This window comes from Bacillus hominis (assembly GCF_018332515.1).
In the GTDB taxonomy this organism is placed as follows: domain Bacteria; phylum Bacillota; class Bacilli; order Bacillales; family Bacillaceae_G; genus Bacillus_A; species Bacillus_A hominis.
In genome coordinates this window covers 1-56,856 of record NZ_BOQD01000097.1, presented here as the reverse complement: position 1 = coordinate 56,856, position 56,856 = coordinate 1, and the positions used below count along the sequence as shown (strand labels likewise).

The 56,856-nt window shown below is 36.1% G+C and carries 67 protein-coding genes, 1 pseudogene, 2 riboswitches and 2 other annotated features (1 of these 72 only partly in view); of the genes and pseudogenes, 19 read left to right on the top strand and 49 right to left on the bottom strand.

Going from position 1 to position 56,856, the window contains the following annotated elements; all coding sequences use genetic code 11:
- The 12 genes from KI356_RS11520 to KI356_RS11465 all read right to left on the bottom strand — a co-directional run.
- Positions 1–871, bottom strand: partial view of a sodium-dependent transporter gene (locus KI356_RS11520; RefSeq protein ID WP_128281681.1) — the 5' portion only. Its footprint begins 485 nt before the window's first position; only the first 871 of its 1,356 coding nucleotides appear in the window; it begins with the start codon at positions 869–871; its stop codon lies off the left edge, out of view.
- A gap of 111 nt (positions 872–982) precedes the next feature.
- Positions 983–1,230 (bottom strand) — a binding site (T-box leader).
- Positions 1,231–1,291: 61 nt separating this feature from the next.
- Entirely contained in the window at positions 1,292–1,909 is a 618-nt protein-coding gene (locus tag KI356_RS11515; RefSeq protein WP_128281683.1) for an NAD(P)-binding protein, read from the bottom strand.
- Positions 1,884–2,636, bottom strand: coding sequence for a sirohydrochlorin chelatase (locus KI356_RS11510; protein WP_212935470.1), 753 nt, complete (start codon positions 2,634–2,636; stop codon positions 1,884–1,886). Before KI356_RS11510 ends, KI356_RS11515 begins: the two co-directional genes overlap by 26 nt.
- A gap of 1 nt (position 2,637) precedes the next feature.
- Entirely contained in the window at positions 2,638–3,414 is a 777-nt protein-coding gene (gene cobA / locus KI356_RS11505; RefSeq protein WP_212935469.1) for a uroporphyrinogen-III C-methyltransferase, read from the bottom strand.
- An 87-nt stretch (positions 3,415–3,501) separates the two neighbouring features.
- On the bottom strand, positions 3,502–3,702 hold the full coding sequence (locus KI356_RS11500; RefSeq protein WP_000366907.1) for a DUF3906 family protein: 201 nt from the start codon (positions 3,700–3,702) through the stop codon (positions 3,502–3,504).
- A 10-nt stretch (positions 3,703–3,712) separates the two neighbouring features.
- Positions 3,713–5,335 (bottom strand): nitrite/sulfite reductase, encoded by a 1,623-nt coding sequence (locus KI356_RS11495; protein WP_212935468.1) that lies wholly within the window; start codon positions 5,333–5,335, stop codon positions 3,713–3,715.
- Between the two features lie 11 nt (positions 5,336–5,346).
- The gene (gene cysC / locus KI356_RS11490; protein ID WP_212935467.1) at positions 5,347–5,940 is read right to left on the bottom strand and encodes an adenylyl-sulfate kinase; all 594 of its coding nucleotides are present in this window, start codon (positions 5,938–5,940) and stop codon (positions 5,347–5,349) included.
- 12 nt (positions 5,941–5,952) lie between these two features.
- Positions 5,953–7,089, bottom strand: coding sequence for a sulfate adenylyltransferase (sat, locus tag KI356_RS11485; protein WP_212935466.1), 1,137 nt, complete (start codon positions 7,087–7,089; stop codon positions 5,953–5,955).
- A gap of 39 nt (positions 7,090–7,128) precedes the next feature.
- Complete coding sequence (locus KI356_RS11480; protein WP_128281689.1) at positions 7,129–7,833, bottom strand: phosphoadenylyl-sulfate reductase; 705 nt, start codon at positions 7,831–7,833, stop codon at positions 7,129–7,131.
- 86 nt (positions 7,834–7,919) lie between these two features.
- A complete protein-coding gene (locus KI356_RS11475) occupies positions 7,920–8,063 on the bottom strand; it encodes a YezD family protein (protein ID WP_000116159.1) in 144 nt (47 codons plus the stop codon).
- A gap of 72 nt (positions 8,064–8,135) precedes the next feature.
- Positions 8,136–8,244, bottom strand: a riboswitch (SAM riboswitch).
- 117 nt (positions 8,245–8,361) lie between these two features.
- A complete protein-coding gene (gene lysA / locus KI356_RS11470) occupies positions 8,362–9,678 on the bottom strand; it encodes a diaminopimelate decarboxylase (RefSeq protein ID WP_128281690.1) in 1,317 nt (438 codons plus the stop codon).
- A 179-nt stretch (positions 9,679–9,857) separates the two neighbouring features.
- Positions 9,858–10,039: riboswitch (Lysine riboswitch) on the bottom strand.
- Positions 10,040–10,127: 88 nt separating this feature from the next.
- Positions 10,128–10,523, bottom strand: a complete 396-nt coding sequence (locus KI356_RS11465) for a DUF3888 domain-containing protein (protein ID WP_212935465.1) — start codon at positions 10,521–10,523, stop codon at positions 10,128–10,130.
- A 255-nt stretch (positions 10,524–10,778) separates the two neighbouring features.
- Between KI356_RS11465 and KI356_RS11460 the strand changes: the two genes are divergently transcribed.
- Positions 10,779–12,665, top strand: a complete 1,887-nt coding sequence (locus tag KI356_RS11460) for an LTA synthase family protein (protein WP_212935464.1) — start codon at positions 10,779–10,781, stop codon at positions 12,663–12,665.
- 165 nt (positions 12,666–12,830) lie between these two features.
- Complete coding sequence (gene pssA / locus KI356_RS11455; protein ID WP_212935463.1) at positions 12,831–13,532, top strand: CDP-diacylglycerol--serine O-phosphatidyltransferase; 702 nt, start codon at positions 12,831–12,833, stop codon at positions 13,530–13,532.
- A 29-nt stretch (positions 13,533–13,561) separates the two neighbouring features.
- Here the strand turns inward: pssA and KI356_RS11450 are convergent, their stop codons facing one another.
- From KI356_RS11450 to ilvE, 20 genes are all read right to left on the bottom strand, one after another.
- Entirely contained in the window at positions 13,562–14,533 is a 972-nt protein-coding gene (locus KI356_RS11450) for a 2-hydroxyacid dehydrogenase family protein (protein ID WP_128281693.1), read from the bottom strand.
- A 144-nt stretch (positions 14,534–14,677) separates the two neighbouring features.
- Positions 14,678–14,851, bottom strand: a complete 174-nt coding sequence (locus tag KI356_RS11445) for a YozQ family protein (RefSeq protein ID WP_212935462.1) — start codon at positions 14,849–14,851, stop codon at positions 14,678–14,680.
- 68 nt (positions 14,852–14,919) lie between these two features.
- Positions 14,920–15,939, bottom strand: coding sequence for a histidinol phosphate phosphatase domain-containing protein (locus tag KI356_RS11440; protein WP_212935461.1), 1,020 nt, complete (start codon positions 15,937–15,939; stop codon positions 14,920–14,922).
- A gap of 12 nt (positions 15,940–15,951) precedes the next feature.
- Complete coding sequence (gene hisE / locus KI356_RS11435) at positions 15,952–16,275, bottom strand: phosphoribosyl-ATP diphosphatase (protein WP_002117477.1); 324 nt, start codon at positions 16,273–16,275, stop codon at positions 15,952–15,954.
- Positions 16,276–16,285: 10 nt separating this feature from the next.
- Complete coding sequence (gene hisI / locus KI356_RS11430; RefSeq protein WP_002117475.1) at positions 16,286–16,591, bottom strand: phosphoribosyl-AMP cyclohydrolase; 306 nt, start codon at positions 16,589–16,591, stop codon at positions 16,286–16,288.
- Positions 16,588–17,346, bottom strand: a complete 759-nt coding sequence (gene hisF / locus KI356_RS11425) for an imidazole glycerol phosphate synthase subunit HisF (RefSeq protein ID WP_002117473.1) — start codon at positions 17,344–17,346, stop codon at positions 16,588–16,590. Before hisF ends, hisI begins: the two co-directional genes overlap by 4 nt.
- Positions 17,340–18,059, bottom strand: coding sequence for a 1-(5-phosphoribosyl)-5-[(5-phosphoribosylamino)methylideneamino]imidazole-4-carboxamide isomerase (gene hisA / locus KI356_RS11420; protein WP_212935460.1), 720 nt, complete (start codon positions 18,057–18,059; stop codon positions 17,340–17,342). The genes hisF and hisA overlap by 7 nt, the downstream gene beginning before the upstream one ends.
- A complete protein-coding gene (gene hisH / locus KI356_RS11415) occupies positions 18,032–18,661 on the bottom strand; it encodes an imidazole glycerol phosphate synthase subunit HisH (RefSeq protein ID WP_128281697.1) in 630 nt (209 codons plus the stop codon). Before hisH ends, hisA begins: the two co-directional genes overlap by 28 nt.
- Positions 18,662–19,246, bottom strand: a complete 585-nt coding sequence (gene hisB / locus KI356_RS11410; protein WP_002117469.1) for an imidazoleglycerol-phosphate dehydratase HisB — start codon at positions 19,244–19,246, stop codon at positions 18,662–18,664. It lies immediately after the preceding gene.
- Positions 19,246–20,535, bottom strand: coding sequence for a histidinol dehydrogenase (gene hisD / locus KI356_RS11405; protein WP_128281698.1), 1,290 nt, complete (start codon positions 20,533–20,535; stop codon positions 19,246–19,248). The genes hisB and hisD overlap by 1 nt, the downstream gene beginning before the upstream one ends.
- Positions 20,536–20,545: 10 nt before the next feature.
- Entirely contained in the window at positions 20,546–21,181 is a 636-nt protein-coding gene (hisG, locus tag KI356_RS11400; RefSeq protein ID WP_002202661.1) for an ATP phosphoribosyltransferase, read from the bottom strand.
- Complete coding sequence (locus KI356_RS11395; RefSeq protein ID WP_212935459.1) at positions 21,157–22,419, bottom strand: ATP phosphoribosyltransferase regulatory subunit; 1,263 nt, start codon at positions 22,417–22,419, stop codon at positions 21,157–21,159. The genes hisG and KI356_RS11395 overlap by 25 nt, the downstream gene beginning before the upstream one ends.
- 308 nt (positions 22,420–22,727) lie before the next feature.
- Positions 22,728–23,309 carry a 3-isopropylmalate dehydratase small subunit gene (leuD, locus tag KI356_RS11390; RefSeq protein WP_212935458.1) on the bottom strand — a complete coding sequence of 194 codons (582 nt, stop codon included), beginning with the start codon at positions 23,307–23,309 and terminating at the stop codon, positions 22,728–22,730.
- The gene (gene leuC, locus KI356_RS11385) at positions 23,287–24,681 is read right to left on the bottom strand and encodes a 3-isopropylmalate dehydratase large subunit (RefSeq protein ID WP_212935457.1); all 1,395 of its coding nucleotides are present in this window, start codon (positions 24,679–24,681) and stop codon (positions 23,287–23,289) included. The genes leuD and leuC overlap by 23 nt, the downstream gene beginning before the upstream one ends.
- Positions 24,681–25,745 carry a 3-isopropylmalate dehydrogenase gene (gene leuB / locus KI356_RS11380; protein WP_212935456.1) on the bottom strand — a complete coding sequence of 355 codons (1,065 nt, stop codon included), beginning with the start codon at positions 25,743–25,745 and terminating at the stop codon, positions 24,681–24,683. The genes leuC and leuB overlap by 1 nt, the downstream gene beginning before the upstream one ends.
- A 77-nt stretch (positions 25,746–25,822) precedes the next feature.
- The gene (gene leuA, locus KI356_RS11375; protein ID WP_212935455.1) at positions 25,823–27,343 is read right to left on the bottom strand and encodes a 2-isopropylmalate synthase; all 1,521 of its coding nucleotides are present in this window, start codon (positions 27,341–27,343) and stop codon (positions 25,823–25,825) included.
- A 1-nt stretch (position 27,344) separates the two neighbouring features.
- Entirely contained in the window at positions 27,345–28,355 is a 1,011-nt protein-coding gene (gene ilvC, locus KI356_RS11370; RefSeq protein WP_128281704.1) for a ketol-acid reductoisomerase, read from the bottom strand.
- Positions 28,356–28,382: 27 nt separating this feature from the next.
- The gene (gene ilvN, locus KI356_RS11365; RefSeq protein WP_212935454.1) at positions 28,383–28,892 is read right to left on the bottom strand and encodes an acetolactate synthase small subunit; all 510 of its coding nucleotides are present in this window, start codon (positions 28,890–28,892) and stop codon (positions 28,383–28,385) included.
- Positions 28,889–30,589 carry an acetolactate synthase large subunit gene (gene ilvB, locus KI356_RS11360; protein ID WP_128281705.1) on the bottom strand — a complete coding sequence of 567 codons (1,701 nt, stop codon included), beginning with the start codon at positions 30,587–30,589 and terminating at the stop codon, positions 28,889–28,891. Before ilvB ends, ilvN begins: the two co-directional genes overlap by 4 nt.
- Positions 30,590–30,662: 73 nt before the next feature.
- Positions 30,663–30,889 (bottom strand) — a binding site (T-box leader).
- 16 nt (positions 30,890–30,905) lie between these two features.
- Positions 30,906–31,802, bottom strand: a complete 897-nt coding sequence (gene ilvE / locus KI356_RS11355; protein ID WP_002011723.1) for a branched-chain-amino-acid transaminase — start codon at positions 31,800–31,802, stop codon at positions 30,906–30,908.
- A 415-nt stretch (positions 31,803–32,217) separates the two neighbouring features.
- On the opposite strand from ilvE, the gene KI356_RS11345 reads away from it, so the two are divergent.
- The gene (locus KI356_RS11345) at positions 32,218–32,457 is read left to right on the top strand and encodes a DUF3911 family protein (RefSeq protein WP_212935453.1); all 240 of its coding nucleotides are present in this window, start codon (positions 32,218–32,220) and stop codon (positions 32,455–32,457) included.
- 87 nt (positions 32,458–32,544) lie between these two features.
- The gene (locus tag KI356_RS11340; protein ID WP_002149532.1) at positions 32,545–32,784 is read left to right on the top strand and encodes a YkuS family protein; all 240 of its coding nucleotides are present in this window, start codon (positions 32,545–32,547) and stop codon (positions 32,782–32,784) included.
- A 373-nt stretch (positions 32,785–33,157) separates the two neighbouring features.
- On the opposite strand, the gene KI356_RS11335 is transcribed toward KI356_RS11340, so the two are convergent.
- The gene (locus KI356_RS11335) at positions 33,158–33,247 is read right to left on the bottom strand and encodes a hypothetical protein (RefSeq protein WP_000608227.1); all 90 of its coding nucleotides are present in this window, start codon (positions 33,245–33,247) and stop codon (positions 33,158–33,160) included.
- A gap of 114 nt (positions 33,248–33,361) precedes the next feature.
- A complete protein-coding gene (gene ytfJ / locus KI356_RS11330; RefSeq protein ID WP_128281707.1) occupies positions 33,362–33,823 on the bottom strand; it encodes a GerW family sporulation protein in 462 nt (153 codons plus the stop codon).
- A 129-nt stretch (positions 33,824–33,952) separates the two neighbouring features.
- Between ytfJ and KI356_RS11325 the strand changes: the two genes are divergently transcribed.
- Positions 33,953–34,318, top strand: coding sequence for a hypothetical protein (locus tag KI356_RS11325; protein WP_016104280.1), 366 nt, complete (start codon positions 33,953–33,955; stop codon positions 34,316–34,318).
- Between the two features lie 34 nt (positions 34,319–34,352).
- On the opposite strand, the gene KI356_RS11320 is transcribed toward KI356_RS11325, so the two are convergent.
- Positions 34,353–35,696 (bottom strand): TrkH family potassium uptake protein, encoded by a 1,344-nt coding sequence (locus tag KI356_RS11320; protein WP_212935452.1) that lies wholly within the window; start codon positions 35,694–35,696, stop codon positions 34,353–34,355.
- Positions 35,697–36,980: 1,284 nt separating this feature from the next.
- Between KI356_RS11320 and KI356_RS11315 the strand changes: the two are divergent.
- Positions 36,981–37,212: pseudogene (locus KI356_RS11315) on the top strand (cation:dicarboxylate symporter family transporter); the annotation flags it as partial.
- A gap of 24 nt (positions 37,213–37,236) precedes the next feature.
- Here KI356_RS11315 and KI356_RS11310 read toward each other — a convergent pair.
- The gene (locus KI356_RS11310) at positions 37,237–37,392 is read right to left on the bottom strand and encodes an imidazoleglycerol-phosphate dehydratase (RefSeq protein WP_212935451.1); all 156 of its coding nucleotides are present in this window, start codon (positions 37,390–37,392) and stop codon (positions 37,237–37,239) included.
- Between the two features lie 153 nt (positions 37,393–37,545).
- Positions 37,546–37,965, bottom strand: a complete 420-nt coding sequence (locus KI356_RS11305) for a MarR family winged helix-turn-helix transcriptional regulator (protein ID WP_000081440.1) — start codon at positions 37,963–37,965, stop codon at positions 37,546–37,548.
- 162 nt (positions 37,966–38,127) lie between these two features.
- On the opposite strand from KI356_RS11305, the gene KI356_RS11300 reads away from it, so the two are divergent.
- Both KI356_RS11300 and KI356_RS11295 read left to right on the top strand, forming a co-directional pair.
- The gene (locus KI356_RS11300) at positions 38,128–38,559 is read left to right on the top strand and encodes a regulatory YrvL family protein (RefSeq protein WP_212935450.1); all 432 of its coding nucleotides are present in this window, start codon (positions 38,128–38,130) and stop codon (positions 38,557–38,559) included.
- 33 nt (positions 38,560–38,592) lie between these two features.
- Positions 38,593–39,180, top strand: a complete 588-nt coding sequence (locus KI356_RS11295) for a thioredoxin family protein (protein ID WP_080018400.1) — start codon at positions 38,593–38,595, stop codon at positions 39,178–39,180.
- Between the two features lie 40 nt (positions 39,181–39,220).
- Here the strand turns inward: KI356_RS11295 and KI356_RS11290 are convergent, their stop codons facing one another.
- Together KI356_RS11290 and uppP are read right to left on the bottom strand one after the other, a co-directional pair.
- Positions 39,221–39,685 (bottom strand): SRPBCC family protein, encoded by a 465-nt coding sequence (locus tag KI356_RS11290; RefSeq protein WP_212935449.1) that lies wholly within the window; start codon positions 39,683–39,685, stop codon positions 39,221–39,223.
- A 193-nt stretch (positions 39,686–39,878) separates the two neighbouring features.
- Positions 39,879–40,670: a bacitracin resistance undecaprenyl-diphosphatase gene (gene uppP / locus KI356_RS11285; RefSeq protein ID WP_002086752.1), complete on the bottom strand. Its 792-nt coding sequence runs from the start codon at positions 40,668–40,670 to the stop codon at positions 39,879–39,881.
- Positions 40,671–40,852: 182 nt separating this feature from the next.
- Between uppP and KI356_RS11280 the strand changes: the two genes are divergently transcribed.
- The 3 genes from KI356_RS11280 (at position 40,853) to KI356_RS11270 (ending at position 42,629) form a co-directional block, all read left to right on the top strand.
- A complete protein-coding gene (locus tag KI356_RS11280) occupies positions 40,853–42,211 on the top strand; it encodes an MATE family efflux transporter (protein ID WP_212935448.1) in 1,359 nt (452 codons plus the stop codon).
- 76 nt (positions 42,212–42,287) lie between these two features.
- Positions 42,288–42,461 carry a hypothetical protein gene (locus tag KI356_RS11275; protein WP_002117433.1) on the top strand — a complete coding sequence of 58 codons (174 nt, stop codon included), beginning with the start codon at positions 42,288–42,290 and terminating at the stop codon, positions 42,459–42,461.
- 18 nt (positions 42,462–42,479) lie between these two features.
- A complete protein-coding gene (locus KI356_RS11270; protein ID WP_000743744.1) occupies positions 42,480–42,629 on the top strand; it encodes a hypothetical protein in 150 nt (49 codons plus the stop codon).
- Positions 42,630–42,885: 256 nt separating this feature from the next.
- On the opposite strand, the gene KI356_RS11265 is transcribed toward KI356_RS11270, so the two are convergent.
- Positions 42,886–43,383, bottom strand: a complete 498-nt coding sequence (locus KI356_RS11265; protein ID WP_212935447.1) for a DAPG hydrolase family protein — start codon at positions 43,381–43,383, stop codon at positions 42,886–42,888.
- Positions 43,384–43,847: 464 nt separating this feature from the next.
- On the opposite strand from KI356_RS11265, the gene KI356_RS11260 reads away from it, so the two are divergent.
- Complete coding sequence (locus KI356_RS11260) at positions 43,848–44,750, top strand: aminoglycoside phosphotransferase family protein (RefSeq protein ID WP_212935446.1); 903 nt, start codon at positions 43,848–43,850, stop codon at positions 44,748–44,750.
- A gap of 2 nt (positions 44,751–44,752) precedes the next feature.
- On the opposite strand, the gene KI356_RS11255 is transcribed toward KI356_RS11260, so the two are convergent.
- The 5 genes from KI356_RS11255 to KI356_RS11235 form a co-directional block, all read right to left on the bottom strand.
- Complete coding sequence (locus tag KI356_RS11255) at positions 44,753–44,914, bottom strand: hypothetical protein (protein WP_000651093.1); 162 nt, start codon at positions 44,912–44,914, stop codon at positions 44,753–44,755.
- Positions 44,915–45,088: 174 nt separating this feature from the next.
- Entirely contained in the window at positions 45,089–45,862 is a 774-nt protein-coding gene (locus tag KI356_RS11250) for a hypothetical protein (RefSeq protein WP_212935445.1), read from the bottom strand.
- Between the two features lie 24 nt (positions 45,863–45,886).
- Complete coding sequence (locus tag KI356_RS11245) at positions 45,887–46,333, bottom strand: flavodoxin (RefSeq protein ID WP_128282283.1); 447 nt, start codon at positions 46,331–46,333, stop codon at positions 45,887–45,889.
- Positions 46,326–46,490 (bottom strand): hypothetical protein, encoded by a 165-nt coding sequence (locus KI356_RS11240; protein WP_164881586.1) that lies wholly within the window; start codon positions 46,488–46,490, stop codon positions 46,326–46,328. Before KI356_RS11240 ends, KI356_RS11245 begins: the two co-directional genes overlap by 8 nt.
- A gap of 234 nt (positions 46,491–46,724) precedes the next feature.
- The gene (locus KI356_RS11235) at positions 46,725–47,894 is read right to left on the bottom strand and encodes an amidohydrolase (protein WP_212935444.1); all 1,170 of its coding nucleotides are present in this window, start codon (positions 47,892–47,894) and stop codon (positions 46,725–46,727) included.
- Positions 47,895–48,253: 359 nt separating this feature from the next.
- Between KI356_RS11235 and KI356_RS11230 the strand changes: the two genes are divergently transcribed.
- The 5 genes from KI356_RS11230 to dltD all read left to right on the top strand — a co-directional run bounded on the left by KI356_RS11230 (position 48,254) and on the right by dltD (position 52,569).
- The gene (locus tag KI356_RS11230; RefSeq protein WP_000440293.1) at positions 48,254–48,400 is read left to right on the top strand and encodes a teichoic acid D-Ala incorporation-associated protein DltX; all 147 of its coding nucleotides are present in this window, start codon (positions 48,254–48,256) and stop codon (positions 48,398–48,400) included.
- 12 nt (positions 48,401–48,412) lie between these two features.
- Positions 48,413–49,927: a D-alanine--poly(phosphoribitol) ligase subunit DltA gene (gene dltA / locus KI356_RS11225; protein ID WP_212935443.1), complete on the top strand. Its 1,515-nt coding sequence runs from the start codon at positions 48,413–48,415 to the stop codon at positions 49,925–49,927.
- Positions 49,924–51,090 (top strand): D-alanyl-lipoteichoic acid biosynthesis protein DltB, encoded by a 1,167-nt coding sequence (dltB, locus tag KI356_RS11220; protein WP_128282280.1) that lies wholly within the window; start codon positions 49,924–49,926, stop codon positions 51,088–51,090. The genes dltA and dltB overlap by 4 nt, the downstream gene beginning before the upstream one ends.
- A gap of 67 nt (positions 51,091–51,157) precedes the next feature.
- Positions 51,158–51,397 carry a D-alanine--poly(phosphoribitol) ligase subunit DltC gene (gene dltC / locus KI356_RS11215; RefSeq protein WP_002011622.1) on the top strand — a complete coding sequence of 80 codons (240 nt, stop codon included), beginning with the start codon at positions 51,158–51,160 and terminating at the stop codon, positions 51,395–51,397.
- On the top strand, positions 51,394–52,569 hold the full coding sequence (gene dltD / locus KI356_RS11210; protein ID WP_128282279.1) for a D-alanyl-lipoteichoic acid biosynthesis protein DltD: 1,176 nt from the start codon (positions 51,394–51,396) through the stop codon (positions 52,567–52,569). The genes dltC and dltD overlap by 4 nt, the downstream gene beginning before the upstream one ends.
- A gap of 17 nt (positions 52,570–52,586) precedes the next feature.
- Here dltD and KI356_RS11205 read toward each other — a convergent pair whose 3' ends face one another.
- Complete coding sequence (locus tag KI356_RS11205) at positions 52,587–53,681, bottom strand: NAD(P)H-dependent flavin oxidoreductase (protein ID WP_128282278.1); 1,095 nt, start codon at positions 53,679–53,681, stop codon at positions 52,587–52,589.
- A gap of 114 nt (positions 53,682–53,795) precedes the next feature.
- Here KI356_RS11205 and KI356_RS11200 point away from each other — a divergent pair, with 114 nt between their 5' ends.
- A complete protein-coding gene (locus KI356_RS11200) occupies positions 53,796–54,716 on the top strand; it encodes a S66 peptidase family protein (RefSeq protein ID WP_212935442.1) in 921 nt (306 codons plus the stop codon).
- 27 nt (positions 54,717–54,743) lie between these two features.
- Here KI356_RS11200 and KI356_RS11195 read toward each other — a convergent pair whose 3' ends face one another.
- The 3 genes from KI356_RS11195 to KI356_RS11185 all read right to left on the bottom strand — a co-directional run bounded on the left by KI356_RS11195 (position 54,744) and on the right by KI356_RS11185 (position 56,272).
- Complete coding sequence (locus tag KI356_RS11195; protein ID WP_212935441.1) at positions 54,744–55,142, bottom strand: SseB family protein; 399 nt, start codon at positions 55,140–55,142, stop codon at positions 54,744–54,746.
- 79 nt (positions 55,143–55,221) lie between these two features.
- Complete coding sequence (locus KI356_RS11190; protein ID WP_212935440.1) at positions 55,222–55,785, bottom strand: cysteine hydrolase family protein; 564 nt, start codon at positions 55,783–55,785, stop codon at positions 55,222–55,224.
- 13 nt (positions 55,786–55,798) lie between these two features.
- Positions 55,799–56,272 carry a carboxymuconolactone decarboxylase family protein gene (locus KI356_RS11185; protein ID WP_212935439.1) on the bottom strand — a complete coding sequence of 158 codons (474 nt, stop codon included), beginning with the start codon at positions 56,270–56,272 and terminating at the stop codon, positions 55,799–55,801.
- A gap of 63 nt (positions 56,273–56,335) precedes the next feature.
- On the opposite strand from KI356_RS11185, the gene KI356_RS11180 reads away from it, so the two are divergent.
- Entirely contained in the window at positions 56,336–56,788 is a 453-nt protein-coding gene (locus KI356_RS11180; RefSeq protein ID WP_002117396.1) for an Lrp/AsnC family transcriptional regulator, read from the top strand.
- Positions 56,789–56,856: the final 68 nt, after the last annotated feature.

Sequence of the window (56,856 nt, the reverse complement as noted above, 5' to 3'; positions counted from 1 at the left end):
GAAGAACGATAAACAGTAGCCCTGGTCCTTCTGTCGGTTTAACTCCTAATGCGAAAATCGCTGGGAAAATCGCTAATCCTGCAAGTACTGTAATAAATACAGTTAAACTTACAATAGATGTTGCTGATTTAGCTAAATGCTCTTCTTTCTTTAAATACGAACTATACGTTACCATTACCGAGGCACCTACCGTTAGTGAGAAGAAAGATTGTCCCATCGCATATAAAATCGTATCTGCTGTAAGCTTTGAAAAATCTGGTTTTAAGAAGAACTCTACCCCAGCCATAGCACCATCAAGTGTTAATGCACGAATAATGATAGCAATAAATAAAATGAATAATAGCGGCATCATGTACTTACTTGCTTTTTCTATGCCTTTTTCCACACCTTTACTAACAACAAAAATGGTACAAAGCATAAAGATGAATTGTGCCCCAATCGCACTTACTGGATTTGAAATTGTTTCAGCAAACAATTGCCCATAATCGACTACTCCGTTCCAGAAACTACCTGTGACACTATAGTATAAATAAAGTAAAATCCATCCACCTACAACACTATAAAAAGATAGTACGCTAAAACAAGTAACAACTCCCATACGACCAATCCAAGGATATAACTTGCTATTTGGTACTAATATTTTATACGCTGTAACCGCTTCTTTTTGGGTACTACGTCCGATAACAAATTCAGCTATAAGAAGAGGCATACCAATAAATACAGTTAATAGCAAGAATACAAGGAAGAATGCGCCTCCCCCGCCATTACCTGCAACATATGGAAACTTCCATATTGCTCCAAGACCTACTGCGGCTCCCGCTGCTGCGAGTACAAAGCCTATTTTCGACGTCCATTGCTGTGTTTCTTTCATTATAATTTCTCCTTTTCTGAATATTTAAACTTTTACTAATTATACACTTTCATTTCATACTCGCACACCTCCTTTAGAAAATAAAAAAGTCCCCTACACGCAAATATGCATGTAGAGGACGATATATGTAATATAAATACCGTGGTACCACCTCGATTGGATCAATAAATCCCACTTGTTCAAGTACAGGAAAAATCCGATACTCTATCCTTTTAACGGCGGAACCCGGGTTGCCTACTATTCTGTTCAGCATACCTCTCGCAAGCCCATTCTGTATATTTTATCGTACCGGGCTCACACCTTACCCCAGCTCTCTGAACGCCTCAAATATACGTACTCTTCTTGCTCATCGATTTCATCTATTGAAGTTACTTGTGATTATAAATTATATTTTTATACTTGTAAAGTACAATTTACTTACTATCCTATATGAACTTTTTTCTCTAATTCCTGTAAAAAGAGTTCTCTTTTTAGTTCATCTTGAACATATATCGATTTTAACACTTCTTGTAATGCTATATTTTTCTGCCGCTTCTCTAGTTGTAATTCTTTCACTTTCATTCTTACTTCATATAAAAAATCAAGATACGATTCATACGTCTCGTCGTATTTATTTGCGATATCATCACGAATTTTTTTCGCAAGCTTCGGACTTGCTCCTCCTGTAGAAACAGCTACATTAAGTAGTCCACGATGAATTGCTGCCGGAAAATGAACATTTCCACTTTCCGGATTCGTAATAACATTTACCAATTGATTTACCGAGGCATCTTCAGCAATTTGTTCATTTAGTACCGAATCGCTAGTCGCTGCAACTACTAAAAAAGCATCTTTGATATCACTTTTTTCATACTCTCTTTGATACCAACGAATTTGCTTTTCTTCTACAAGTTTCACTAAATTCGCATCTAATTCTGTACTTACCACAACTATATCCGCACCTTGTTTTAGTAAAGGAATAATTTTAAACCCTGCTACTTTCCCTCCACCAATGACAACAACACGTTTCTTATCAACTCGCACTGTAAGTGGATACATATTGATCTCCCTTCAATATTTCCTCTGTTTTCTGAATTAACATCTCTCGAAACGCTACATTCTTTCCTAAATATGGACTTATTTTTATCTCTTCCGACTCATATTGACGCACTTCTTTCTCAACATGTTTCATGAGTAAACCTGTAAATAATAAGTAAGGTAACACAACAATGTTCCGTTCTTTTTGTTCTACAATTTCTTTCAACTTCTCATCAAACTTCGGCTCCGCGGCTGCTAAATAACAAACTTCCACCTCTTTAATGTTCTCTTCTTTTTGAAATAAAGAGGAAATCCACTTTATGTCTTGTAAAGCTTCCGGATCACTACTCCCTCTTGCAACAAGCAAAAGTGTTACTTCTTCATCATAGTCTTTAATGCCACTTCCGTTATATACCGCTTTTACAAGCACTTCGGATACACCAAATGGATTACCATACACTATTTTGATATCCGGATATTCCTCGTTTAACTTTCGTAATTCAAGCGGAATATCTTTCTTTACATGTCCTGCCGCTAATAAAAAAACAGGAATAGCAACAATCTCCGTAGCACCACGCTTCACACATGTACGAAATCCTTCTTCAATAGAAGGACTCGCTAGCTCTAAAAAACAAATTTCTTGAATATTTGCCTCTACACGGTTCATACATGACGTAATAAATGCAACCGCTTCTTCTTTTGCTGCTTTCAAACGGCTTCCATGACATATATATATAACAGCCTTCATTTTACAATACTCCGCTTACTTGATATGCATTTTCTGTTTGTTTCTCAAACCAATGTATCTTTTCTCTAAAACGGACAACTTCTCCAATAACAATCATACTCGGATTTTGAATTTGTTCTTTTTTGGCAACATCTACAATTGTTCCTAACGTCGCTGTAACAGTACGCTGCATAGATGTCGTTCCCCACTCAATGATAGCGGCAGGTGTACTTTGATCTTTTCCATGTTTTATTAGTTGCTCACATATGTAAGGTAAATTACTAACCCCCATATAGACCGCTAATGTATCTACACCTTTCGCTAAACTTTCCCACTTCACGTCCTCTTCAGCACCTTCTTTCCGGTGCCCTGTCACAACAGCAAAACTTGCACTTGCATCGCGATGCGTTACTGGAATTCCAGCGTAAGCAGGAGCAGCTATACCAGCTGAAATACCAGGAATAATTTCAAAAGGGATACTTTGCTTCGCTAATGCTTCAGCTTCTTCTCCACCTCTTCCAAATACAAATGGATCTCCGCCCTTAAGCCTCGTTACAACTTTTCCTTTTTTCGCATATTTAATAAGAAATGTGTTAATTGTCTCTTGCTTCATCGTGTGATAATTCGGGAGTTTCCCGCAATAAATTAAATCTGCTTCAGGCTTTGCATAAGAAAGTAACTCTTTATTCACAAGGCGGTCATACAAAATAACGTCCGACTTCTCGATACATTTCAAACCTTTAACAGTAATTAAATCTGGATCACCAGGACCCGCTCCAACGATATATACTTTTCCCATCATCTCGCCTCATTTCTACTATTAAAGTGAAACTCCCATCCTTATAGTATGAATGGAAGTTTACATTACTTCGTATTTCAATGTTCCTTACTCATGAATAACAAAGGCCGCACCTTTTCGAATCTTCTTTTTTTCAAACAAGGAAATCTCTTTTACTTCTGGCAACGGTAAAAAATGTTTTTCGAGCTCAATCTCCGCAAGCTTAAATGCCTGTTCTTCACTTTGAGCAACGACGACTATCGGAACAACACTATTCGCTAATACAGCTTCAAATCGATATAAATCCATATTGTCCCTCCTAAGACGCTATTACTTCTTCTACTACACGATTTAGTACAATTTGTAATTCTTCCACTCCAACACGTCCTACGAAATCATAAAACGTTTCGGCTAGTAATTTATTCTTTTGGAAATAACTTAAAAAGGACGCGAGAACATCCGGCAAATCTTCTCCATCTATTTTCCCTTTTAATTTTTCGTTATATGCTCCTCCGTCCAATAGCGTTCCGCCCACATATATTTCAAATGCCTCAACGATTCCCTTTTCCTTTGTTTTCAGTTTTACCCCTTGCAAACCAATATCAGCAATTTGACGTTGACCACAGGAGTTCGGGCATCCTACCATATGAATTCGAACTGGAACATCGAGTGCAATTTGTGTATCTAAGTACTCTGCGATTTTGCGTAATCTTTCTTTCGTTTCTACTAAGGCAAGATTGCAATACTCAATACCAGTACATGAAACCGCATGACCAATAAATGATTTCGGATTTGCAGAAATCGCTTCAAACAACGGTTCACTGATTAACCCTGCTACGTTTTCTGGCGGAATATTCGGAACAATGAAGTTTTGAGAGTTACAAGTTCGAATTTGCCCGTTTCCATATTTCTTTGCAATTCTTGCAATCTCAAACATTTCCTCTGCATGTAAACGCCCTACTGGTACATTAAAGCCGACATACTTTAATCCTTCTTGTTTTTGATTTTGAACGCCATAAAAGTATCCTGCATTCCAGCCTTTGAGAGCACTTTCCCCTTTACTTTGCAATGGGCCTGTGTATTCTACTAGTTTCTCTTTAAATTTCTCAGCGCCCCAGTCGGCGACAAGAAATTTCAATCGTGCTAAGTGGCGTTTTTCACGATATCCAAAATCACGGAATATAGTAGCGATTGCAATCGATACTGCCTTCACTTCTTCTGGTAAAACGAATACATCTAATTCTTCCGCTAAGTATGGACGAGCTGATAAACCTCCGCCTACTTTTATATGAAAACCAACTTTTTTCTCACCATCTATTTCTTTCGTAGCAGGTGTAAATGCCACACAGTTAATCTCTGCATTCGCTGAATTATAAATGTTAGAACTAATAGACATTTTAAATTTACGTGGTAAGTTAGAAAACTCTTCATTATGTTGAAAGTAGTCATATACCTCTTTCACAATATGCGTTGTATCAAACAGTTCATTTGCATCAATTCCAGCAAGTGGATTACCTGTAATATTACGCGTAATATCACCGCATGCCCCCGCTGAAGATAAACCAACTCTCGCTAATCTTTTAAAAATATCTGGAATTTGCTGAATTTCTAACCAATGAAACTGAATCGCCTGCCTTGTCGTAATATCTATCACATCGCGTCCATAGTCCGCAGCGATAGAAGCAAGAACTTCCGCCTGTGCATTTGTAATAATCCCAGAAGGAATATTAACACGCATCATAAAATAGCCAGCTTCTTTCGGCCGTTGCAAATACAATCCGGCCCATTTAAAAGAGTCCCACTCTTCTTTCGGAATAGATTCAAATCCATTCTCCGCATAGTAAGGAATATCATTAAAGATTTCTAATCCATCTTTTTCTAATTTCTTTTTCTCAGACGGATTCAATTTTTCATTATTTGCCCACACTTTTTCATAACTCATCTTTTATCCCCCTATATGAAACTACGCTCTTGTAAATAATTCACAATTTGTTCTGCACATTCTTCAATAGAATTCTTATGTGTCTCTACGATTAATTCTGGTTTCCCTGGTTCCTCATAAGGCGAATCAATACCAGTAAATTCTTTAATATCACCTTTTCTCGCCTTTTTATAAAGCCCTTTCGGATCACGTTTCTCGCATTCTTCCATCGGACACTTCACAAAGACTTCAATAAATTCATCTGCCCCTAATAGATCTCTAACTTGTTTACGATCTACTCGATATGGTGAAATAAACGCTGTAAGGACAACAGTTCCTTGGTCTACAAATAACTTCGCCACTTCACCAATACGTCTTATATTTTCCATACGATCACTTTCAGAGAAACCTAAGTCTTTATTTAAACCGTGGCGAATATTATCCCCATCTAACACATAATTCCCAATATTCTTTTCAAATAGTTTCCGAGCAACCGCATTCGCTACGGTAGATTTACCTGAAGCCGATAAACCAGTAAACCAAACTACAAAACTATGATGCCCATTTTTCACTCTTCTCTCATCTTTTGAAACAGATGCTGTATGCCAAGTAATATTCGTATCCATCTCATTCTCTCCCTATTCTGTTACTGCTTCTTTCTTCAAACCTTTAATTAACACTTCCACTACTTCTTTACGGCTAAATGCACTTGGTGGAATCTCACCATTTCTTAACATTTCTCTTACTTTCGTACCCGACAAAATGACATGATCCTCTTTTCCGTGCGGACATGTTTTCGTTGAAGCCATCGTTTCACATTTCGTGCAGTAAAAACTATGTTCAAAGAATAGCGGTGTAATCCCTAACTCTTCTACTGTAAAATTCGTAAAGATGTCTTGTGCTTCATATGTTCCGTAATAGTCTCCTACCCCGGCATGATCACGCCCTACAATAAAGTGGGTACACCCAAAATTCCTTCTTACTAACGCATGAAATATCGCTTCTCTTGGCCCGGCGTAACGCATTGCTGCGGGAAATACTCCTAAAAAAACGCGCTTTGCCGGATAATAATTTTGCAGTAATACTTCATAACTTTCCATCCTTACATCAGCTGGAATATCATCTGATTTCGTTTCACCAACGAGCGGATTTAAAAAGAGACCATCTACAATTTCAAGGGCAGATTTTTGAATATATTCATGAGCACGATGCACTGGGTTTCTCGTTTGAAATCCCACTACTGTTTTCCAACCACGTTTTTTAAATTCTTCTCTCGTTTCAATTGGATCTAAATGATAAGAAGGAAATTGATTATGTTCAAAGCGTTTTGTGAGAATAATAGCTCCTCCAACGTAAACGTTTGGTCGTTCATATAATTTTTTCACTCCTGGATGAGCCTCATCCGTCGTTTTATATACGAGTAACGCTTCTTTTTCTTTATCAGGCACAAAAATATCTTCTATTTGAATGACACCATATATATTCCCATCGTTAACCAGTTTTACTTCTTCTCCAATTTTCAATCTATCCGCTTCTTCTTCTGTTACTGGTAATGCAATCGGTATACTCCAAACACTACCGTTTACTAAACGAAGCGTTTCTACAACTGAGTCATAATCTCTCTTCCCTAAAAATCCTGTAAGTGGACTATATCCCCCTGTCGCCAAAAGTTCTAAATCACTAAGCGCAATTTTGTCTAGCTCAATTTCTTTGACAATGTTCGATATGTCATATGTTTCATCAATACGGTTTACTAATTTATTTGTTGTACTCATCTTTTTATATCCCCTCTTAGAGTTATTTCAAGATCTATCTTATTGAAAATGGAGTCCGCATTCTGTCTTCATTTTCCCGGCCCATCTTCCATCTCTTGAGTCACCACCATCTCCTACAGGCAATGTACATTTTTCACACCCAATACTTGGATACCCAACATCATGCAGTGGATTATATGGCAAACTATGTTTGTATACATATCGCCAAACTTCTTTCCAAGTCCAATGAATGAGTGGACAAATCTTAATAGATTGAAAACGATGATCTTGATTCACAAATCTTGTATGTTTACGTGTCTCGGATTGTTCCCTTCTTAATCCTGATATCCAAGCTTTTTCATGTGCTAGTGATTTTTCTAACGGTAAAATTTTTCTAATCTTACAGCAAAGGTTCGGATTACTTTCCCACAATTTTTCTCCATGAAGCTTCGCCTGTTCTTCAAGTGTAAGTTCTGGCTGTTTTTCTATAATATTTAATGAAGGAAATCGTTCCCGCACTTTTTGAATTAATTCATACGTTTCTTGAAAATGAACATTTGTATCTAAAAATACAACTTTAGCAGATGGATTTACTTGGTTTATAAGATGCAGTAACACCATACCCTCCACTCCAAAGCTACATGCATATACGATTTCATCTTTATATTCTTTATAAGCCCAACTTAATACTGATAATGCGCCTTTTGTTTCATCTTCTTCTGAAAATGAAACGCTATTTTCTTCCCACGTTTCATACGTCAACATGTTTTTTCCCCCTGTAAAAGCAAAAAGACGGTTTTAACCTAATAAAATAGGTTAAAACCGCCTCTAGTTTTTCTAGTCAGCGCTTTTTACTTTAAACGTACTTTTTCACTTTTCTCTAATTGAATGACTTTTCCATCTTGCACAACAATTGTAATGGAACCATATTTCATATCAGCAAGCATCGCTTGAATCTTCTCAGACACTTCATCAAAATGCTCCCGTACACTCACGCGAACAGCCCCCCTTTTTATTCATAAAAAAAATCTTTCCCATTTCGAAAAGACTGTTCGGTAATATATTTTACCTTATCTTTCAAAATGGATTCCATTTTGCTGGATTTAGCACCTTGCTTTCTATAAGCAGGTTGCCGAGCTTCGTCGGGCCAGTTCCCTCCGCTTCTCTTGATAAGCTTTGTATTTGTATTTTATCACAATTCAGATTTTTTTCAATCCTAGTTTTCCGATATATTTAATTATTTTTCTTTTTTTAAAAGGAGTTGCCTTTACTAGACAACTCCTTCTTTCTCATTCACACCAGCTCTTTAATACGTATGCGATCGTTCCCAATAATATTTTCATATGTTTCACGCTCTACAACAATTTGTGATGTCCCACCTTTTGCAAAAACGACAGCTGGTCTACGAATACGATTATAATTATTCGCCATCGAGTACCCATATGCACCTGTACATGAAATCGCTAGTAAATCAGAAGAAGCAACTTTCGGGAGATTAATATCCCAAATAAGCATATCTCCACTTTCACAGCATTTCCCAGCAATCGAAACGAGTTCCTCATTTTCATCATTTCCTCGATTCGCCAACATTGCCTCATAACGAGCTCCATATAGAGCCGGTCTTAAATTATCTGTCATTCCACCATCGACTGAAACATATTTTCGAATGCCAGGAATATCTTTCACCGATCCGACTGTATAAAGTGTTGTTCCAGCATCACCTACGATACTACGACCTGGTTCAATCCATATTTCTGGAAGCGGATATTCACATAGTGTAAATTGTTCGCTTATCGTACTTGTTACAGCGTGCACATACGTTTCAAGTGTTAACGGTGTATCTGACTCCGTATAACGTATACCGAAACCTCCGCCCACATTTAATACTTTCATCACATAATGTGTTCGCTCTCTCACTTCTTCTAAAAATTGGCGGAGTACTTCAATTGCTCGAACAAATCCAGCCGTTTCAAATATTTGTGATCCAATATGCGAGTGAATTCCTAACACATTATAATTTGATTTTTGCAAGGCAAGCTCAATTGCTTGCATCGCTTGACCATTTGAAACACCAAATCCAAATTTCGAATCCTCTTGACCTGTTGTTATATATTCGTGTGTATGTGCCTCTACTCCAGGCGTTACACGGATTAATATGTTCACAAATTTCCCATGTTGCACTGCTAAATCATGTAAAATTTCTAATTCTAAGAAATTGTCTACTACAAAACAACCGATATTTGCCTGAAGAGCCATAATCATTTCTTCTTCTGTTTTATTATTTCCGTGAAAATGAATACGCGATGCAGGAAACCCTGCTTGGAGCGCAGTATATAATTCTCCTCCAGAAACAACATCTAAAGACATATTCTCTTCACGAGCTACTCGGCACATCTCCATGCACAAGAACGCCTTGCTAGCATATGCTACTTGATAAGAGAAACCACTTTCTTTAAAAGCACGATGAAACGCACGACATTTCCCTCGAATTGACTCTTCATCGTATACATAAAGTGGTGTTCCGTATTGTTTTGCTAGTTGCGTCGTATCGCACCCTCCAATTTCTAAGTGTCCTTGCCCATTGATTCGGCTTGTGCCGTGTAAATACATTTGAATTCCTCCCTTATTTCCTCTAAAACTCATAACCCCAATCTTCTATTCATTGCAGCACGCTTTTAGATAGACAAAAAACGCGCGGAACAATGTTCACACGCGTTTCTTATTAGGAAAAATGTATATTGAAAAAATAAACGAGTTGTTATCTTCTCAAATAAGAAACCGCATCAACATCTCCAAATAGCTCTCCATAAAATAAATATTATGACAGTACTACATTTATTCAATGTAGTCCCAATATAAGAATAAGATGGTCATTCTTATATTTCGGCAATAGTCCCTTTCAACCTATGATCACAGATTCCACTAAATCTCACATAGCTTACTCTTTCCTATCGCGGCCTCTACCTTTGAGAGTAGATGAGGTAAGTCTATTTAATTTTCAAACATCTAATGTTGCTATTAACAATACCAAAGGAACATTTTATTTGTCAAACAATTTTTTATATTGTTTTTTTACAGTTTAGTTTCGTATCGTTTGGTAAGCGCTTTACTATAATCTTTGTTACTTCCCATTCGCCTTCTTCGTTATTAAATGTAATTGCTACTTTTTCAAATGGGGGAAGAATTTTCCCTCCAACCTGTTCATACTTCGTTACTTCAATAATTGCTTGAAATAAATATGTACCACTATACACTTTTTTTATACTAATAATTTTAGGACATTGATAAGGTTTCAAGCTCCCATATTGTTTTTCAATTGCTTTATTTATTTTTGGAAATAAAACAGAATAAAGTGCATCTTCCATGAGCGGTGCATCATATTGTGCCCCTGATACACTCGGTGAAGCAAAAAGCATAAAACTAATGCATACTATAAAATATAATAATTTCCGCATCATAACCTCCGTATCATTACGCAATACTTTCCATGTTTAACGAATGATAATAATCATACATAGAAATTCCATTTTATTGTCTCCTACTTCGCTTTTTCTACTCAATTGTTGCAAAAAAAGCCCACAATCCTCTTTTATTTTCGTATAATGATACTCATAGTATAATAATAATAAAGGACTGTTCGTATATATATAGTGAGGCACTTTTCAAACAAACTCACAGGAACTGTCATGCTTTTAAGAGAGGAGTATATTATGCTAAAACATTTGTTTCCAAAACTGCGATTTGCACTCGTTGCAGTCGTTTTATTATGGATTAAAACATATATTGTGTACAAGCTAGCATTCGATATTAAAATTGATAACTTCTTTGAAGAATTTATGCTTTTTATTAATCCACTAGCTTCATTACTTTTATTTTTCGGTTTAGCTTTACTTGCATCTAAGTACCGAAACCGAATTATTATTGGAATTAGTTTTATACTGTCATTTATTTTATTTGGAAATGCAATGTTTTACGGGTTTTATGATGATTTCGTTACTTTCCCCGTTTTATTCCAAACAAATAATATGGCTGATTTAGGAACGAGCATTAAAGAACTCTTTACGTATAAAACATTACTTTTATTTGCGGATGCAATTATTTTAATGTTTATATCACGTAAATTCCCGGCATTTTGTGACAAAACACCACTTTCACGCTCTGAAAAGCGAACTTTCTTTAGTGGTGTAACAGCGCTATTGGCACTGCAAATTGTCGTTTCAGTTATTTATAAGCCACAAATGTTCTCACGCTCATTTGACCGTCAAACTGTCGTGAAAAATTTAGGTTTATACACATATCATCTATTTGATATTACACTCCAATCTAAATCTTCAGCTGAACGTGTATTTGCAAGTGGGGATGGATTCTCTGAAATTAAAAACTATACTGACGCAAAAGATAAACACGTAGATAAAAACTTATTTGGAGCTGCAAAAGGGAAAAATGTAATTTTAATTTCAATGGAATCTACACAAAGTTTTGTTATTAATAAAAAAATAAACGGAAAAGAAATCACTCCATTTTTAAACGAATTTATTAAAGATAGTTTTTATTTCGATAACTTCTATCATCAAACTGGACAAGGTAAAACTTCTGATGCTGAATTTATCGTGGAAAACTCACTTTATCCGTTAGATCGTGGTTCTGTGTTCTTTACTCATGCAACAAATGAATATACAGCTACACCAGAACAATTAAAGAAATACGGATATTCTTCTGCTGTCTTCCATTCAAACGATAAAACATTTTGGAATCGTGATGTAATGTATCCTGCACTTGGATATGATCGCTATTTTAATTTAAATGATTACGTAGGCACGGAACAAATGTCTGTCGGTTGGGGATTAAAAGATAAAGAGTTCTTTGAGCAATCTATTCCAAAACTAAAATCTTTACCGCAGCCGTTCTATACGAAATTTATTACTTTAACAAACCATTTTCCGTTTCTTCTAAATCCAGAAGATCAATATGTTGATGAGTTTAATTCGGAAAGTGCTGTTTTAAACCGCTACTTCCCAACAGTTCGTTACACAGATGAAGCTCTTAAATTATTTATTAATCAATTAAAGGCAGAAGGACTGTACGACAATTCCGTTATTGTCATTTATGGTGATCATTACGGTATTTCCGAAAACCATAACGCAGCTATGGCTCAGTTCCTTGGGAAAGACGCTATTACACCGTTTGATGCGATGCAATTACAGCGCGTCCCTCTCATTATTCATGTACCTGGTCAAGAAGGAAAAGTCATTTCTAAAGTATCCGGTCAAATCGATATTAAACCAACGCTGCTTCATTTACTTGGTATTAAAACGAATCAATCAGTTGAATTTGGAACTGACTTATTTATAAAAGAAAAAGATCCACTTATGGTAATGCGCGATGGTAGTTTTGTAACAGAGGATTATGTATATACAAAAAATATGTGCTACAAAAAAAGCTCAGGTGAAGAGGCAGATGTATCACTATGTCAGCCGTATATTGAAAAAGCCAAAACAGATTTAAAACTCTCTGACAAACTGATTTATGGAGATTTATTACGATTCGATCCTAACAATCGATATAAAACTGGAACGATGACAACGAAATTTGAATAACGTAGGAAGCAACTTTGTGAAAAGTTGCTTCTTTTTTACTTACACTTCAAATCTTTCACAAATTGGGAATTTCTTTCGTATGAGAAAGAAATTTATGGTATGATAAAATAAGTAAACTTTCATACACTAATTAAGAATTTATAACAGAAAGCAAGGGATCAGATTTTGTATAGAGCAGCTATTCCAAACTTATTTACGCTCGGAAATTTATATAGCGGATTTTTGTCAATCGGCTATGCATCTTTAGGATATTATAAATCAGCTGCTATTTTAGTACTTATCGGGATGATGTTAGATAGTCTTGATGGGCGTGTTGCTCGTTTATTACGCGTTGATTCACAAATGGGAAAAGAGCTTGATTCACTCGCAGATGTTGTAACATTTGGCGCAGCACCTGCTGTTTTAATGTATTACACATCTTTTTCCAACTACGGAATCATTGGACTATACATAGCGGGATTATTCCCACTGTTCGGAGCATATCGCTTAGCACGATTTAATGTAACACCATCTTCTACTTCTATGAAATATTTCACTGGAGTTCCGATTACTGCAGCAGGAGGGCTTGTCGCTTTCCTAACATTATTTTCAAATACCATTCCAAAAATCGTTCTTATTACAGTATTTGTAACGTTCGCATTTTTAATGGTAAGTCGTATTCGTATCCCAAGTTTAAAAGATGTACCAATTCCACGATATAGCATCATTATTACACTATTTTTAGTCGGAAGCATTATCACAATGTACCAAACAGGGATCGGTAACTTTTCTGTTTTCTTATTCATTGCTATTCCACTATATATTTTGTATATGCTATCTCAATTTCTTAGACAAAGACCATCTAAAAGAGCAAATAAAGAAAAATAAGAAACCTTCCGATTTCGGAAGGTTTCTTTTTATTTTGTAACTAATACTTTTTGATTTACAGGTGTTACTGGTTCTTCACCATTTAATACAGCTAAAATATTTCTAACTGCCATTTCAGCCATCGCATCACGAGTTTCAAATGTTGCATTTCCTACGTGAGGAGCGAGCACAACATTCTTTAATCCCTTTAGCTCTTCTGTAATCTTCGGTTCAAATTCAAACACATCAAGGGCTGCACCCTCAATTTCATTCGTTTTTAATGCTTGAGCAAGTTCAAATTCATTCATAATTGGTCCACGTGAAGCATTTATAATATATGCTGTTTTCTTCATCATTTTAAACTGTTCTTCATCAATCATGTGGTGTAATTTTGGATTATAAGCACAGTTAATTGTAATAAAGTCCGCTGTTTGTAATAATTCTTCCAACGTTACATATGTTGCGCCTAGTTCACTTTCTGCTTCAGGCTTACGATTTGGTCCTGTATATAAAACATCCATTCCAAATGCTTTCGCACGCTTTGCAACTGCCTTACCGATTTCTCCAAGGCCAATAATTCCAATTGTCTTACCGTGTACTTCTCGGCCTAAGAAAAATAATGGTGCCCATCCGTTAAATCCAGTTGTACGACATAACGTATCCCCTTCAGGAATTCTGCGTGCCACCGCTAAAAGAAGTGCAAATGTTAATTCTGCTGTCGCTTCAGTTGATACTTTCGGTGTATTCGTTACCGCAATCCCTTTTTCTCCTGCATACGAGTAATCAATATTATCGTAACCAGCACCGTAGTTTGCAACAATCTTTAAATGAGGTGCCGCATCAATAACTTCTTTCGTCACCTTTGTAGAAAGTAAACTTAACAATGCATCCTTATCTTTTACACGCTCTGTTAATTCATCTAAAGAAATTAACTCCTCTTTATCGTACATTTCTACATCATGATTCTTTAATAGTTCTAATCCGATTTCTGGAATTTTCCCTGCTACTAATATTTTTGCCACTACTAACACCTCTTCTATAGAAAATAAGATATCTCTTATATTTCATTGTAAGAAATCCACATATAAAAACCAAGGAATTTGATTATAGTTTTGAAAATCGACACTTTTCCATAAAAAAAGAGGAGATGCAACTCTCCCCTCTTTTTACGCTTTTTCTTGCGATTCTTTCCCAAGCTTCGCATCGATTGTTCCTTCTGCAACTGTATCGCTAATTTGTTCCTCAATAACAGAATTAGCTGTATTACTCGCTTCAGAAGTATAGGCTTGCTCCGCCACTTGTACATTTTGTACATTTTGTTTATTTTGTTGTTTCGCCATTTTCCATCCTCCTTTTCATTCTTTCTTATTTTGAACAAAAAGGGTGGTTTTCATCAAAAAATCGTGTTTTATTTTGAAATTGTTACTTCTTCTTCAAGCAATCTCATCGTTCTTACTCGTTTCGTAAATGTAGCTATGTGAGAAATATCATGATTGCGTAATGTCTTTATATTTTCTTCCACATATTTTCCTAAATCATTCGGATAATGAGCATCTGAGGATAGAGTAATCGGAACTCCATACTTAGCTAATACTTGTAAATAAAGCGGACTTGGACACATTTCGCGCACAGGATAGCGATAGTACAATCCAGCATTTATTTCTGTTGCGGTATTCGTTTCTACTAACGCACGCGCAATTTCCTTATAATAAGAAAGCTGTTCATTCTCATCTAACCGGTAATTAAATACTTTTATGTTATCGAGGTGAGCTATAATATCAAAGAGCTCAGAACGAACAGCACTTTCAACTGTAGCGAAAAACGTATGATATAAAGTATGTAACTCATGCATATCAAAATACTCTTTCGTATCTGGATTATCAAATCCCCAACCATCTATGAAATGGACCGAACCGATTACATAATCAAATTCTCCTAATGCTAGTAAGCCTTTTAACTCTTGTTCACCGCCGATAAAATAATCCGCTTCAATTCCAAGTTTGAGCGTTACCCCTCGTTTACTCCATCGCTCTTTTGCCTCTTCAATCGCCTTTGTAAAATCATAAAGAGACGTTACTCTTACTTGATCTAACCATTCTTTTTGTAAACGACCGAGCTTAGAATCACTAATATTTACATACTTTTCATAATATCCTTTCGCTTCATGAAAACGGTATAAATGATCGACAATACCAACTTCTTTTATACCTTTTCGCAAAGCCTCTTCTAAATATAAATCAATCCATTTCGCTGTAAATGGTCCTTCCTTCACACGTCTTTGCAGGCGTTCTTGTGTTTTCATTAGCCAGCCAATAGAATGCCTTTCTTCTTGAAGTGGCTCATAATATTGTAGTGCTTCATTTATTTTGGCAAGCCAGCCTATTGAATAGGGCCCTTCTTCTAAATGAAGATGATAATCCACTTTCATATATATTCCCCCTTATAACGTATCTATTTCTTTTCGCTCTCCTACTCTCGAAAGCTTTCCATTTCTTTCTTTCACTTCTTGCATGACATCTTCTAATGAAATATTTTTTTCAGCTAACAGAACAAAACAGTGATAAAACACATCAACCATTTCTTTTACTATTTCTTCTTTATCATTATTTTTAGACGCGATAATTACTTCGGTGCACTCCTCACCGATTTTCTTTAAAATTTTATCTTCACCTTTTGAAAATAAATAATTCGTATATGATTCAGAGAGTGGATTTTTCTTTCGTTCTTCAATTGTTTCAAATAATAACTTAAGGATATCTTCCATATGTATCCCCCTATATAATTTTGTAGTGAAAACACGTTTTTTCTCCCGTATGGCAAGCAGGCCCTACTTGCTTTACGACAACAACGATTGAATCTTGATCACAGTCTAAATAAAGTGATTGCACATATTGGACATTTCCCGATGTATCTCCTTTATTCCATAACGATTGTCTCGAACGGGAATAAAACCATGTTCTTTTCGTTTCCAGCGTCTTGTCATACGCTTCTTCATTCATATAAGCTAGCATTAAAACTTCTTTCGTATCTTCCTCGATAACAACAGCTGGTATCAATCCTTTTGAAAAGTTAGGTTTCATAACCGCACCTCAACATTTGCTTCTCTTAATTTTTTCTTTACATCCTGTACAGTGGCCTCGCCATAATGAAAGATTGATGCTGCTAATGCTGCATCAACTGTTGTCTTTTGAAATACTTCTATAATGTGATCCACATGACCACATCCACCTGATGCGATTACTGGAACAGAAACGCTGTTTGAAATTGCTTCTGTTAAACGAAGATCATATCCGTTTTTCGTTCCATCTGCATCCATACTCGTCAACAAAATTTCTCCTGCCCCGAGCTCGACAACGCGCTTCGCCCATTCTATTGCATCCATTCCCGTATCAAGTCTTCCGCCATTTACGTATACATTCCATTTATCTTCTGCTACTTTTCTAGCATCGATTGCTACGACAATACATTGTGAGCCAAAATGTTCTGCACCTTCCTGAATTAACTTTGGATTTCGCATTGCCGCTGAGTTTATTGAAACTTTATCCGCTCCAGCTCTTAGTAAATTGTACATATCTTGAACATTTGAAATCCCCCCGCCAACTGTGAGAGGAATGAATACTTTTGAAGCAGTTTTTTCTACAACATCTATAATCGTTTTTCGCCCTTCATGCGTCGCAGTAATATCTAAAAATACGATTTCATCTGCTCCCGCATCATTATATAATGCGGCTATTTCAACAGGATCACCGACGTCTTGTAACCCTATAAAATTTACACCTTTTACTACCCGCCCTTCTTTCACATCTAGACATGGAATAATTCGTTTCGCTAACATAGTTTTGTAACCTGTAACACTTCTTCTAAATCAATCGTTTTCTCGTAAAGTGCCTTCCCAATGATGACTCCATATATATTCATATCATTTAATCTTTTCACATCTTGAATAGATGCCACTCCTCCAGAAGCAATCACATGAATGCCCACACTTTTTTGCAGTAACTCTAATTGTTCAAAGTTCGGACCTGCAAGCGTCCCATCTTTTGAGATATCTGTAAACACAATCGTTTGAACACCTAAACTTTCCATTTGCTTTGCTAAATCAATGTAAGAAACTTCAGACACATCGAGCCACCCCCTCGTTGCTACGAAACCATTTTTCGCATCAATTCCAACTATGATTTGCTCTTTATATAGACGAATCACTTCTTCTAAAAATGATTTATCATATAGCGCTGCTGTTCCTAATATCACTTTTTCTACACCTACTGACAACAACTTCTCCACTGCCGAAAGTGACCGAATACCTCCTCCAACTTGCACCGGAATACGCACCGCCTTGCATATTTTTTCAATGACAGGTAAATTTACTGACTCTCCAGCAATTGCTCCATCTAAATCAACAACGTGTAGTATTTTCGCTCCAATTTTTTCAAATATGATTGCTTGTGCGACTGGATCTTCATTCATCACCGTTTCTTTACTAAACTCTCCTTGATACAGCCTTACGCATCGCCCTTCTTTTACATCGATAGCTGGGAAGATTTCCATGCTTCTACCACCCCTTTGAAATTTTTTAACATTTGCATTCCAATTTCACCACTTTTTTCAGGATGAAACTGTGCGCCAAATATATTTCCTTTTGCTACAAAACCAGGTACCTTCACTCCATATTCACTTGCCCCATACACAATCTCATCCGGACAATCTGCATAATAAGAGTGGACATAATATACGAAAGAACCGTCCTCTACTCTATTCCAAAGCGATATTTCTCCTTCTTTTTTTAATTCATTCCACCCCATATGCGGGATTTTATAAGGAACTTTTAACTTTCGAATGACACCTGGCAGTAAATTTAATCCGTTACAGTCTTGTAGTTCCTCACTTTTTTCAAATAAAAGCTGCATTCCTAAGCAAATGCCTAGAAGCGGTTTTCCTGATTTCCCAACTTCTTTTAGCACATATACTAAATTTTTTTCTTCTAAAACGTCCATCGCTTTCGGAAATGCGCCCACTCCTGGTAAAATAACTCCATCACTTCTCAATATTTCTTCTTTATCATCTGTTACGATGTACTCTGCTCCAATATATTTTAATGCTTGTTCCACACTGCGAATATTTCCCATTCCATAATCTATAATTGCAATCAATTACAACATCCCTTTCGTTGAATTTACACCAGTAATATTGGCATTTTTATCGACTGCCTCTCTAAGAGCTCGACCGAACGCTTTAAATAAAGCTTCAATTTTGTGATGTGTATTGCTTCCGTATAGAATGCGAGCATGTAATGTAATATTTGCAGCATGGGCAACTGCTCTAAAAAATTCTTCCGTTAATTCTGTGTCAAAATCTCCTAGCTTCGGATTTGTTAATTCACCTTGAAATACAATATATGAGCGCCCACTTATATCAATCGCGACAAATCCTAAAGATTCATCCATCGGTACATATGCTGAGCCGTAACGGTTAATCCCCTCTTTATTTTGCAATGCTTCTTTCAAGCAAGTTCCGAGTACAATTCCAACATCTTCAACCGTATGATGCGCATCAACGAATACATCACCTTCAGCTTCAACTTGCAAACCGAATCTTCCATGCCTAGCAAATAAAGTTAGCATATGATCAAAAAAACCAACTCCCGTTTGCACAGAAACACTCGTACTTTCATCGAGCTGCAAACTTAATTTAATCTTTGTTTCAGTCGTCTCACGTGCTTGACTAGATTGGCGCATTATTCTTCCTCCTTAAACCTAATTTGGATCGCTCTTGCGTGTGCATGTAAACCTTCTTTATTTGCAAGTTCTACAATATGATGCTGTACACTTCTTAACGCTTCTTCCGTATAAGAAACGAAGCTTGATTTTTTCACAAAATCATCGACGGATAACGGAGAGAAAAACCTTGCCGTTCCACTTGTCGGTAATACATGATTCGGCCCCGCCAAATAATCTCCGAGCGGTTCAGGTGCATATGGACCAAGAAAAATTGATCCAGCATGCTTTACATAAGCTAGAGCATTCATTGGCTCTTTTATGTGTAACTCTAAATGTTCTGGAGCAATTTCATTTGATAATTGAAATGCCTCTTCTAAAGAAGGAACAATAAAAATTGATCCATTTCTTTTTATTGACTCACGAGCTATTTCACTTCTTGGTAACGTCTCTAGCTGTCTTTCTATTTCTCTTTCTACTTCTTTAGCAAGCTGTACATTCGTTGTAATACAAATAGCAGTCGCTCTCACATCATGCTCTGCTTGTGATAATAAATCCGCAGCAATATATTCGGCATTTCCTGTTTCATCTGCGATAACTACAATTTCTGATGGTCCAGCAATCATATCGATATTTACTATCCCGTATACTTCTCGTTTTGCTAGAGCGACATACAAATTTCCGGGGCCAACTATTTTATCTACTTTCGGAATCGATTCTGTTCCATATGCTAAAGCAGCAATTGCTTGAGCACCACCGACCATATAAATTTCATCTACACCTGCAAGACTTGCGGCAGCTAAAATATGCGGATCAATTCCTCCTTGCCTCGGCGGTGTTACCATTACAATTTTTTTCACTCCTGCGAGTTTTGCTGGCAATACATTCATTAATACTGATGAAGGATACGAAGCTGTCCCGCCCGGCACATATACCCCTACATTTTCTAACGGCCGAATGAGCTGTCCTCTAATTACCCCTTCACTCACGCAATCGAACATAGATTGTCTTTTTTGCTTTTCGTGATACGAGACAATATTTTTCTTTGCCTCTTCTAACGCTTCTAAAAAAGCTTGTTCTACAAACTTACTTGCTTGTTTTATTTCTTCTGCACTTACACGAAAATTTTTTATCTCTACACCATCAAACTTTTTTGTGTACAAAGATAAAGCCTCATCCTTACTCTCTCTTACATTTCGAACAATTTCTCTAACATTTCTTTGAACAGTTTCTTCTATTATATTAGCGCTTTCTCGTAGCAGTTTTATTTTGGATAACGCCTCTTTGAAATCTTCATAAACTATCTCCATTTTACCCCCCCTACTTCCCTGACAAAATTTCTTGTTCCATCATATTTATAATACCGAATATTTCGTCTTTTTTAGTTTTCAGTGCAGCCTTATTTACAATCATTCGAGCTGATATAGAGCACATTTCCTCAAATACAATTAATCCGTTTTCTTGTAATGTTTTTCCTGTTTCAACAATATCCACAATTGCATCTGCCAACCCTAGAAGTGGAGCAATCTCTACAGATCCTTCTATTTTAATAATTTCTACATCCTCCCCTTTATCATGAAAATATGTAGAAGTAATGTGCGGATATTTCGTTGCAATTCGTTTTTTTCGATAACTCTTCGGATTATACGTAGGAATAGAAGCGACACAAAATTTACACACGCCTACTCCTAAATCCACCATCTCATATATATCTTTCTCACATTCCATTAATATATCTTTTCCAACAACTCCAATATCAGCTACGCCATGTTCTACATAAGTAGCAACATCTACCGCTTTCACTAAAATAAATGAAATGTTTGTGTTTTTACTTTTAAAAACAAGTTTTCTTCCTTTATCTTTGAGCTCTGAACAATCAATTCCAATTTTCTCAAACAGTGGAATAACATGCTTTTCTAATCTTCCTTTCGTTAACGCAATTTGAATGTTACGCATGAAGCCTCCCCTTCTTTCTGGATGATCCATTTCTCTCTCCATACATATTCCACTAGTGACTCACTCTTCGCCTCAACGACTGTCATTATTTTATTCTTGTTTGCAAATTGAAAAGTATCGTTTAAATTTGAGAATAAAGATAACTGAGCATTCTTCCCGTCCTTTTGAAGTAAATTTCGTAACCTTTCCGCTTCTGCTAATCTATTTAACTCATAATGAATCATAATATCTATTCTCTTTCGTTTATATGGTTCTTGCTGCTCTTGAAGTGCCTTAACAATTTGATTTACTTGCACCGCGAGCCCAACAGCTGGCATCATCTCTCCAAAATTTCCAATTAACTCATCATATCTTCCGCCACTAACAATCTCTTCTCCAATTTCATATATATACCCTTTGAAAATAACACCCGTATAATAATCCAAATGTTGAACCATACCTAAATCAATTGATATGTAAGATCCATATCCTAACTGTTCAATTGTTTCATATATTTCTTTCACTCTGGCAATGGCCATTTTCATTTCATTACTTGAGGCGAGTTTTTCTGCTTCCTCAATAACATCTAAACTCCCGAATAACCTTGGTAGTTTCTCAAGTAATCTTACTGTTTCATCACACCGATCTAATTTTTTTTCTTCAATAAAATTTGAGAGACCAGCATAATTTTTACTCTCAATATATGTTCTAAGTACCCTCTCTTCTTCACCATGAATGGAGAGTTTTTTTACAATACATTTATATAACTGCACTTGCCCAATCTCAATTGTAAAAGATTGTACCTTCAATTTTTGAAGTGCTTGAATTACGCTTATGACACACTCAATTTCTGCTCTTACATTATCAATCCCGATAATTTCAATACCACTTTGTACCATTTCATTATATTTTCCAGAAAGAGACTCATTCGCCCGAAATACATTTCCGCTATACGTCACTTTAAGAGGAGTGTCCCGTCTCTGCGTTCCAATTACTCTTGCTAAAGGAATTGTCATATCTGGGCGCAGTACAATAATTCGTCCTTTTTCATCAAAAAATTTATACATCTTTTCTTCATCTATCGGCCTGTTTTGAAATGCAAAAACATCGTAAAATTCAACTGTAGGTGTCCTTATTTCTTCATAACCTCTATCTAAAAAGGTCCGTCTTAATTTTTGTTCCACTTCTTCAATTAACGTACATTCTTCGAATAAGTAATCCCTCGTTCCATTCGGATTTGCACGCTTCCACTTTGTCATCTAAATTCACACACCCTTCCCTCTCTAATGTATGCTCATTCCATTCACCTAAACCGAAAATAAAAAGAGCCTTGTAGAAAAAATACCTACAAGGCTCTTTAGTAGAGTGTAGGTACAACGGGAATAACCCTTGTGCCTACACGTTTTCACGTTAGGTTCAAGGGTTTCATGTATGATGATGTAGTTGTGTAAGCATTTTAATGGATTGCATTGTTTTCATAATACTTACTCCCTTTCTCCTCTGATTTTCACATAGTATATAACAGTTAATTCTGAATGTAAATACATTTTTAATATTCCGTTATTTCTTAATATAAGGCTATCTCCCTTTCATACTCTCCAATTTCTCGTTCGTATTGCATCGTAATGCTAATTTCATCTAGACCATTTAATAATTTCTCTTTCCACATTTTCTCGATTGTAAAATGAAATCTGTGCGTATTCGTAGTAACTACTTCATTCTCTAAATCGACTTCCATTTGATCTCTCGCATTCGTTTTGGCAAGTTGTTCACGCATCTCTTTATCCATTACAATCGGTAACATACCATTCTTCATACAATTCATATAAAAAATATCTGCAAATCCTCCGGCGATAATAACGCGGAAACCATAATCCGCAAGCGCCCACGGAGCATGTTCTCTTGAAGAACCACATCCAAAATTATCACCTGTAATTAATATACTTGCTCCTTTTCGTTCTTGTGCATTAAGGGGAAAATTAGGATTTTCATGACGCTCATTATCGTAACGCCACTCATCAAATAAATACTTTCCAAATCCCGTCCTTTCAATTCTCTTTAAGTATTGCTTCGGAATAATTTGATCTGTATCAATGTTATCATTCATAAGTACTGCGGCAGTACCTTTATGAATACGAAATGGCTCCATCGTAACTCTCCTTTCTAATATCAACAAAATGCCCATATAATGCAGCTGCTGCAGCCATAGCTGGACTTACTAAATGTGTTCTTGCCCCTTTCCCTTGCCTTCCTTCAAAATTACGATTTGAAGTAGAAGCACAATGTTCTCCTTCAGGTACTTGATCTGGATTCATCCCAAGACACATTGAACATCCAGGCTCTCTCCATTCAAATCCAGCTTCTTCAAATATGTGATGCAATCCTTTTTGCATCGCGGCTTCTCTTACTCTTTTAGACCCAGGCACAACAAGTGCTCGCACACCGTCTTTTACCTTTCTCCCTTTCACAACAGATGCGGCAATTTCTAAATCGGATAATCGAGAATTTGTGCAAGATCCAATAAAGACATGCTTAACTGGAATTTCATACGTACTTTGTCCAGGGTTTAATCCCATATACGAAAATGCTCTTTCATCATTTGCATCATGCTTTTCTGGCAACTTTTCATCAATACGAACACCCATACTCGGATTTGTTCCCCAAGTAACGTACGGCGCTAAATCCGTAACATCTATTGAAATATGTAAATCATAAACTGCATCTGAATCTGTATAAAGTTCCGACCATTTTTTCTTAATAGATTCATAATCTTTCGGTGCATATTTACGCCCTTTTACATAAGAAAATGTTTTTTCATCTGGTGCAATAATGCCCGCTTTTGCTCCCCCTTCAATTGCCATATTGCAAAGCGTCATCCTCTCTTCCATCTCCATAGCATGAATCGTCTCTCCGTAAAATTCCATTACATATCCAGTTCCAACTGCTACACCGTACTTTGAAAGAAGATGCAAAATAATATCTTTTGCATAAACACCTTTCTGTAATTTTCCTTTTAACTCAATGCCCATCGCTTTCGGTTTTCGTTGCCACAACGTTTGTGTTGCTAATACATGTTCCACTTCACTCGTACCAATACCAAACGCTAGCGCACCGAATGCACCATGAGTAGCCGTATGACTATCACCGCAAACAATCGTTTTCCCTGGCTGTGTAAGCCCAAGTTCTGGCCCTATAACATGAACAATCCCTTGCTCTTCATCACCGATATCCGCTAATGGCACCTGAAATTGTTTACAGTTCTCACGAAGTGTATCCAATTGCTGCTTCGCAATACGATCAGTAATATTCCAAACATCTTTCGTTGGAATATTATGATCCATTGTTGCAAATGTTAATTCTGGTCTCCGGACAGTTCGATTTGCAAGCCGCAAGCCTTCAAAGGCTTGCGGTGACGTTACTTCATGAACGAGATGAAGATCGATATATAATAAATCCAATCCATTTTCGTTTGTCGCAACTACATGTCTCTCCCAAAGCTTATCTAGTAATCTTTTTCCCATTATCGTCCTCTCCCTACTAGCGCTTGCTCTTCCATCTCTTGCATAACTGCCTTCGTAAATGAAGTTGTCGTTTCATCTCCCCCGATATCTGCTGTACATTTTCCAGATTTAAGAACTGCAGAAATTGCGGATTCAATCGCATATCCTTCTCTCGTTAATCCAAATGATTGCCCAAGCATCATCGCAACCGAACGCATCATCGCAATTGGGTTCGCCTTATTTCTCCCCGCAATATCTGGTGCTGATCCGTGAATAGGCTCATATAAAGATGGCCCGTTTTCCGCATGACTCGCTGATGGAAGCATTCCTAATGACCCCGCTAATACAGAAGCCTCATCACTTAAAATATCACCAAACAAATTCTCTGTTACGATAACGTCAAATCTCCTTGGGTTCCGAATTAGCTCCATAGCAGCTGCATCTACTAAAATGTGCTCTAATTCAACACCTGGATAACGAAGGCCTACTTCTTCCGTCACAGTTCTCCACAGCTTACTAGACTCTAAAACATTCGCTTTATCAATAGATGTTACTTTTCTCTTCCGCTTACTCGCTAATTGAAAAGCATAAGAAACGATACGTTCAATTTCATGGCGATGATACGTAAGTGTATCTGTTGCTACTTCGTCCGTTCGTTCTTTCGGATAAGAAAAATAAATCCCACCTGTTAATTCACGAACAACAACGAAATCAATTTCATCAGCGTTTTTTAATGGTGATAAATGTGCAGTTGCGCTTTCTACCGTTACAGGTCGAACATTCGCAAATACACCAAGTCCTTTCCTTAAAGCTAATAATCCTTTCTCCGGCCTTTCTTTCGCATGATCCCAGCGAGGTCCACCAACCGCGCCAAGTAAAACCGCATCACTCGCTAAACAGGCAGCAAGCGTTCGCTGTGGCAATGGTTGCCCAGTTAAATCGATAGCAGCTCCGCCAAAGTACTCATCTTGTAAATGAAAATGATGTCCATATAGCCTCTCTACCATATGCAATACTTCCTTCGCACTTCCCATAATTTCTGGACCTACACCATCACCAGCTAAACAAACGATACGTTTTTCCAATTAAAACACTCCTTTTATCTGAATTTTCAGAAATATATTTTGATAAGTAAGGGACGAGTCCCTCACTTATCAAACAGTTACTTCACAAGAGTAATAAAAGATTTTAATTTTCCCGCCGCATGAACATACGCTCTCGCCGATGCTTCTAATACGTCTTGCGCAACACCAAAACCTGATACTTGATGAGTTCCTTCTTTTAATTCAACATGAACATGTGCAAGTGCATCTTGACCTTGCGTTATAGATTGTATGCGATAATCCGCTAAGTCACATTCTAATTCTAAAATTCTTTGAATTGCATTATAGATCGCTTCAATACTTCCAGAACCAGTTGCTGCATCTTCGTACATATTTCCTTCCTCATCTTTTAATACAACCGTTGCACACTGTGTACTATTTGATACGAAGTGTACTTGCAATTGCGTAATGCTATATTGTTGTGCCGAAAATGCTGCTTCACCAAGCATAAGCGCCCGTAAATCTTCTTCTGTAATTTCCTTTTTTCGATCAGCTAATTTTTTAAATGCTTCAAACACCGCATCTCGTTCTTCGTTTGTAAATTCGTAGCCTAATTCTTTCATTTTTTCCGTAAATGCGTGACGTCCAGAATGTTTTCCAAGTACAAATAAATTTTGAGATTCACCTATAAGCGCCGGTTCAATAATTTCATATGTCGTCACTTCTTTTAAAACACCATCTTGATGAATACCTGATTCATGAGCGAATGCATTTGCTCCAACAATCGCTTTATTTTTTGGTACAATCATACCTGTTAAACGACTTACTAATGTACTTGTCGCTTTAATTTCTTTTAACGTCATAGAGGATTCTGCTTCATAGAAATCTTTTCTAATATGGAGAGCAACTGCGACTTCTTCTAAGGCTGCATTTCCTGCTCTTTCTCCAATTCCGTTAATCGTTCCTTCTACTTGTAACGCTCCACCTTCAACTGCAGCTAACGAGTTCGCTACTGCCATCCCAAGATCATCGTGACAATGACAAGAGAAAATTGCTTTTTCATACGAAGGAACGGATTCTTGTAAGTATTTAAAAAGAGAATAATATTCTTCTGGATTCGTATATCCAACTGTATCAGGAATATTGATTACATTCGCTCCTGCACGAATCGCTACTTCTACTGCTTCAGCTAAAAACGCTCTCGATGTTCTTGTCGCATCTTCTGCTGAAAATTGTACTGTTGGAAATAATGATTTCCCAAGCATAACCGAGCGATGAATACTATCTAATACATCTTCTTTCGACATACAAAGCTTATATTTCATATGAATGTCACTCGTAGCTAAAAATACGTGTAAACGAGGAGATACAGCACCTTTCACTGCGTCATATGCTCTTCTAATATCGCTTTCCTTTGCTCTAGCTAAACTCATAACCGTAGCACTTTGAATGGTATTTGCGATACGTTTTACCGATTGAAAATCACCTTCAGAAGCCGCTGCGAATCCCGCCTCCATTACATTAATACCAAGTCTCTCTAGTTGCCTTGCAATCTGTAATTTCTCTTGTTCATTTAAATTAACTCCTGGTGATTGTTCGCCATCACGAAGCGTCGTATCCATGAACAAAATCTGCTTCATATTATTTAATCCCTACCTTTACTCGTGGCTGTACGAAAGGCATCATTTCACGTAATTTACGTCCAACTACTTCGATTTCATGTTCATTTTCCTTCTTATTTGTCGCCTGGAAATTTGGTCTTCCTGCTTTATGTTCTGCAATCCATCCTCTTGCAAATGTGCCATCTTGAATTTCTGCTAACACTTCCCCCATCGCTTTCTTCGTATCTTCAGTAACAACGCGTGGTCCTGATACGAAGTCCCCCCACTGCGCTGTATCTGAAACTGAATATCTCATATTTTCAAGTCCACCTTCATACATAAGGTCAACAATTAGTTTTAGTTCATGTAAACATTCAAAATATGCAAGTTCAGGTTGATAACCAGCATCAACTAGCGTTTCAAATCCTGCTTTTACAAGTGCAGTCACTCCGCCGCAAAGTACAGCTTGCTCTCCAAATAAATCTGTTTCTGTTTCTTCTTTAAACGTTGTTTCTAGTACACCCGCTCTCGTCGCTCCAATTCCATCTGCATAAGAGAGTGCCTTTTCAGTCGCAATTCCTGTTGCATCTTGATATACTGCAAATAATGCAGGAACAGCTCCCCCTTCAGCAAACGTACGACGCACTAGATGTCCTGGACCTTTCGGTGCTACTAGAAATACATCTACATTAGCTGGCGGTTTTACTTGATCAAAGTGAACATTAAATCCATGCGCGAAAACGAGAGAATTACCTGCTTGTAAATTTGGTGCAATTTCAGCTTCATATACTTCTGGCTGTAATTCATCAGGTAGTAGAATCATTACTACATCTGCTTTTTCCGCCGCTTCTCCTACTTTATATACAGAAAAACCGTCTTCTTTCGCCTTATCCCATGACTTCCCTTTCCTCAGTCCTACCACTACATCAAATCCATTATCACGTAAGTTTTGCGCATGCGCATGGCCTTGCGATCCATAACCGATGATTGCTACTTTCTTTTCCTTTAATACATTTACCGTTACGTCTTTTTCATAATAAACTTTCGCCATTTTCATTTCCCCCTATTTTTTAAATAATTATTGAATTAACATAACTTGTTTATCTTGTTTTTTCATACTACGTGTAAATGCTGTTACACCTGTTCTAGCAATTTCTTTCAAACCGTATGGACGAAGTAATTCAATTAACGCTTCTACTTTCTCCTGAGTACCTGTTACTTGCACCACTATGGAATCCTTCCCAACATCTATTACAGTGGCTCGAAATGGTTCAATTAAACTATACAATTCTGCTCTTGCTGCAGAAGTTGCTACCTTAATAAGTGCAAGCTCTCTAGCAATCATTGCTTCTTCTGTAATATCTGATACTTTCAGAACATCGATTTGTTTATGGAGTTGTTTAATTAACTGCTCAACTTGCTGTTCATTTTCAACGTGTACAACAATTGTCATTCTCGAAATATCTGATGATTCCGTATGACCTACTGAAATACTTTCAATATTAAAATGTCTACGTGTCATAACACCTGTAATTCGATTTAACACACCGCTTTGATTTCGAACTGTCGCTGTTACAATTCTCTTCACCTTTTTTCCACTCCCTCCATTTGGTGAACCCCTTTCCCTGGGGCAACCATCGGCATAACCTTTTCAGATTGAAGTACACGGCAATCAATTACAACAGGCTCTCTTAATTCAATTGCATACTGTAATTGTTGCTTTGCAAGAAGTGGGTCTTCAATACGAACACCTTTTATGCCATACGCATTGGCAAGTGCGACAAAATCTGGTTGGCATGAAAGTAAGGAGTGCGAATATCGCCTATTATAAAATTCCTCTTGCCATTGTCTTACCATCCCTAAAGCTTCATTATTTAAAATAAAAACTTTAACTGGTAAAGAATGCTCTTTTAACACACTAAGTTCTTGCAAGGTCATTTGAAATCCAGCATCACCGACAATTGCAATAACTAGTTCTTCAGGCTTTGCGATTTGTGCACCTATTGCTGCTGGAAACCCGAATCCCATTGTTCCCAATCCCCCAGAGGTTACCCATCTATCTGGATTTTTCAGTGGATAATATTGGGCTGCCCACATTTGATGTTGCCCAACATCTGTTGTTACAATCGCTTCTCCTTTCGTAATTTCGTATAGCATATCAATTGCATATTGAGGTTTAATACGTTCTGCATGTTCTTTGTAAGAAAGAGGGTATTTTTCTTTTCTACTATTCAATAACGAAAGCCAATCATTGTGATCTACTTCCCCTTCTTTAAAAGTGAGTATAGCTTCTAATGCTTGCTTCGCACTCGCAACAATAGGGATTTCAGTCGGCACATTTTTCCCAATTTCCGCTGGATCAATATCTATATGTGCGACAATCGCTTCTTTAGCAAAATAAGCTAAATTTCCAGTAAGACGATCATCAAATCTTGCACCTATATTAATAAGTAAGTCACATTCATATAATGCCATATTTGCGGTGTATGAACCGTGCATTCCTCCCATCCCTAGAAATAGTTCATCATCTGGCGGAAACCCGCCAAGACCAAGTAATGTATGAACAACTGGAATATGATATTTGCGAGCAAAGCTTGTTAATTCTTTCGATGCTTTCGCATGCAATACACCTGCTCCAGCTAAAATTAATGGCTTTTTTGAGACCTCAACCGCTTGTAATAATTTGTTTATTTGTAGTAGATTCGGTTCATAATTAGGCTGGTATCCTGGTAAATCCATTTGTACGTCGCTACATCTCTCGCCTTGCTCCACTACCATATCTTTCGGAAGGTCAATTACGACTGGGCCCGGTCTTCCTGTTCTAGCGATATGAAATGCTTCTTTAATAATTCGGGGTAAATCCGATGCTTTTCGCACTTGATAATTATGTTTTGTCACCGGCATCGTAAGCCCCATAATATCTGCTTCTTGGAAAGCATCACTTCCAATTAACGTTGTTGCTACCTGCCCTGTAAATACAACAAGCGGTAATGAATCAATCATCGCGTCAGCTAGACCAGTAATAACATTTGTAGCACCCGGTCCACTTGTTGCAATTACCACTCCTGGATTCCCTGTAATTCTTGCATATCCTTCAGCAGCATGAATTGCACCTTGCTCATGCCTCGTTAAAATATGCGGAATTTCACAATCATAAAGCGCATCATATAGAGGTAAAACCGCACCACCTGGATACCCGAAAATCACTTCTACTTCTTCCTTTTCTAGCGCTTCTAACAATAGCTGTGCACCAGTTGCCAGTTTCTCTTCCGTTTTTGAAGACATTTTTCTTATAAGCCCCCTTTTTTAAACCATTTATAAAATAAAAAAATCCTACGTCCACACTCCAGCTATGTGCTGAAGGGACGAAAGATTTCGCGGTACCACCCTTCTTCGCAAGATTACTCTTGCCTCAGTGACTCGGGATGAGTCTAGCTAATAACGGAGCTACCGTCTAAGCCTAAACAAACGCTTCAGCTTAGCACTCAAGGGTGATGTTCGTCGACGTGAACCATCGGTTTCCAGCAACCACCGACTCTCTGTGAGGCTTCACAGTCAACTACTCCTCCCTATCAACGCTTTATCATTTCATAAAGAGCTATTATCCAACTTTATTTTCTTCGTAAATTTTCTCTCCATCTTCTACAACTAATTTACGGAATTCTTCTAATAAACGATTCGTATGTGGCCCTGTTCTCCCTAAACCAATCGTTCTTCCATCTACTGTCGTAACAGCAATTACTTCAGCAGCTGTTCCTGTTAAAAACACTTCATCAGCTACATATACATCGTGCCTTGTAAATAATTCTTCTCTTACGTCATATCCAAGTTTTTCGCCGATTTCTAAAATCGCGTTTCGTGTAATACCTTCTAACGCTCCAGCAGAACTTGGTGGTGTAATTAATTTATTTCCCTTCACAATAAATACGTTATCTCCAGAGCCTTCAGCTACGTATCCTTGGTCATTTAACATAAGTGCTTCTTGTACTCCAGCTAGTTTCGCCTCAATGCGAACTAAAATATTATTTAAGTAATTTAAAGATTTTACTTGAGGTGACAAAACATCTGGGCGATTGCGACGCGTTGCAACTGTTATAATCGGAATCCCTTTTTCATAATATTCTTGTGGAAATAAAGATAATTGCTCTGCAATTACTACTACATTTGGTTTCGTACAAGAGTCGGGATCTAATCCCAAATTCCCAGGTCCTCTTGATACAACGAGGCGGATATATCCATTAGATAGTTTGTTTTGTCGAATCGTTTCAACAACGATTTTCGTTGCTTCTTCTAACGTATATGGAATTTCTAACATGATGGATTTCGCTGATTCATATAACCGGACAAGATGCTCTCTCAAACGGAAAACATTACCGCTATATACCCTAATTCCTTCGAACACTCCATCGCCATATAAATAGCCATGATCATATACTGAAACCTTTGCTTCGTCTTTTGGAACAAATTCTCCATTTAAGAAAATCCACTGCTCGTTCACTTGAAAGCGCCCCCTATGTTCTATGAGTTTTTTATTGTTTCCTAGTTTACTCTCCTTTTCAAATAAATCAAGTGAATTTTTAGAAAATTTTTAATTTTTAATCGTACGTACATCTTTGATTATATTGATTTAATAACATTGTTAACGTTTACAAAAAGTCAAAAAATTTTTTTCGCCAAATTCTACTAAAAAAAATATTTGTTTAAAAGAAGGGTTTTCGCCAATTGATACGAATCTATTGTATTCAATAAACGGACGTCCGATTTATAAATTCGGGAATATACAACGACTTTTGGTGAAAAAGGGGGAAAATAACAAAAATAACGCTGTCTAAAAATAACATTCATATTTTTCATTTAGTAATCATAATCCTATTTTTAAAAAACAATTTGTCAAATTGAAGGAGGAAATAACAATGGCGTGTGTACAAATTAAAGGAACGAGACAAGAGGTAGTAGAAATGCTACAACTATTTGATCTAATGGATACGAAAGGGTTTTGTAAATTCGATAATTACGTTGAAGTAGAACCACATAGCAGGAAACATAACAACTATACAGCTTCAATCGATATTCAATCTAATAACAGTTCAGCACAAGATACATTAAATGATCAATTCGTTAGTCAAATGCTTACTGGTGTATATAACGACTAAATAAATATTCTCTTCCTACCATCTTTTTCATAAATATATGCTTTGGACTTGAGCATACTAACAACTAGATGGTAGGAGGTGAGAATTATGGCTAGAATTGGCGTTGAAAACTCATTAACAGATGTTCAACAAGCTCTTCAGCAACATGGGCATGAAGTCGTTACACTTAACTCAGAACACGATGCACAAGGGTGCGATTGTTGTGTTGTAACTGGGCAAGATTCTAATATGATGGGTATTGCAGATACATCAATAAAAGGATCGGTAATTACAGCTCATGGTTTAACAACAGATGAAATTTGTCAGCAGGTTGAAAGTCGCATTTAAATTTTTACAAATCACAATACACAAAAGAAAGAGGACTCCTTTTCACAAGGAGTCCTCTTTTTTATATTCACCTAACGGGAAAGTAACATATACTGGATGAAAGCCCTACCTCTCTCTCATCATTACGGTTCCACTGACCGCTCCTTGATTCACTAGTATACATATAAAGCTTACATATACAATTTATAGGGTTTGTTCACAAAAGTTGTTGGTAAGACTACCCGATCTTTCGCAAACTTTTCGTATTATATTCATAAGATTTATTTACTTTACACTAGCTTTAACCGAGACACGAATTAAAATTTTAACACCAATACAATAACTTGTCAACATTTTTTACAAATTTAAAACAGACATTAACGGTTTGTCTGTTTTAGAATGGAGCTTTTTCTTTTATTACATATACAACAAATCCGCTTACTAGCATAAATAAGCCGACTACCAAGTTTTTGATATTAATCATAAATTCCTCTCCCTTATTTCACACATCATATATATTTACATTTCAATTATTTCAATCGTCCTTAAGCGCACTTTTTCTAATATATCATAATTCCTAAAAAATGCAAGTTCACCTTTAGCGACCGTTCACAAATTTATCTACAGTGCTTGGTACAGCATTTAACGCTTTTTCGATTAAATGGGTGCTACTATTGAGATGCAATACCTGTACACCGTTAGAACCAACTACTAAAAAAGCCACTGGGCTAATGGAAACCCCAGCCCCACTCCCGCCTCCAAATGGATGAACTTGCTTGTTCTCTTTATGCTGCCCTTGTCCGCCATTATGTTTTTCAGAAATAAATTCCCCTTTAAAATCACTTCCACCAGCTCCAAAACCGAAAGCAACTTGCGATACTGTTAATACTACATTTCCATCGGCTGTTGAAACCGGACTTCCGACAATCGTATTTACATCTACCATCTCTTTTAAATTTGTCATTGCTGTTTTCATTAAATTTTCAATTGGATGTTCCATTATGTACAGCACCCTTTCCTCATTATTCTTTTTTATACTTTCCAAAATAGAGGAAGTCATACTTAGTTTTCCTATTTTGAAAAAACATTTTTACTTTCCAATTGGATATTACTCCCTGTACAGGCTCGGATAAAAACAGTAAAGAGAAACATACTATTATTGAACCTTGTTATGAAAGGAGTCCTTACTTTGACTGAGAAATTTGATGAATATAAAAAAAGAGATCGAATAGATAGTGATTATAGTGACTATAAAGAAGAATACGCAGCTGAAGTTGCGCCACAGCGTATTGATTATGATGATAAAGATAACGATGATGTAAGATCATCTGCAGCTGGATCGACTGCTGGTTTTATTGCTCTTGCTTTAGCAATATTATCGCTATTCACATTCCCAACACTGTTTGGTCTTGTGTCTGTTTTACTCGGTATTTACGCATATAATCGTGGGGCTACTGTAACTGGCGGTACCGCTGCCATTGTAGGGGGTATCGCTGCACTCATTGCGATTTTATTCCGAGTGGCGCTTATTGGGTTATTGTTCTCTCTTTTTTAAAAAGAAAAAGGTATCTCGCTTTATGCGGGATACCTTATCCTGTAAATACATCTTCTGATGGATATTTAATTTTTTGTTTCGCTGGTCGTGCCAAAGAGAAAACAAGTGTTAACGGTCCGATTAATCCACAAAACATAACAAACATAATAATACATTTTCCAAACGCCGATAGCTTCGCAGTAATGCCCATCGTTAACCCTACTGTTCCAAACGCTGAAATTGTCTCAAATAATAACTGAATAAAGCTAAAATCTTCTGTAAGCATTAATACAAATACCGCTGTAAAAATAAGTATTTGACTAGCAACGACAATTGCTAACGCTCTCGTTACTGTCGACATTTTAATCGTACGCTGAAATAAAACAAAATCCTCTTTCTTTCTAAAGAAAGAAAGAACTGATGTAATTAAAATAACGAATGTCGTTAACTTAATTCCACCGCCTGTCGATACACTTCCCGCACCAATAAACATTAATACCATCGTAAATAGTATCGATGACTCTTCCATCCCTCCATAATCTACCGTGTTAAAACCGGCTGTACGAGGTGTAATTCCTTGGAAGAACGAAGCCCATAACTTTTCATTTAAAGATAAGTGTCCCAAAGTCTTCACATTATTATATTCCAATACAAAAATCACAATCATCGCAATAATATTAAGTGCTATCGTTCCAACAATCATGATTTTGGAGTGAAGCGATAATTTTCGGAAACTACGGCTATACCATATATCAATTAATACAGTAAACCCTAATCCTCCTATTACAATTAAAGAACAAATCCCAATATTAATAATAGGATCTCCTACATATCTTGTTAAATTATCTGGCCAAAGCGCAAAGCCGGCATTATTATATGACGCAATAACGTGAAAAACACTATAGTATAAACCTTTTCCAAAACCAAACTCTGGAATAAAGCGAATCGATAAAAAGATAACTCCTATTAGCTCAATACAAATAGAAAAAATAAAAACTCGTTTCACTAATTTCACAAGACCACCAATATTTGTTTGATTAAATGCTTCTCCAATTAATAACCGGTGGCGTAAACCGATTTTTTTACCTAATACCCAAACAATTAAAATGGCTATCGTCATAAGGCCGAGACCACCTGTTTGAATTAAAAACATAATAACAATTTCACCAAACATCGTAAACGTACTTGCAGTATCTACAACACCTAAACCGGTTACAGTCGCTGCCGACGTAGCTGTAAAGAAAGCATCTACCCAACTAATATGTACTTTCGTTGCAAACGGTAACTTTAATAACAATCCTCCGACCACAATTAAACAAAAAAAGCCTAATGCTAAAATTTGTGGTGGATTTAATCGTATAAGGCGATTATACAACCCTTGTTTTTTTGCTACTTCCATATCACTAACTCCCTTTATCAAGCGAAGCTTTTATCCCCTCATAAATAAAGACTCTTTAAGAGCCTACAAGTAGAAGGATAAACCTTATATTCTTATAACATAGTTGAGCATAATCCTTTTTTTCATAGATTTCAACTTTTATTTATATTCAGACTCCTATCATTTTACAAAATAATATCTTCTATTATATCTCCACTTATACTATAACTCTTACAACAACAACTATTTATCCCTTTTCAAATCCCCATATCTTTCACTCTAAGTTCACACGAGGGTCACATCTATCTTTTATATTATACGTATCGAAGCTGTTCCTCCCTAATTTATAAGACATTCCCCAGTGTCTTTGAATAGCTTCCATCCCTAATTAAATTGACATAAATTGTCCCCTTCCCTAGACCATCATGTGATGGTCTTATTTTTTTGTTCTTTCTATCTTTTATTTAAAACTCCCTCTCTCTTTCACTCTATGTTCACATCTAGGTCACATCCGTCTTTTATAGTATGTGTATCGAAGCTGTTCCTCCCTAATTTATAAGACATTCCCCAGTGTCTTTGAATAGCTTCCATCCCTAATTAAATTGACATAAATTGTCCCCTTCCTTAGACCATCCTATATGTGATGGTCTTATTTTTTTGTTCTTTCTATCTTTTATTTAAAACTCCCTCTCTCTTTCACTCTACGTTCACATCTAGGTCACATCCGTCTTTTATAGTATGTGTATCGAAGCTGTTCCTCCCTAATTTATAAGACATTCCCCAGTGTCTTTGAATAGCTTCCATCCCTAATTAAATTGACATAAATTGTCCCCTTCCCTAGACCATCATGTGATGGTCTTATTTTTTTGTTCTTTCTATCTTTTATTTAAAACTCCCTCTCTCTTTCACTCCATGTTCACCTCTAAGTCACATCCACCTTTTATAGTATACGTATCGGAGCTATTCCTCCCTAATTTATAAGACATTCCCCAGTGTCTTTGAATAGCTTCCATCCCTAATTAAATTGACATAAATTGTCCCCTTCCCTAGACCATCATGTGATGGTCTTATTTTTTGTTCTTTCTATCTTTTATTTAAAACTCCCTCTCTCTTTCACTCTACGTTCACATCTAGGTCACATCTATCTTTTATAGTATATGTATCGAAGCTGTTCCTCCCTAATTTATAAGACATTCCCCAGTGTCTTTGAATAGCTTCCATCCCTAATTAAATTGACATAAATTGTCCCCTTCCCTAGACCATCATATGATGGTCTATTTTGTTTTCCACATACATAATTTAACTCTCTTCGCTTATATTAGAACTGCTAGTGTACCAGGTGTTGGACTTGTAATGCTTACGATGGTTTTAAATCAAGCAAATCTACCAGTAGAGGGTTATTGCTTTAATTATCGGTATTGACCGCATTCTTGATATGTCTAGAACAGCTGTAAATATTTCCGGTGATGCAATTTGCGCAATGATTGTCGCAAAATCAGAAGAAAAATATAATACAAATCAATCTGCCGCATCTTAAATCAAAAAAAAGGAGTGAATCATTTCACTCCTTTTTTGATTTACTTCCTTTTTTCGAACGATATTCTTTTCCTTTGTTATCATTACCTGCTTCAAATTCAGCACTAAACTCCTGCTGGAATTGCCCTGATTTTGGTGAACCTTGATTTCCACTTCCTTGACTACCATTACGATTCGTCATATTTCCCCCTCCTTCCTTTATTAGTAGTATGGCGCTCTATCTTTTTTCATACACATTTTATTTTTTATCATCTATTACACACAGAAGAAGACCTTCCATATATGAGGAAGGTCTTCTTTTTCATTAGGTAAGCGTTTTCTCATTTGTAATTATTTAAATAAGTTTTTTAGAAATAGATATCATTACATTCATTTCGTCTTCTGAAAGTGCTGAGAATCTTTCTTGTAAATATTTCTTTTTCTCACCTTCCATTTTCGCAACTAAATCTTTCCCTTGTTCTGTAATCTCTAAATATACAACTCGGCGATCTGATGTAGAACGTGAACGAGTTACAAAGCCTTTATTAATTAATTTTTCTGTAACAGCTGTAATATGACTATTCGACACATTTAACTCATTCGCTACACGTGATACCATTTCTTTATTCGTGCGATTCAATATTCTAAGGACGATGAACTCATTCCACGGTATGTAACCACCAAATATTTTTCCAATATCATTACGCAGCGTGCGAAACATAGCAAAAACATTTGTCGATAGTTCTTCCATTAATTGCTCTCGATTTTGAGACAACTTTGACAGCCCCTTTTATTTCATTTAGTTAAATAAAAACCTTATTAATAATTTTACATGAAATCTTACTTTTTGTCACCTTATTTTCCCATAATTCGTAGTTTTTTAATAAATATTTCATGGTACAATGAAATTGATTTTCCAGAAAAAGGAGTTGGGATAGTGAGTGAAGAAGACAAATTTTCTAATCTCAGTCTAAAAGATAAGACTATTATTATTGGTGTTGTTATTCTTATTCTCATTATATTCTTTGCATTTATATTCTTTGTATATGTAGGAATCTTTCAAATTACAGGTATAGAATATTCATCACGAACAGCTCTACTACTCTTTTTTTCACTTATCCTTTTATTAAATGGTATTACATATTTTATCTTCATTTTCTTTAAAGTACTCCTATATCCAATGATGACAAACATGCCAAATTGGCTCTCAATTGCTCTTCTCTCCATTATTGAAATTACACTAGATTGGTTCGTCATTCATACTGCCGACGACTGGATAGAGAGCGTACAAATGTCCAACATAGCTGAACTATGTGTCGCACTATTCCTTTACACACTAAATAAATTATTTAGTGATAAGAAAGAGTAAGAATACAAGCTTTTCTATATAAAAATTGGTACAATAAAAACAAATCATACTAAAGAGGTGTTACTTATGAACTTACTACAATGGGCTGATAAAGGCATGTCCTTTGATACATATGTAAATGAAATGAAAGTAAACCAATACGAGCTACTGCACATTTACAATAACTTTTTAATTCCAAATGAATTACTTCCCGTTTTAGAAGAACGTCAAAATGATGGCTGGCGCGTTATCGTACTAACAGCTGACTGGTGCGGCGACGCTCTTTTATGCGTACCTGTTATGAAACGAATTTCTGAAGTTGCAAATATTGATATGACATTATTAATTCGTGATGAAAACTTAGAATTAATGGATCAATATTTAACAAATGGAACAGCCCGCGCCATTCCAATCTTTATCTTCATTGATAAAGACGGAAATGAACAAGCCGTTTGGGGACCACGCGCTCCAAAAGTACAAGAATTAGTAACTTCCATGCGCGCTACACTGCCTGAAAAAGAAGATCCAACATTCGAGGAAAAACAAAAAGAAATGTACGCTAATTTCCGTGCTACATTAGCTGATGATACTTCTCTTTGGGAGCATGTAATGGAAAGCATGATTGAAAAAGTAGTAAAATAAAAAACATGCCGAATTCGGCATGTTTTTTTATTAAACAAAATTATAATCCTTTTTTCTGAGAATATGCAGCATCTACGCACTCTGCTAAACGTTCCATTTCACCCATATATACCGCACGTGTCATCCATCCAGTCAACTTATACATAATCTTATATAAAAAATTCTTCGGTTCAAATTCTAAGATTAAGGTAAGCGATGTGCCTTCTTCATCTTCTTCTAACATATAAGTTGCGGCTGTGTAGCCTTGCTTCATGTCACATCCAATTGACACGATATAAGGTGCTTCACACTCTAAAATTTCCGCCTCAAACTCATATATTTTCTTCCCCATCTTTTGCACGGATATATATTTATCACCTTCACGAGGATTGTTTACATCTACGTGTGGAGGATACCTATTTTCTACCATAAAGGTACTCCATTCCATTATTTTCTCGTCATTATTTACATAATCAAACACAACATCAATTGGTGCTGGAATTACTATTTCTATTGCAAAACTCACTAAACTGCCCCTCTCAAATACCCTATCGATTTTCTTAAAGTTATTATAACGAAATCATTATGGCATATTTCACATGGTGAAATACAAGTAATTGAAGGTAAAAGTTTTATTTTTCTCTCGCTATAAAAAAATCCCCTATAGAATAGACTTTTTTCCAATGTCTATTCTATAGGGGATTGCTGATAATTTATTCTTACATAATGAAGAAATAGAATACCGCAGCTAAAATGAAACGGTAATAAGCGAACGGTGTTAGTTTTACACGACCTAATAATTTTAAGAATGAAACAATTGCAAGCATCGCAACAACGAATGCTGTAATAAATCCAGTTGCAAATAACGGTATATCTGCTGCACTTAATATATCCCAGCTTTTAATTAAATCTAAAGCACTTGCAGCTACCATCATTGGTACTGCTAAAATAAACGTATATTCAGCTGCCGCTGTATGCGAAACGCGCGCTAATAAACCACCGCTTATTGTAGACCCAGAACGAGAAAATCCTGGCCAAAGTGCTAAACATTGGAACATTCCGATTGTAAATGCTTGCTTATATGTGATTTCATCTAATGTTCTTGCTGTACTTGGTTTTGAAAACTTCTCAGCAACAATCATTAAAATACCACCAGCTACTAAGCTAATAACAACCGGTCCTGGACCGAATAAAACTTCTTTAATTGCGCTATGGAATAGTACGCCGAGTATGCCGGCAGGAATCATCCCGATAATAATATGTAATAAATTTAAAGATGGTCCATCAGTTACTTTTCCTATTCCAACTAATGACCATAAACGTTTCCAAAATATAACAACAACTGCTAAAATCGATCCCAACTGAATAACAACTTCGAAAACTTTCGCTCTATCGTCTTCAAATCCAATTAAGTGTCCTGTTAAAATCATATGTCCTGTTGATGATACTGGTAAAAACTCAGTTAAACCTTCAACAGCACCCATGATTAATCCAATTAACCAATCAGCCACAAGTAGTGCCTCCTTAATAACGAATATGTAATTTTTTCACACCTTATCATAATACCTTATCCCTTTTCAAAGTGCATCCTTTTTTTATTGATTTCATTTGTTGTATACGCTTATTTCTTTTCTATTTTTTGATTAAATTGTATGATAGTAAGAGTTTGTTTTTTACGTTGAAAGGGGATTTTATGAAAGAAACTACTTCATTCTCACAAAAATTAAAGCAATTCGTATTACTCTTTTTCCCGATTTTTGTAACGCAAATGTCATTATTTGCGATGAGCTTTTTTGATACGACAATGTCAGGACATGCAAGTCCTACTGATTTAGCCGGTGTTGCTATCGGAACAAGTATATGGCTTCCAGTTAGTACGGGATTAACAGGAATTTTAATGGCTACTACTCCTATTGTTGCACAGCTCGTTGGATCAAAGAAAAAAGAGGACGTTCCCCACATTGTCATACAAGCAGTATATTTAGCAATTTGTGCTAGTTTCGTTGTTATCCTTATCGGATTCTTCACTGTTTCACCTATTTTAAATGGCATGCAATTAGAAGAACCTGTAGAACGTATTGCAGCACAATTTTTAAGTATTATCGCGATTGGAATTATCCCTTTATTTACTTACACCGTTTTACGTGGATTTATTGATGCATTAGGAAAAACTCGAACAACGATGATTATTACATTACTATCATTACCAATTAACGTAGTATTAAATTACGTATTAATTTTTGGTAACTTTGGCTTTCCAAAACTTGGTGGTGTTGGTGCGGCAATCGCTTCTGCAGCAACATATTGGTGTATTTTAATTATTACAGTCATTATTATTCGTACGAAAGAGCCTTTCGCTTCTTTCAATATCTTTAAACAGTTATACCGCCCTTCCCTTACAAGCTGGAAGGAATTCCTGAAACTTGGTGTCCCTATCGGATTTGCTATCTTTTTTGAAACAAGTATTTTCGCTGCGGTAACACTTATGATGAGTAATTTTAGTACGACAACAATAGCAGCACATCAAGCAGCTATGAACTTTGCTTCCTTGTTGTATATGACCCCTTTAAGTTTAGCAATGGCAATGACGATAGCCGTTGGATTTGAAGTCGGGGCAAAACGATACAATAATGCGAAGCAATATGGATTTATCGGAATTGGTTTAGCTCTTGCTTTTGCTCTTTTATATTCAATCCTTCTTTATTTCTTTGATGATGAAATTGCTTCTATTTATACGACAGATGCAAATGTACACCATTTAGCAAAAGAATTTCTTATATTCGCGATTTTATTTCAAATTTCAGATGCGATTGCAACTCCAGTACAAGGAGCACTTCGTGGTTATAAAGACGTAAACGTTGCCTTAATTATGACATTAATTGCTTATTGGGTAATAGGTCTACCTCTTGGCTACATATTCGCAACGTATACTGATTGGGCAGCGAAAGGTTATTGGATTGGTCTTATTATCGGTTTAGCGTTTGGCGCGAGCTTCCTACTTATCCGTCTCTTTCAAGTACAACGAAAATATACAACACAAAACAGCCGCTAACGCTAGAGCGGCTGTTTTCTTTATGCATATTTTTTCTTGTAACGTATAACATAATGAAAAAGAAAGGTGGATACATATGGACGAAAAAGAAAAAGATCAATCATTCGATGAAGAATTCGCCCCTGAAATCTCACCTGGATATCAGCAAGATATACATAAGCCACCTAAATATAAAAACACCTCGTTTTTAATGGGCATTACCATTTTCGCTGCTGTATTACTCGTACTCATCATTTTCGTCTATTTTTAAGGAAAGGTGACATATTATATGAAGAAACAAGATTCAAATCGTTCAAAAAGAACTGTAAAAACACAAAAAGGATATGCAGGAGATTCTGTTAATAAACTTAAACAAGTCGAGCAAGGAAATCTATATATTGCTCAAAAAGAACTTGGTCAACAAAATGAAAATCTTTAAGACCCCTCTGCTCTTTGAAGTGAGCCCGAATAGTAGTACATAAAAAAACACCTCTGTTGAATTCGCATACTAAGTATGTAAATTCAGCGGAGGTGTTTTTCGTTTGAAAGGAAGAGTACATTACCCAAAAGAAGTAAAGTGGAAAGTGATTAATTTGATATTAAAAAGACCGCACCATTTTAGTCCTATCTAAAATGGTGCGGTCCGATTTATTTTCTAGTTAGTCACTTATTACAAGTAAAGCTGTTAAGTTGTCTTACAGATTTTCTGCAAAAAGTTTCGGTAAAAATATACTGAACTGACTCATTTCTTCTACATTGTGTTTATATAAACCACTTAGATTAATAAATGGTGGTAATCCTTTCGGGAAAATGAATGTAGAAGTCATTACTGTACCATTTTCGGATTTTTCGTATTGATGTATTACTTGTGAAATTACATCGTCATCATCATCTAAACATGAACCCATTAAAACATGACTGTAATGGGTATTTATAGGACAATCTTTAGGATCTTCCCATCTAATTCTTAGCGGGAATTCTAGTCCATCTCCCGCAGATTCGATCGAAGCTGATATGGCCCCTACGTGTCCATGTACTTTAGGGTCAACTAACCACTTAAAATCAACATGTTCTTCTGGGTGCCATAGTTTATATCGTTCAGAGTTATCAATATTATCCCACCACCAGTCAATCATTTCTGGTGTTACGTCATTCAATGCATGTTCAACTACTATTGATACTTGGTTTTTCATTTTTGTACCTCCTATTTTTTAACCAACATAGTGTTGGTTATTTATATTTATTATTATAGTTTGTGTATCGCATGCGTTCAATAAACAGAAATAGCTAATCTGTTGTATTCTGAACACCTTATGAAAATATGTCTAAAAAAATTTAGGAGGAAAAAATTCACAAATTCATATACTGATTTACGTATAGCTCATACTGATCTATACAGTGAAACTTTAATCAGTGAGGATTTTGTTCGTCCTCTACTGATTATTAGCCCACATCAATCGGGCGTTTACCGGCAGTAAGGCTCCCACCGAACTTCTTTGCTCCAGCCGAATTTTGAAGTGGGAGTTTTACTGTCCGACAAATAGCGGGATAAAACTGCCGCTTTATATGAACAAACCAAAAGTGTTACATGTAGAGGGAATATTCTGATATCATAAACTGAAATACCCTAATTTTAACTTAGAAACGAGGAACAATTATGGACTCTTACAAACAATATATAAAAGAAGCTCTGCCTAATCTTTCTATACACTCATATAAACAAAATGAAGAAGGCTGGGATAACATAGCGGCTATAGTAAATGATGAACTACTATTTCGTTTCCCGCGAAAACAAGAATGTGCAAAGCGAATTCCTTTAGAAAAGGAACTATGCAAACTTCTCTCTCATTCGCTACAAGAAATCGAGGTTCCACAGTATTGCCTATTATATAAAAATGATACTGATGCTGTTCCGCTTTGTAGTTACTATACTCTCATTCACGGTGAACCGTTAAAAACAGAAATAGTTACGAAGTTAGAGCAAAAAGAACGGACAATAATTATTGCACAATTAGCTACTTTCCTTGCGGCTCTACATAGCATTCCTTTAAAACATGTTAAACCATTAGGATTTTCTATCGAAAAAACACTTACCTACTGGAAAGAGCTGCAAACAAAATTAAATCAGTATGTTACTAATAGTCTTACTTCATTCCAAAAATCAGCCTTAAATCGTTTATTCGAAAATTTCTTTTCCTATATAGCTACATCCACTTTTCAAAATACAATTATTCATGCTGACTTTACGCATCATCACATTTTGTTTAATAAACAGAATAAAACCATTTCAGGTGTTATCGATTTTGGTGACGCTCAAATTGGAGATCCTGCTTTTGATTTTGCTGGGCTATATTATGATTTCGGACATGAATTTACTACAGCTGTATATGAACAATATAGTACACTTATTTCTCATCATGATTCATTACTCATTCCCCGCGTCACTACCTTTTATCAATACAGCCCTTTACTACATAATATTATTTATAAATTTGAAACAAAAAATGAGCTTGAATTCATAGCGAGTACAGATCAACTGAAAGTGATACTGCAGGGATGAGATTACATTCTCTCCCTATATTCCCTCTCTTCATACATCATTAACTTTTTATCCATTTCAACAATGACTTTATACAGTTGAAACGCCTGTAAAATTTGCAGTTGAATTCCAAAAGGAGCATTTTGTTCTTTTAACCATTGAAATACTTTCGTTTCATCTTTCATTGATTATTCCTCCTCTTATAAAGTGAAACTTTAATCAAGGGGGATCCCCTATTGATTATCAGCCCTCACCAATCGGGCGACCCCCAAATAACGGGATAAAATTTACTACAAATATACCGTAAATGATGAAAAGCTTTTCATGTCAATAATAAAAAGGATGCAAAATTGCATCCTTTAATGTACGATATTTTTCTTCTGCAATGTTTCCTCTTTTGCCTCTTCCACTTGGCATTCACTACGAAAGGCACAGCTCATGCACTCAGAACGAAAATTACGCTCTGTGTAGTGCTCAGGTTGTTGCAGCATTTCTTTCATTCTAAATAAATCATCCATTCCAGTTATAATATCTTCCTGTTTTGGAATGTACTCATACTTAGTTCCTTCTATTAAATTAATCACTTCGATTTTTCCTGGAAGAATGCCGAAAGCTTTATAACTAAACACAGTCATTAACTTCTGACAAAGAGCTAGCATTTCTTCATTTGCATCAATAACATACTTTTTAATTGTAAATGATTCTGTACTCCACTCACCAACTTCAAATGTCAATGAAATATGAACACCTAACTCTTCCATATATGTTTGAAACTTCTCATATAAAAATAACGGCGGCGCCTGACTCTCATCTCTTTCAACAAACTGCAGTAAGTGATCTGTTAGCTTCGCTAAAACAATATAGTACTCCGCCTTTGAAGCAAACATATTAACCCTTACTTTTTTCCAATACTTTTCTAAAAGTATTAAAAGAAAAATTTTTGTTTGTTGCCCGGCAGGTACCGTGTAATATTCATTAATAATTTGATTTACAATCATTTGTGCTATTTGTTGCCATTCAAACGAAGATGGTTCTCTTCTTTTTATATGACGGAAATAAAATTTGTGTGGACAACGCATAAAATCATACAAATGGTAATCTGTCATCGTTTTGATTGCGATTTTTTCATGCAATTGCTCTTCATCTCCCTTCTGCCATTAAGAAAGGTGTTTTACGAATTCAGCTCCAAACTGTAAACATTTTTCTACATCTTCATCTTCTGGCGTTAACTCTACTTTCAATCCTTCTAACACAACTGCTGCCCCGCGCTCCTTCAGCTTTTCTATTAAAATATCAACCGCTACCCCGTATTTCGGATAAGCCGAATCACAAGAACCGAATACTGCTGCTTTTTTACCAGTTAAGTTAATAGAATCCATTGCATCATAAAAATCTAAAAAATCATCAGGAAGATCACCATCTCCCCAAGTATAAGCACCTAAAATAATACCGTCATATTGCTCTAATATAGAAGCTTCTGGTGAATCCATAATATCAATGACTTCAATTTCATTTTCTGTTTCACGAATTGCACCCGCAATATGATCAGCCATTTCCTCCGTATTTCCACTCATACTTGCAAAAATCATTACTAACTTACTCAACTGAATCTCTCCCTTTACTATGTATCGCTTTTTCTATTTGAATTATTTTCTTCTCATCTACATATTCAGAACGAATTATATTTCGTTGCCATTCAATATGCTTATCAACATCTTTATTTTTTAATCCCCTTCGTAAAAGGTGAAATGTTTTTCTCATTAAGGTTCCTCATTTGTTTTATTGATAATAATTATCAATTTCAATTATATCATTAGATTAATTGAAATTGATTATCAAAGTCAATAACTATTTTTTAAAAAATAGTTAAAATGTACAAGCTTGTCCGTTAGCTATTCATATACTATAAATGAGCATAGTTCTTTCTCAGCCCTCTCTGACGGAAGAAATAGAAGCAACTGCGATAGAGCGCAGTTGCCTTTTTTTTATACTTTTCTATGATTTTAGTAACCTTATCGTTGTTTCTAAAAATAATTCTACTCCATAAATTAAAGCTGATTCATCTACATCAAATTTCGGATGATGATGTGGATAACAAGTATCAATATTTTTATTCCCTGTTCCTAATTTAATGAAACAACCAGGTGCTTTTCTTAAATACGCTGAAAAATCTTCTCCTCCCATAGAAGGTTCAAGATGCACAATACGCTGATTTCCGAACAATTTTATCGCACTTTTTTCTACTATTTTCGTAATGTACTCATTATTAACAACTGGATCATATCCGTAACGATACGTATATGTATAATCCCCTCCATGTGCTTCTGTAATTCCTTTCACAATTTGCTCAATTTTCTCTTTTGCTTCCTCCCTTAATGTTTGATTAAAAGATCGAACAGTTCCCATTAAAGCTGCTTTGTTTGGAATGATATTATCGGCCGTTCCCCCATGAAACTGCGTAACTGAAACTACCCTTTGCATGAAAGCACTTGTATTTCTTGATACGATATATTGTAAATTTGTAATAATTTGTGCTCCGATAGCAATAGGATCTATCGTTTCTTCTGGTCGTGCCGCATGACCGCCCTTTCCTAAAATCTCAATTGTAAATACGTCTGGTGCTGCCATCATAGGTCCATATACAATTCCTACCTTCCCACTTTCTAATCCAGACATAACGTGCAAACCTATTACATAATCGACACCATCCATAACACCGGCCTCCACCATTTCTTGTCCGCCACCGGGGTACACTTCCTCTGCGTGCTGAAAGAACAGACGGATTTCACCTGCAAAATCTTCCTTCATATTTGCTATCGTCTCTGCTGTACTTAATAAAATAGCTGCATGTGCATCGTGCCCGCATGCGTGCATTACACCTTTATTAACCGATCCATATGACTTTAGTGTCTCTTCTTGAATTGGTAATGCGTCTATATCCGCTCGAATAGCAACTACTTTTCCTTTTTTCACGCTCCTTTTAATTGCTAGTACACTATACTTAGTCGGTCTTGTTACTTCAAAATAAGAAAATGAACATAATGTATCATATATAAATTGCGAAGTTTCTTTTTCATTAAATGACAATTCTGGATACTTATGAAGATGCCGTCTCCATTTAATGATATTTTCTTCTGAAATAAAACTCCTCCACTCTCTTTTCATAATAATTCCCTCCTTTTAAAAGGCTCTATACCTTGAAAATGTACTAAGTACCCAGTGATTATTAGCCCACTCCAATTCAGGAATAACAAAACAAATATTATATTTTCACGCCTTCTCACAATCCACTTTTATGTATTCATACAATCCACTTTCTTTTCACATGACAAACCCATTACAAATTCATGCTGAATGTAATATAATTGCTAAGTTAGGGATTTTCTTTTTTAGTATTTAGTGCTAATATCAGAAAAGAGCCTTTTGACTTATTTTTACCTAAAATGTGGTATTTTGTTTTTTTCACAATAATGTAGGACATGATACCTACAAAGAGCTATTATTTCATTAAGAGAGGGAAAGACATGGAAAGATTAAAAGAGATATGGTCTCGACCACTCACACAATGGGTTGCAAAGACGGTTTATTACCTTGCAATTTTATTTGCATTACTTTGGTTGTATGGATTCCATGATACAAACACAAGTACATTTATTTACAATGAATTCTAGGGTGGGAACGTTATGAAGTTATTAGAACAGATTGAAAAGTGGGCTGCAGAAACGCCTGATCAAACCGCTTTTGTTTGGCGAGATGCGAAAATTACGTACAAACAATTAAAGGAAGATTCTGATGCGTTAGCACATTGGATTTCTTCTGAGTATCCAGATGATCGTTCACCAATTATGGTTTATGGCCATATGCAGCCTGAAATGATTATTAACTTTTTAGGATGTGTGAAAGCTGGGCATGCTTACATTCCTGTAGATTTATCTATTCCAGCTGATCGTGTACAACGTATTGCTGAAAGTTCTGGTGCGAAATTACTGTTATCAGGGGCAGAAGTAACTGTAACGGACTTACCAGTTCGCATTGCAAGTGAAGATAAATTAAAAGATATTTTCTTTACTCATAAAGGGAATACTCCAAATCCTGAACATGCGGTAAAAGACGATGAGAACTTCTACATTATTTACACATCAGGAAGCACAGGTAATCCGAAAGGGGTTCAGATTACTTATAATTGCCTTGTTAGCTTTACGAAGTGGGCTGTTGAAGATTTCAACTTACAAACAGGACAAGTATTCTTAAATCAAGCACCTTTCTCATTCGATTTATCTGTGATGGATATTTACCCATCGTTAGTAACGGGTGGTACACTATGGGCAATCGATAAAGACATGATTGCACGTCCAAAAGACTTGTTTGCTTCTTTAGAGCAATCGGATATACAAGTATGGACTTCGACACCATCTTTCGCAGAAATGTGTTTAATGGAAGCCTCTTTCTCTGAAAGTATGCTACCAAACATGAAAACATTCTTATTCTGCGGTGAAGTGTTACCAAATGAAGTAGCTAGAAAATTAATTGAGCGTTTCCCAAAAGCAACAATTATGAATACATACGGTCCTACAGAAGCTACCGTTGCTGTAACAGGCATTCACGTTACAGAAGAAGTTGTAGATAAATACAAATCTCTTCCAGTCGGCTACTGTAAATCAGACTGCCGCCTTCTTATTGTGAAAGAAGATGGTACGATTGCACTTGACGGTGAAAAAGGTGAAATCGTAATTGTTGGACCAAGTGTAAGCGTTGGTTATTTAGGAAGTCCTGAATTAACAGAAAAAGTATTTACCATGATTGATGGTGAGCGCGCCTATAAAACAGGTGATGCTGGCTATGTAGAAAATGGTCTTCTATTCTATAATGGTCGTCTTGATTTCCAAATTAAGCTTCATGGTTATCGAATGGAATTAGAAGAAATCGAACATCATCTTCGCGCATGTTCTTACGTAGAAGGAGCAGTTGTTGTTCCAATTAAAAAAGGTGAAAAATACGATTATTTATTAGCGGTTGTTGTTCCTGGAGAGCATTCATTTGAAAAAGAATTCAAATTGACATCTGCAATCAAAAAAGAACTCAATGAGCGATTACCAAATTACATGATTCCACGTAAATTCATGTATCACTCTTCTATTCCAATGACACCAAATGGAAAGGTAGATCGCAAAAAATTATTGAGTGAGGTTACAGCATGACCGCATATGGATCATTTTATTTTTTCGCTATAGTGGGCATTTTATTAATACCTACTATCATAGCTGGATTAAAAGGTAAAATGTTGCGTAAATATAATGCCGTTTTAACATTAGTAATGCTTGTTATTATCTTCTCTGATAAACCGAAGCAAGCAATCATGTTAGCCGCATTTATTATTTGGCAATATGCCCTTATTAAAGGCTATTTAATGTTACGAAAACAAAATAATAGTACATTCACGTTTTGTATAGCTGTTATTTTATCGATTTTACCGCTTATTTTGGCAAAAATCGCACCGTTTGTACCTGAGCTAAAGTTTGTTGTATTTTTAGGAATGTCCTATGTAACATTTAGAGCAGTACAAATGGTATTTGAAGTTCGTGATGGCTTAATTAAAGAACTTTCCTTCTTTAATTTTTGGGAATTCGTTTTATTCTTCCCGGCTATCTCAACAGGACCTATCGATCGTTACCGCAGATTCCAAAAAGATATTCAAAAGCCACCTAGTGCTGAAGAATATCAAAATTTACTATATACAGGGCTAAATCGTATTTTCCAAGGTTTCTTGTATAAATTTATTATTGCTTACTTAATAAAGCAATATTTTATGGATCCGGCATTTGCTCAGCAAGATACAATCCTATCAAATATGATTTACATGTATAGCTATAGCTTATATTTATTCTTCGACTTTGCTGGTTATAGCTCATTTGTAATTGGTGTAAGTTATATGATGGGAATTAAAACTCCAGAAAACTTTAATAAACCATTTATTAGTCGTAACATTAAAGACTTCTGGAATCGCTGGCACATGAGTTTATCATTCTGGTTCCGTGACTTTATTTACATGCGTTTCGTCTTTTTCGCAACGAAGAAAAAGCTAATTAAAAACCGTTACACAATTTCGTATATCGGTGCATTTTTAAACTTTTTCATCATGGGAATATGGCATATTACTGGTGAGCATGTGTATCAATACATTATTTATGGTCTTTATCACGCTGCCTTGTTTATCTTGTTCGATATTTTCGAACGAAAAAACAAGAAGCATAAGTTTTGGCCAAACAATAAATTTACACATGTCCTTGCGATTGTAATTACGTTCCACGTTGTATGTTTCGGTTTCCTAATTTTCTCTGGACACCTTAACAGATACTTTTAATGCACCCTTCTTATTCCATTAAGAAGTTGCACATATAATATATTCGGATATAAAGGAGATTTTAAAAATGGCAGAATTCAAAGAGCAAGTATTAGATATTTTAGAAGAAGTATGTGAAAACGATATTGTGAAAGAAAACTTAGATGTTCAATTATTTGAAGAAGGTATTCTTGATTCTTTCGCTGTAGTATCTTTATTAGTTGAATTCCAAGAGCGTTTAGAGATTGAAGTTTCTATTTCTGATTTTGACCGCGATGAGTGGGCTACACCAAATATGGTTATTAAAAAGTTGGAAGAAATCCGATGAACAAAGCAAAATTTGGTCCGATGCTTTTAGCATTGGCCCTTTTTGCTGTATTCTTACTTATTCCTACGCGCTTCCTACTCCCACTTGTAAGTGATGAGAAAGTAGAACAAGCTGCGACTTCTTTAAAAGAAGAAAAGATTCAAAGTATGATTTTACAGCAAAAGATGTTAGCAGACCCGAAATACCTTCCGATGTACGGTTCATCGGAATTCGCACGTATGGATGCTTTCCATCCATCGAATTATTTCAAAGTAAAGCCTGAAGGATTCACACCATTCCTACTTGGACGTGGCGGAACACAAGACCTTGTACATGTATTAAACTTCGCATCTACAATGGATCAATTGAAAGATAAGAAAATGATATTCGTTCTTTCTCCGCAATGGTTTGTACCACAAGGTATTGATGAGACACACTTTGCACCTAACTTTTCAAAACAACAAGGTTACCACTTCATTTTCAACGATGATTTAAAACCTGAAATGAAAAAGCAAATTGCAAAACGCTTATTAAACTTTGAGATTGTTAAAAAAGAAACTTTATTAAAAATTTCGCTTGAAGGTATCGCCTACGATGATACAAAGTATAAAGTAAAAGCACTTGCTGCTAAACCTTTCGCTTATATTTATCGTAACATTCTAGATCGTAAAGATTTATTTACAGTTATGTTTGATATTAAACCGCATAAAGAAAAGCTTGATCCATCATTGAAACAAATGAACTGGGAAGAAGCTCGTAAGCATGCTGATCAAACAGGTGCATTAGAATCAGGATCTAACGAATATGGTATCGAAGATGATTACTTCAATAGCAAAATTAAGAAGAAATTAAAGCAACGTGAAGGTTACTTAAAAAATGATGCTTATGACCAATCACCAGAGTATGAAGATTTACAAATTGTACTTGATTTATTAAAACAATCTGGCGCAAAACCGCTCTTCATTTCTGTCCCTGTAAAAGGTCCTTGGTATGATTACGCTGGCTTCCCAAAAGAAAAACGCGAATTATACTACAATAAAGTTCATGAGCAAATTAAGAATGCTGGCTATCCAATTGCTGATTTCTCAAATCATGAATATGATAAGTACTTCTTAAAAGATCATATGCACTTAGGTTGGAAAGGCTGGGTTTACATCGACGAAGCTATCCAACAATTTTATAAAGCAAACTAACGAAAAGACCGCTTGAATTATTCAAGTGGTCTTTTTCTATATACATTTTTTAATTGTTCGATTACGTTCTCCGCTTCATTCATGACACGTTTCACTACGTGCTGAGCTGATTCCGTTCGTGCTAACGATGATGCTTGTCCCGCCCAAAGAGACATATATTCTTCCTTATTTTGCTTCGCTGCTTCTTGGCGTATTTTTGAAGTTAATACGTTTTGCACTGGATACATCGGTAAATTCCCTTCTCTTCCTTCATGTTTCTCTATAAATTTATTACGAATACCCCGTGCATATTTCCCGGAAAACGCACGGGTTACCGTTGTACTCGTATCTGTACTATGTAAAATCGCTTCTTTATACACCTCATGTGTAATACTTTCTTCACTCGTTAAAAAGGCTGATCCCATTTGAACAGCTTCTGCTCCTAACGCAAATGCCGCAACAAGCCCTTGCCCATTCATTACACCACCTGCTGCGACAATCGGAATATGAGGTACTTCCGCTACTAATTGCGGGATTAATGCAAATGTACCAATCATCGCATCTTGTTCTTTCCCAATAAACGTTCCTCTATGCCCTCCTGCCTCGCTACCTTGCCCGACGATAATATCTACCCCTAACTCGGCAAGTGCTTTCGCTTCTGCTACATGGGTAGCTGTTCCGATAACTTTTATTCCTCTTCTTTTTAAATCATCTATTTCTTCTTGTTCTAACGTTTGAAATGCAAAGCTAACGACTGGTACCTTCTCTTCTAATAGCACTTGTAATTGTTCTTTATAGCTTGTTGGAAGCTTTAATACATCTTCTTCCTCTATACCTAATTCTCTATTCACTCCACTAAGTAATTCTTTCGCCCCGTTTACCTTCTCTTCTTCTATCTGTACCTCTTTTGTTAAAAGTAAATTAACACCGAAAGGTTTATCTGTTAGTTTCCTTATTTTATAAATCGCTTCACGAATTTGTTCTGGGCTCATATACCCAGCTCCAAGCGTTCCTAATCCTCCGCTATTACTTACAGCTGCAACAAGTTCTGGTGTTGTAATAGCACCTGCCATACCTGCTTGAATGATGGGATACTTAATTTGCAATATATCTGTTACTCGATTTGTAAACATCATTTCCCTCCTATCCCCCTTATATCTTCTTTATTTGACAAGCTTTCCCCTCCTTTTACAAGGGTTGAACTTCATATGAAGCGAATATATTGAATTAGAAGGAGGCTGAGAACAATGATTTATCCAAATGCATTAAAGCAAGGTGATACAGTAATGATTATTGCACCGTCTGGTCCACCAACACTTGAGAATGTATTAAAAGGTGTGAATGTATTAAGGGAGATGGGTTTATCCGTAATAATTGGGAAGAGTGTTTATGAAAAGTATGGATATTTAGCTGGAAATGATCAAGTTCGTCTTGATGATATACATGAAGCCTTTACCAACAATGAAGTGAAAGCAATTTTCTGTGCACGAGGTGGTTACGGAAGTGCTCGTCTCCTCCCTCACATTCAATATGAAATCATTCAACAGAATCCAAAAATCTTTTGGGGATATAGCGACATTACGGCTTTACATACTGCCTTTTCACGTTATGCAGAGCTTGTAACTTTTCATGGTCCAATGATTGAGGAATTAGGAAAAGGTATAGATTCTCTCTCTTTATCTTCTTTTAATCAACTATTCCATCCGTATTCATCCATCTTATATGCATCAGAATGTATCGTACCTACCTCTCCATGTACAGCTACAGGCACATTAGTTGGAGGGAATTTAACTGTGTTAACAAGTATAATTGGCTCGCCCTATGAGATAAATACAGCAAATAAACTTTTATTGCTTGAAGATATTGGTGAAGAACCGTATCGAATTGACCGGATGTTAAATCAGCTACTTTTATCTGGACAGTTTAATGAATGCAGCGGTGTTATTTTTACAAGCTGTCACGACTGCAACCCTTCTAAACCGTCCCAATCATTGCAAACAATATTATATGAATATTTCACGCCATATAATATACCTGTGTTATTCGGTTTACCGATTGGACATATAAGCCCAAATATCGGTATTCCGCTTGGAGTTACAGCAACAATAAATACAAATAACAAAACTGTTTCTATTTCTTCTGGTATAGCCACTCCCTGTTCAAATTAAAAAGGAAAAGCTGCTAAGCTTTTCCTTTTATTTATAATAATTAAAGATTCGCCCTGATGCTATATCTGCGATTTCTTCTGGAATAAATGTTTTACTCATATCTGTTCCAACATTTAATACAGCTGTCGCATCTTTCTCGATGCTACTAAATAATTCTCTTCCACGTATCGTAATAAGGGGTGTCCCTTCTGGCAACACATCTTTTACAAATTCTAATTGTGTAAAGAATGGAACGATCCATCTACCTTCTCCTTGGAAATGACGTAAACGAAGTGTGCCTTCTGTTACCCCATCCTCTGCTTCTAATGAACCAGCAACATAAAACTCCGTTGTTAAGAGCAATTCATAAAATTCCTTTTGCTTTTGTTTATCATCCCCTGCTAAAACGAGTACTTCTTCTATTTTCTTTACTGGAATTTGCTTCATATGATGCCACCCCTATTTTCAAAATGATTATACTTAGATTATACGAAATATTCTTATTTTTTTCTACATAATTCTGCAATTATTTTATCGAAATAGTTTTTACTATTTCTTTCGTCGTCACAATAGTAGCAAATTCATCATGCAAGTTTACAAGTGTCATATTATGAATGTCCTCTGCACTATACTCTGTGCCATCTGGACCGATGCGGTTAAAAGTAGCCGTCGCGTCACTCACTACATACGTTGTAAATCCTAAATTACCTGCCATCCGTGTTGTAGTTTCCACACAATGATTTGTCGTTAATCCTACAATTACTAAAGAAGTGTGATCTTTTACTCGTAATATCTCTTCTAAATTTGTCCCAATGAATGCACTGTTAACAACCTTTTGAATAATAATCTCACCTGGTAATGGCCTCACTTCTTTTTTAAAACGTACTGTTTCTGCATCTAGATGAAACATTGACTCCACATTTTCTTTATTCACATGCTGAATATGAATAACTAGTAATTCTCTTTTTCTCCATTCTTCTAACAAACTTTTCATATTTCCTTCCGCAAAAAGGTTATTCCTTGTTCCCCAGTACGGTAAGTTGAATGCTTCCTGTACATCAATGATTATAAGTGCTGCTTGATTAATCATACTATCCTCCTAGTTAATTAGGCTGTAATTGAAACAGAAAACCAAGTTGCTGCGACGCAGTAATAAAACAAATATAGGCACAAAGCTCTACAATTTCTTTTTCAGTCCAATATTGTTTTAATATATGAAACATATTATCATCTATCGCCTTTTGGTCATAAACAAATGCATGTGCAAAAGTAACGGCTACGCTAATTTCTTCTATCTTTTGTATATCATCCGGCTTTCCCTTTGCCATACAGTACGAACATTCATTCCCAAACGCTAATGTTCTTCTTACTTGCTCCTTTAACTCTGCAGAAAGGGTCCCTGTACTATACAGTGTATTTTCTAACGTACTCCACGAATTTAATATATCCGGATTATGCCCTAATAATTTTTGAAACTTTGTATCTCCTATATTTGATAATGTAATTCTCTCCATTATTTTTCCTCCTATTCCCTTCTTTTTTATTGTAAAATAAATAAAGTTCATTTTACATTTCATATGAATCTTAATTTATATTTTTTCTTTACAAAAATCATCATTTTACTGGAGGTATATTTACAAATGCAATTAGACCGTGTTGATCGAAAAATTTTAAATGAATTATATAATGATAGTCGCCTTTCGATGCGCGAATTAGCAAAACGAGTAAACTTATCGGCTCCGTCTACTACAGAACGTGTTCGTAAACTTGAAAGTGAAGGAATTATTCAAAAATACACAATCGATATCGATTATAAAAAAGCAGGACTTGTTTTAGATTGTATTTTAGAAATCACTTTAAAAAATGGTGATACAACACGTATGCAACAGTTTATTCAGTCTTATCCATCTGCAAGTTTTTGTTACCGAGTAACAGGAAGCTTATGCTACATTGTAAAAATCTCTGTTCCTTCACTCGTTGAACTTGAAGAATTTATCAATGATGTTTCTTCATATGCGACGACAGTTTCTCATATCGTATTATCAGAAGTAGCTCTTACTCCGGACATTGAACATATCTTCCCAGAAGATTAATTAATTTTTATCCCGATTGGTGAGGGCTAATAATCAGTGGAGGATGAACAGCCCCCACTGATTAAAGT

Coding starts and splice junctions, on each gene's coding strand:
- KI356_RS11440 (WP_212935461.1), bottom strand. CDS start 15,939: ATGAAAGTGGATTATCATCTTCATTTAGAAGAAGGGCCCTATTCAATA.
- KI356_RS11495 (WP_212935468.1), bottom strand. CDS start 5,335: ATGAGTTATGAAAAAGTGTGGGCAAATAATGAAAAATTGAATCCGTCT.
- KI356_RS11190 (WP_212935440.1), bottom strand. CDS start 55,785: ATGATTAATCAAGCAGCACTTATAATCATTGATGTACAGGAAGCATTC.
- dltD (WP_128282279.1), top strand. CDS start 51,394: ATGAACAAAGCAAAATTTGGTCCGATGCTTTTAGCATTGGCCCTTTTT.
- ilvB (WP_128281705.1), bottom strand. CDS start 30,589: ATGTCTTCAAAAACGGAAGAGAAACTGGCAACTGGTGCACAGCTATTG.
- KI356_RS11335 (WP_000608227.1), bottom strand. CDS start 33,247: ATGATTAATATCAAAAACTTGGTAGTCGGCTTATTTATGCTAGTAAGC.
- KI356_RS11480 (WP_128281689.1), bottom strand. CDS start 7,833: ATGTTGACGTATGAAACGTGGGAAGAAAATAGCGTTTCATTTTCAGAA.
- KI356_RS11235 (WP_212935444.1), bottom strand. CDS start 47,894: ATGAAAAGAGAGTGGAGGAGTTTTATTTCAGAAGAAAATATCATTAAA.
- KI356_RS11180 (WP_002117396.1), top strand. CDS start 56,336: ATGCAATTAGACCGTGTTGATCGAAAAATTTTAAATGAATTATATAAT.
- KI356_RS11460 (WP_212935464.1), top strand. CDS start 10,779: ATGCTAAAACATTTGTTTCCAAAACTGCGATTTGCACTCGTTGCAGTC.
- ytfJ (WP_128281707.1), bottom strand. CDS start 33,823: ATGACTTCCTCTATTTTGGAAAGTATAAAAAAGAATAATGAGGAAAGG.
- KI356_RS11320 (WP_212935452.1), bottom strand. CDS start 35,696: ATGGAAGTAGCAAAAAAACAAGGGTTGTATAATCGCCTTATACGATTA.
- leuA (WP_212935455.1), bottom strand. CDS start 27,343: ATGAAGCAGATTTTGTTCATGGATACGACGCTTCGTGATGGCGAACAA.
- hisE (WP_002117477.1), bottom strand. CDS start 16,275: ATGGAAGATATCCTTAAGTTATTATTTGAAACAATTGAAGAACGAAAG.
- KI356_RS11230 (WP_000440293.1), top strand. CDS start 48,254: ATGGAAAGATTAAAAGAGATATGGTCTCGACCACTCACACAATGGGTT.
- dltC (WP_002011622.1), top strand. CDS start 51,158: ATGGCAGAATTCAAAGAGCAAGTATTAGATATTTTAGAAGAAGTATGT.
- KI356_RS11255 (WP_000651093.1), bottom strand. CDS start 44,914: ATGAAAGATGAAACGAAAGTATTTCAATGGTTAAAAGAACAAAATGCT.
- KI356_RS11260 (WP_212935446.1), top strand. CDS start 43,848: ATGGACTCTTACAAACAATATATAAAAGAAGCTCTGCCTAATCTTTCT.
- hisB (WP_002117469.1), bottom strand. CDS start 19,246: ATGCGCCAATCTAGTCAAGCACGTGAGACGACTGAAACAAAGATTAAA.
- hisG (WP_002202661.1), bottom strand. CDS start 21,181: ATGCGTAACATTCAAATTGCGTTAACGAAAGGAAGATTAGAAAAGCAT.
- KI356_RS11500 (WP_000366907.1), bottom strand. CDS start 3,702: ATGGATTTATATCGATTTGAAGCTGTATTAGCGAATAGTGTTGTTCCG.
- hisF (WP_002117473.1), bottom strand. CDS start 17,346: ATGTTAGCGAAACGAATTATTCCATGTCTAGATGTGAAAGAAGGGCGG.
- KI356_RS11195 (WP_212935441.1), bottom strand. CDS start 55,142: ATGAAGCAAATTCCAGTAAAGAAAATAGAAGAAGTACTCGTTTTAGCA.
- KI356_RS11340 (WP_002149532.1), top strand. CDS start 32,545: ATGGCTAGAATTGGCGTTGAAAACTCATTAACAGATGTTCAACAAGCT.
- KI356_RS11275 (WP_002117433.1), top strand. CDS start 42,288: ATGGACGAAAAAGAAAAAGATCAATCATTCGATGAAGAATTCGCCCCT.
- cysC (WP_212935467.1), bottom strand. CDS start 5,940: ATGGATACGAATATTACTTGGCATACAGCATCTGTTTCAAAAGATGAG.
- hisD (WP_128281698.1), bottom strand. CDS start 20,535: ATGGAGATAGTTTATGAAGATTTCAAAGAGGCGTTATCCAAAATAAAA.
- KI356_RS11240 (WP_164881586.1), bottom strand. CDS start 46,490: ATGAGAAAAACATTTCACCTTTTACGAAGGGGATTAAAAAATAAAGAT.
- ilvC (WP_128281704.1), bottom strand. CDS start 28,355: ATGGCGAAAGTTTATTATGAAAAAGACGTAACGGTAAATGTATTAAAG.
- dltB (WP_128282280.1), top strand. CDS start 49,924: ATGACCGCATATGGATCATTTTATTTTTTCGCTATAGTGGGCATTTTA.
- cobA (WP_212935469.1), bottom strand. CDS start 3,414: ATGGGAAAAGTATATATCGTTGGAGCGGGTCCTGGTGATCCAGATTTA.
- KI356_RS11310 (WP_212935451.1), bottom strand. CDS start 37,392: ATGACGAATCGTAATGGTAGTCAAGGAAGTGGAAATCAAGGTTCACCA.
- leuD (WP_212935458.1), bottom strand. CDS start 23,309: ATGGAGCCATTTCGTATTCATAAAGGTACTGCCGCAGTACTTATGAAT.
- KI356_RS11510 (WP_212935470.1), bottom strand. CDS start 2,636: ATGAAGGCTGTTATATATATATGTCATGGAAGCCGTTTGAAAGCAGCA.
- hisA (WP_212935460.1), bottom strand. CDS start 18,059: ATGGAAATCTTCCCAGCTATCGATGTAAAAGAAGGGCGATGCGTAAGG.
- KI356_RS11200 (WP_212935442.1), top strand. CDS start 53,796: ATGATTTATCCAAATGCATTAAAGCAAGGTGATACAGTAATGATTATT.
- KI356_RS11345 (WP_212935453.1), top strand. CDS start 32,218: ATGGCGTGTGTACAAATTAAAGGAACGAGACAAGAGGTAGTAGAAATG.
- KI356_RS11185 (WP_212935439.1), bottom strand. CDS start 56,272: ATGAAATGTAAAATGAACTTTATTTATTTTACAATAAAAAAGAAGGGA.
- KI356_RS11280 (WP_212935448.1), top strand. CDS start 40,853: ATGAAAGAAACTACTTCATTCTCACAAAAATTAAAGCAATTCGTATTA.
- sat (WP_212935466.1), bottom strand. CDS start 7,089: ATGAGTACAACAAATAAATTAGTAAACCGTATTGATGAAACATATGAC.
- KI356_RS11515 (WP_128281683.1), bottom strand. CDS start 1,909: ATGTATCCACTTACAGTGCGAGTTGATAAGAAACGTGTTGTTGTCATT.
- lysA (WP_128281690.1), bottom strand. CDS start 9,678: ATGTATTTACACGGCACAAGCCGAATCAATGGGCAAGGACACTTAGAA.
- KI356_RS11395 (WP_212935459.1), bottom strand. CDS start 22,419: ATGACAAAGTGGAAGCGTGCAAATCCGAATGGAACGAGGGATTACTTA.
- leuC (WP_212935457.1), bottom strand. CDS start 24,681: ATGGGAAAAAGATTACTAGATAAGCTTTGGGAGAGACATGTAGTTGCG.
- KI356_RS11445 (WP_212935462.1), bottom strand. CDS start 14,851: ATGGCGAAACAACAAAATAAACAAAATGTACAAAATGTACAAGTGGCG.
- KI356_RS11465 (WP_212935465.1), bottom strand. CDS start 10,523: ATGCGGAAATTATTATATTTTATAGTATGCATTAGTTTTATGCTTTTT.
- dltA (WP_212935443.1), top strand. CDS start 48,413: ATGAAGTTATTAGAACAGATTGAAAAGTGGGCTGCAGAAACGCCTGAT.
- KI356_RS11265 (WP_212935447.1), bottom strand. CDS start 43,383: ATGAAAAACCAAGTATCAATAGTAGTTGAACATGCATTGAATGACGTA.
- KI356_RS11270 (WP_000743744.1), top strand. CDS start 42,480: ATGAAGAAACAAGATTCAAATCGTTCAAAAAGAACTGTAAAAACACAA.
- hisI (WP_002117475.1), bottom strand. CDS start 16,591: ATGAAACCTAACTTTTCAAAAGGATTGATACCAGCTGTTGTTATCGAG.
- KI356_RS11205 (WP_128282278.1), bottom strand. CDS start 53,681: ATGTTTACAAATCGAGTAACAGATATATTGCAAATTAAGTATCCCATC.